General features: G+C 61.6%; 37 protein-coding genes, 6 pseudogenes and 1 riboswitch. Of the genes and pseudogenes, 33 read left to right on the top strand and 10 right to left on the bottom strand.

What is annotated here, in order from left to right:
- Positions 1-182: 182 nt before the first annotated feature.
- The 15 genes from AC5ZFO_RS42535 (at position 183) to AC5ZFO_RS42465 (ending at position 15639) form a co-directional block, all read left to right on the top strand.
- Positions 183-1946, top strand: a complete 1764-nt coding sequence (locus AC5ZFO_RS42535; protein ID WP_282522084.1) for a relaxase/mobilization nuclease domain-containing protein — start codon at positions 183-185, stop codon at positions 1944-1946.
- A gap of 36 nt (positions 1947-1982) precedes the next feature.
- Positions 1983-3971 carry a conjugal transfer protein TraG gene (locus AC5ZFO_RS42530; RefSeq protein ID WP_282522085.1) on the top strand — a complete coding sequence of 663 codons (1989 nt, stop codon included), beginning with the start codon at positions 1983-1985 and terminating at the stop codon, positions 3969-3971.
- A 6-nt stretch (positions 3972-3977) separates the two neighbouring features.
- On the top strand, positions 3978-4403 hold the full coding sequence (locus AC5ZFO_RS42525) for a ribbon-helix-helix domain-containing protein (protein ID WP_282522086.1): 426 nt from the start codon (positions 3978-3980) through the stop codon (positions 4401-4403).
- Positions 4404-4535: 132 nt separating this feature from the next.
- A complete protein-coding gene (locus AC5ZFO_RS42520; protein ID WP_496123691.1) occupies positions 4536-5864 on the top strand; it encodes an MFS transporter in 1329 nt (442 codons plus the stop codon).
- A 229-nt stretch (positions 5865-6093) separates the two neighbouring features.
- Entirely contained in the window at positions 6094-7008 is a 915-nt protein-coding gene (gene trbB, locus AC5ZFO_RS42515) for a P-type conjugative transfer ATPase TrbB (RefSeq protein ID WP_282522125.1), read from the top strand.
- Between the two features lie 46 nt (positions 7009-7054).
- Positions 7055-7336, top strand: coding sequence for a TrbC/VirB2 family type IV secretion system protein (locus AC5ZFO_RS42510; protein ID WP_282522088.1), 282 nt, complete (start codon positions 7055-7057; stop codon positions 7334-7336).
- Complete coding sequence (locus AC5ZFO_RS42505; protein WP_496123690.1) at positions 7336-7599, top strand: VirB3 family type IV secretion system protein; 264 nt, start codon at positions 7336-7338, stop codon at positions 7597-7599. The genes AC5ZFO_RS42510 and AC5ZFO_RS42505 overlap by 1 nt, the downstream gene beginning before the upstream one ends.
- Positions 7600-7609: 10 nt before the next feature.
- Positions 7610-10051 carry a conjugal transfer protein TrbE gene (gene trbE / locus AC5ZFO_RS42500; RefSeq protein WP_496123689.1) on the top strand — a complete coding sequence of 814 codons (2442 nt, stop codon included), beginning with the start codon at positions 7610-7612 and terminating at the stop codon, positions 10049-10051.
- Positions 10048-10776 (top strand): P-type conjugative transfer protein TrbJ, encoded by a 729-nt coding sequence (gene trbJ / locus AC5ZFO_RS42495; RefSeq protein WP_496123692.1) that lies wholly within the window; start codon positions 10048-10050, stop codon positions 10774-10776. The genes trbE and trbJ overlap by 4 nt, the downstream gene beginning before the upstream one ends.
- Complete coding sequence (gene trbK-alt, locus AC5ZFO_RS42490) at positions 10776-11144, top strand: putative entry exclusion protein TrbK-alt (RefSeq protein WP_282522091.1); 369 nt, start codon at positions 10776-10778, stop codon at positions 11142-11144. Before trbJ ends, trbK-alt begins: the two co-directional genes overlap by 1 nt.
- The gene (trbL, locus tag AC5ZFO_RS42485) at positions 11141-12370 is read left to right on the top strand and encodes a P-type conjugative transfer protein TrbL (protein WP_496123688.1); all 1230 of its coding nucleotides are present in this window, start codon (positions 11141-11143) and stop codon (positions 12368-12370) included. The genes trbK-alt and trbL overlap by 4 nt, the downstream gene beginning before the upstream one ends.
- Positions 12371-12469: 99 nt before the next feature.
- On the top strand, positions 12470-13153 hold the full coding sequence (gene trbF, locus AC5ZFO_RS42480; protein WP_282522093.1) for a conjugal transfer protein TrbF: 684 nt from the start codon (positions 12470-12472) through the stop codon (positions 13151-13153).
- Positions 13150-14184 (top strand): P-type conjugative transfer protein TrbG, encoded by a 1035-nt coding sequence (gene trbG, locus AC5ZFO_RS42475; RefSeq protein ID WP_282522094.1) that lies wholly within the window; start codon positions 13150-13152, stop codon positions 14182-14184. Before trbF ends, trbG begins: the two co-directional genes overlap by 4 nt.
- Positions 14181-15392: a TraB/TrbI/VirB10 family type IV secretion system protein gene (locus AC5ZFO_RS42470; protein ID WP_282522095.1), complete on the top strand. Its 1212-nt coding sequence runs from the start codon at positions 14181-14183 to the stop codon at positions 15390-15392. The genes trbG and AC5ZFO_RS42470 overlap by 4 nt, the downstream gene beginning before the upstream one ends.
- A 4-nt stretch (positions 15393-15396) precedes the next feature.
- Positions 15397-15639 (top strand): DUF2274 domain-containing protein, encoded by a 243-nt coding sequence (locus tag AC5ZFO_RS42465; protein ID WP_282522096.1) that lies wholly within the window; start codon positions 15397-15399, stop codon positions 15637-15639.
- A gap of 179 nt (positions 15640-15818) precedes the next feature.
- Here the strand turns inward: AC5ZFO_RS42465 and AC5ZFO_RS42460 are convergent, their stop codons facing one another.
- The 3 genes and pseudogenes from AC5ZFO_RS42460 to AC5ZFO_RS42450 form a co-directional block, all read right to left on the bottom strand.
- Positions 15819-16727 (bottom strand): TauD/TfdA dioxygenase family protein, encoded by a 909-nt coding sequence (locus AC5ZFO_RS42460; protein WP_282522097.1) that lies wholly within the window; start codon positions 16725-16727, stop codon positions 15819-15821.
- A 264-nt stretch (positions 16728-16991) separates the two neighbouring features.
- Entirely contained in the window at positions 16992-17174 is a 183-nt protein-coding gene (locus AC5ZFO_RS42455; RefSeq protein WP_282522098.1) for an HAD family hydrolase, read from the bottom strand.
- A 770-nt stretch (positions 17175-17944) separates the two neighbouring features.
- Positions 17945-18100: pseudogene (locus tag AC5ZFO_RS42450) on the bottom strand (FMN-binding negative transcriptional regulator); the annotation flags it as partial.
- 1307 nt (positions 18101-19407) lie between these two features.
- On the opposite strand from AC5ZFO_RS42450, the gene AC5ZFO_RS42445 reads away from it, so the two are divergent.
- The 8 genes and pseudogenes from AC5ZFO_RS42445 to AC5ZFO_RS42410 all read left to right on the top strand — a co-directional run.
- Entirely contained in the window at positions 19408-20610 is a 1203-nt protein-coding gene (locus AC5ZFO_RS42445; protein WP_282522099.1) for a cytochrome P450, read from the top strand.
- A gap of 95 nt (positions 20611-20705) precedes the next feature.
- Entirely contained in the window at positions 20706-22304 is a 1599-nt protein-coding gene (locus tag AC5ZFO_RS42440; protein ID WP_306664428.1) for a cytochrome P450, read from the top strand.
- Entirely contained in the window at positions 22291-23136 is an 846-nt protein-coding gene (locus tag AC5ZFO_RS42435; RefSeq protein ID WP_496123687.1) for an SDR family oxidoreductase, read from the top strand. Before AC5ZFO_RS42440 ends, AC5ZFO_RS42435 begins: the two co-directional genes overlap by 14 nt.
- On the top strand, positions 23136-24479 hold the full coding sequence (locus AC5ZFO_RS42430; RefSeq protein WP_496123686.1) for a cytochrome P450: 1344 nt from the start codon (positions 23136-23138) through the stop codon (positions 24477-24479). Before AC5ZFO_RS42435 ends, AC5ZFO_RS42430 begins: the two co-directional genes overlap by 1 nt.
- Before the next feature lie 130 nt (positions 24480-24609).
- Positions 24610-25602 carry a polyprenyl synthetase family protein gene (locus AC5ZFO_RS42425; protein ID WP_282522128.1) on the top strand — a complete coding sequence of 331 codons (993 nt, stop codon included), beginning with the start codon at positions 24610-24612 and terminating at the stop codon, positions 25600-25602.
- A 233-nt stretch (positions 25603-25835) separates the two neighbouring features.
- Positions 25836-27386: a hypothetical protein gene (locus AC5ZFO_RS42420; protein ID WP_282522103.1), complete on the top strand. Its 1551-nt coding sequence runs from the start codon at positions 25836-25838 to the stop codon at positions 27384-27386.
- Positions 27383-28285 (top strand): terpene synthase family protein, encoded by a 903-nt coding sequence (locus tag AC5ZFO_RS42415; RefSeq protein ID WP_282522104.1) that lies wholly within the window; start codon positions 27383-27385, stop codon positions 28283-28285. The genes AC5ZFO_RS42420 and AC5ZFO_RS42415 overlap by 4 nt, the downstream gene beginning before the upstream one ends.
- Before the next feature lie 97 nt (positions 28286-28382).
- A pseudogene (locus AC5ZFO_RS42410) lies at positions 28383-28930 on the top strand (beta/alpha barrel domain-containing protein); the annotation flags it as partial.
- A gap of 246 nt (positions 28931-29176) precedes the next feature.
- On the opposite strand, the pseudogene AC5ZFO_RS42405 reads toward AC5ZFO_RS42410, so the two are convergent.
- From AC5ZFO_RS42405 to AC5ZFO_RS42390, 4 genes and pseudogenes are all read right to left on the bottom strand, one after another.
- Positions 29177-29290 (bottom strand): annotated as a pseudogene (locus AC5ZFO_RS42405) (tyrosine-type recombinase/integrase); the annotation flags it as partial.
- Between the two features lie 216 nt (positions 29291-29506).
- On the bottom strand, positions 29507-30595 hold the full coding sequence (locus AC5ZFO_RS42400) for a type III polyketide synthase (protein ID WP_282522105.1): 1089 nt from the start codon (positions 30593-30595) through the stop codon (positions 29507-29509).
- A 425-nt stretch (positions 30596-31020) separates the two neighbouring features.
- Positions 31021-31476 (bottom strand): hypothetical protein, encoded by a 456-nt coding sequence (locus tag AC5ZFO_RS42395; RefSeq protein WP_282522106.1) that lies wholly within the window; start codon positions 31474-31476, stop codon positions 31021-31023.
- Positions 31477-32357: 881 nt separating this feature from the next.
- Positions 32358-33451 (bottom strand): annotated as a pseudogene (locus AC5ZFO_RS42390) (aminotransferase class V-fold PLP-dependent enzyme).
- A gap of 197 nt (positions 33452-33648) precedes the next feature.
- Here AC5ZFO_RS42390 and AC5ZFO_RS42385 point away from each other — a divergent pair.
- Positions 33649-35013 carry a diaminopropionate ammonia-lyase gene (locus tag AC5ZFO_RS42385; RefSeq protein ID WP_496123685.1) on the top strand — a complete coding sequence of 455 codons (1365 nt, stop codon included), beginning with the start codon at positions 33649-33651 and terminating at the stop codon, positions 35011-35013.
- 19 nt (positions 35014-35032) lie between these two features.
- Here the strand turns inward: AC5ZFO_RS42385 and AC5ZFO_RS42380 are convergent, their stop codons facing one another.
- Complete coding sequence (locus tag AC5ZFO_RS42380; protein ID WP_496123684.1) at positions 35033-35515, bottom strand: Lrp/AsnC family transcriptional regulator; 483 nt, start codon at positions 35513-35515, stop codon at positions 35033-35035.
- Positions 35516-35693: 178 nt separating this feature from the next.
- Between AC5ZFO_RS42380 and AC5ZFO_RS42375 the strand changes: the two genes are divergently transcribed.
- From AC5ZFO_RS42375 to AC5ZFO_RS42360, 4 genes are all read left to right on the top strand, one after another.
- Entirely contained in the window at positions 35694-35903 is a 210-nt protein-coding gene (locus AC5ZFO_RS42375; protein ID WP_496123683.1) for a hypothetical protein, read from the top strand.
- A 51-nt stretch (positions 35904-35954) separates the two neighbouring features.
- A complete protein-coding gene (locus AC5ZFO_RS42370) occupies positions 35955-36182 on the top strand; it encodes an FCD domain-containing protein (protein ID WP_496123682.1) in 228 nt (75 codons plus the stop codon).
- A 748-nt stretch (positions 36183-36930) separates the two neighbouring features.
- Positions 36931-37137, top strand: coding sequence for a hypothetical protein (locus AC5ZFO_RS42365; protein WP_496123681.1), 207 nt, complete (start codon positions 36931-36933; stop codon positions 37135-37137).
- A gap of 72 nt (positions 37138-37209) precedes the next feature.
- The gene (locus AC5ZFO_RS42360; protein ID WP_282522111.1) at positions 37210-37668 is read left to right on the top strand and encodes an FAD-binding oxidoreductase/lyase; all 459 of its coding nucleotides are present in this window, start codon (positions 37210-37212) and stop codon (positions 37666-37668) included.
- 828 nt (positions 37669-38496) lie between these two features.
- On the opposite strand, the gene AC5ZFO_RS42355 is transcribed toward AC5ZFO_RS42360, so the two are convergent.
- Together AC5ZFO_RS42355 and AC5ZFO_RS42350 are read right to left on the bottom strand one after the other, a co-directional pair.
- Positions 38497-39132 (bottom strand): omptin family outer membrane protease, encoded by a 636-nt coding sequence (locus AC5ZFO_RS42355; protein ID WP_496123680.1) that lies wholly within the window; start codon positions 39130-39132, stop codon positions 38497-38499.
- 287 nt (positions 39133-39419) lie between these two features.
- A complete protein-coding gene (locus AC5ZFO_RS42350; protein WP_282522113.1) occupies positions 39420-40169 on the bottom strand; it encodes an outer membrane protein in 750 nt (249 codons plus the stop codon).
- Between the two features lie 711 nt (positions 40170-40880).
- On the opposite strand from AC5ZFO_RS42350, the gene AC5ZFO_RS42345 reads away from it, so the two are divergent.
- From AC5ZFO_RS42345 to AC5ZFO_RS42325, 5 genes and pseudogenes are all read left to right on the top strand, one after another.
- Positions 40881-41303: a hypothetical protein gene (locus tag AC5ZFO_RS42345; protein WP_496123679.1), complete on the top strand. Its 423-nt coding sequence runs from the start codon at positions 40881-40883 to the stop codon at positions 41301-41303.
- 578 nt (positions 41304-41881) lie between these two features.
- A pseudogene (locus tag AC5ZFO_RS42340) lies at positions 41882-42209 on the top strand (DUF736 domain-containing protein).
- Between the two features lie 12 nt (positions 42210-42221).
- A complete protein-coding gene (locus AC5ZFO_RS42335) occupies positions 42222-42902 on the top strand; it encodes a DUF6925 family protein (protein ID WP_496123678.1) in 681 nt (226 codons plus the stop codon).
- Positions 42903-43015: 113 nt separating this feature from the next.
- Positions 43016-43596: pseudogene (locus AC5ZFO_RS42330) on the top strand (hypothetical protein).
- A 249-nt stretch (positions 43597-43845) separates the two neighbouring features.
- A riboswitch (cobalamin riboswitch) is annotated at positions 43846-44063 on the top strand.
- A gap of 122 nt (positions 44064-44185) precedes the next feature.
- Positions 44186-44478: ATP cone domain-containing protein (locus AC5ZFO_RS42325; RefSeq protein WP_496123677.1), on the top strand; the 293-nt coding region annotated here is incomplete at its 3' end.

Here is a 44478-nt window from a genome sequence, read left to right as displayed (position 1 = left end):
AGCAACGACCGATTAAGAGGGCGAGATAAAAGGGGCTCGCCGGTCGAACCGCAAGCCATTGGCATGGCTTGGGTTCTACCGTGCCGGTCGGTCGGGACGCGTGCCGCGCCTTGCATTTTGAGCAATGTAATCAAGGACCTTTTCGGCACCGTAGGCGACTTTGCGCAACTCGAGGCCCGGCCATGACCGTAGGCGACAGCGATCTGCGTGTTCGGCCCGGGCGCATTGGCAGCACCCGCGCACCTAAACAGAAGAGTTTCATCAACCAGGTGCTGCGCGCCGCGAAGAAGGCCGGGCACACCTCTAATCAGTCTGCGATTGGTAGGCGATCCACGGCTTATGGGCGCTCGACGTTTGGCCGCGGCAGGCTTGCGTTTAGCCGCAGCCGGTTGTTCAGCCCGACGCGGCGCGTCGTGGTGAAAGCGCGCGTTGTTCGCCACAAAGGGCTAGCGTTCCGCTCAGCACCGTTGTCGGCTCATCTCTCGTATTTGAAGCGCGATGGCGTGACTCGGAGCGGCGAGCGGGCCGAAATGTTCGACGCCGGGAGCGACCGTGCCGACAGCGCGGCTTTTGCGGAGCGGTGCGAGGACGATCGGCATCATTTTCGGTTCATCGTCTCGCCCGAAGATGCCGGCGAGATGACCGACCTCAGGGCGTTCACCCGCGACCTCGCCAGGCAGATGGAAGCCGATCTTGGCACGCGGCTCGATTGGGTGGCCGTCGATCACTGGAATACGGACAACCCTCACGTCCATGTTCTCGTTCGGGGAGTCGATGAGGAGGGGGCTGATCTCGTGATTTCCCGCGACTATATCAGCCGAGGTCTGCGCTCACGCGCTGAGGAACTGGTCGCGATCGAACTGGGTCCAAAACCGGAGCATGAAATCCGCAATTCGCTAGAACGGGAAGTCACGGCGGAACGATGGACGCGGCTCGATCGGGAGATCCGACTGGCGGCAGATGAGACCGGCTCTATCGATCTTCGACCAGAGAACCCCGGCCAGTCCGATCCCGAGATCCGGCGCCTAATGGTCGGTCGCCTTCAACACCTGGAGAAGATGGGCCTTGCCGCATCCGCCGCACCGGGGGAATGGTTGGTTGGGCTCGAGGCCGAGCGGAGCTTGCGCGACCTTGGCATGCGCGGCGATATTATCAAGACCATGCACCGCGCCTTTACCGAGCGTGGGGAAGCGCGCGGCGTGGCCGACTTCGTCGTCGAGGGTGGACAGCCGACGTCCGAGATCATCGGACGGCTGGTCGACCGTGGCTTGCATGACGAACTGACTGGCGAGGCCTACGCCCTGATCGATGGAACCGATGGGCGCGCGCATCACGTGCGCTTCCGAGGGGTCGCGGCCTTCGAACAGGCGCCACCGGTCGGAGGCATTGTCGAAGTCCGACGCTTCGGTCAAGCCGGCGATCCGCGGCCGACCATGGTGCTCGCGACCCGCTCCGATCTCGATCTCGGTAGCCAGATCACGGCACGAGGCACGACCTGGCTCGACCATCGGTTGGTTGAACGGGACCCCATGCCGCTCGCCATGGGCGGGTTCGGCCGCGAGACCCGAGACGCCATGGAAGCCCGTACCGAGCATCTGATCCAGGAGGGCCTGGCGCGGCGACAGGGTCAACGCATCATCCTGCAGCGCGACCTCTTGAACACGTTGCGCCTACGTGAACTGGACGAGGTGGCCGCAAAAGTCACGGCCGACACCGGCCTGCCTCATGTGAAGCCCGCCTCCGGGGAGCATGTGGCGGGCACGTATCGTCAACGTCTGACGCTCACCTCGGGACGCTTCGCCATGATCGACAATGGGCTCGGCTTCCAACTTGTGCCCTGGTCGCGCGAACTCGAGAAGAGGCTTGGCCAACACGTCACCGGCGTCGTGAAGGACGGCGGTGGCATCGAATGGGGCCTTAGTCGCAAGCGCGACCTCGGCCTGTAGCAACCTCGTCAATTCAGTTGCGGAAGGGCGTTCGGGATGTCCGGAACCAAAATCCTCTGGGGACAGGTGATCGTCGTCGGCCTGATCGTTTTGCTGGCCATCTGGGGAGCAACCGAGTGGACGGCTTGGCGGCTCGGCTGGCAACCGGAGCTCGGGCGGCCCTGGTTCGAGTTGTCGGGCTTCAAGGTCTATTACCCGCCCGTTTTCTTCTGGTGGTGGTTCGTCTACGACGCCTATGCGCCGCAGGTCTTTGTCGAGGGTGCCTTCATCGCGGCGTCGGGGACCTTCGTTTCGATCGCGGCGGCGATCGGCATGTCAGTGTGGCGGGCGCGCGAGGCCAAGAATGTCGAGACCTATGGTTCGGCGCGCTGGGCTGATGCGGAGGAGGTTCGAGCGGCGGGATTACTCGGTCCGGACGGTGTGGTGCTCGGCAAGCTCGATCGCGACTACCTCCGCCATGACGGACCGGAGCACGTCTTGTGTTTTGCACCCACCAGATCCGGCAAGGGCGTCGGTCTTGTCGTACCCACGCTGCTGGCTTGGCCCGGCTCGGCCATCGTTCACGACATCAAGGGCGAGAACTGGCAACTGACCGCGGGCTTTCGCTCGCGGCATGGCCGCGTTCTCTTGTTCGACCCCACCAACCCGAAGTCGTCAGCCTACAATCCGCTCCTCGAAGTCCGGCGCGGGGAATGGGAGGTGCGCGACGTCCAGAACGTGGCCGACGTCCTGGTCGATCCCGAAGGCTCGCTCGACAAGCGGAACCACTGGGAGAAGACCAGTCATTCCCTCTTGGTCGGTGCCATCCTCCATGTCCTCTATGCCGAGGTCGACAAGACCTTGGCCGGCGTCGCAGCTTTCCTGTCCGATCCGAAGCGGCCGATCGAGGCGACGCTGAAGGCGATGATGACCACGCCGCACCTCAGCGAGCAGGGTGCTCATCCTGTGGTCGCCTCGACCGCGCGCGAACTCCTCAATAAATCCGAGAACGAGCGGTCCGGCGTCTTGTCCACCGCGATGTCGTTTCTCGGGCTTTACCGCGATCCCGTCGTGGCCCAGGTGACCTGTCGCTGCGACTGGCGGATCGCCGATCTGATCGCAGACCGCCGCCCTACGACGCTTTACCTGGTGGTGCCGCCGTCCGATATCTCGCGGACCAAACCATTGATCCGTCTGGTGCTGAATCAGATTGGACGGCGCCTGACCGAGGACTTGCACGCCCGCGACCGCCGGCATCGAGTCCTGATGATGCTTGACGAGTTCTCGGCACTCGGGCGGCTTGATTTCTTTGAGTCCGCGCTCGCCTTCATGGCGGGGTACGGCATCAAGAGTTTCTTGATCGCGCAGTCGCTCAATCAGATCGAGAAGGCCTACGGGCCCAACAACGCCATTCTCGACAATTGCCACGTCCGCGTCAGCTTCGCGACCAACGACGAGCGGACCGCCAAGCGCGTGTCCGACGCGCTCGGCACGGCGACGGAGATGCGGGCGATGAAGAATTATGCCGGTCACAGGTTGAACCCATGGCTGGGGCACCTGATGGTCTCGCGTCAGGAGACGGCGAGGCCGCTGCTGACCCCGGGCGAGGTCATGCAGCTTCCGCCGGCGGACGAGATCGTCATGGTGGCAGGGATGGCGCCGATCCGGGCGAAGAAGGTCCGCTACTACGAAGATCGGCGGTTCACCGAGCGGGTTCTGCCGCCGCCCGATCCGGCGAGCGCCAGCCGATCGCAGCGAACCGATGGATGGTCAGCGCTCGGACCGCTGAAGCCGACGGCAGGTCCGACTGACAAAGCTGCGGAGGCCGAGGAGGACACGGCGAACAGCGGGCTCCGTCGTGAGCCGGAACTCCCCGATCACGTCGCGATCGTCAAGGAAACGACCGAACCGACGCCGGCAGAGGAATTTGCCGCCGTTCTTGATGATGACGACGATGCGGTCCGTCAGTCCCGGCTCATACGCCAACAAATGCGCGGTGTCGCCCGTCAAGTCGCCATGGACCCGAATGACGGTATGGAGCTCTGAGGCAATATGCGTGACCGGATGAACGTCTACTTCCCGCCCGAGCTTCTGAAACAGATCTCCGAGCTTGCCGATCGGAAGAAGCTATCCCGGTCTGCGATCGTGGAAGCGGCGGTTGCTTCGTTTTTGTCGCCGGATGGAGCGGACAGGCGGGAGGCGGCGTTTACCCGTCGCCTGGATCGGCTGTCGCGTCAGATGCAGAGGCTGGAACGCGACGTTGGTTTGACGGCGGAGACCTTGGCCCTGTTCATCCGTTTCTGGCTGACGATCACGCCACCACTGCCCAACGACGCGCAGGCGACCGCGCAGGCAAAAGGCCGGGAGCGATTTGAGGGATTTGTCGAGGCGCTTGGGCGCCGTTTGCAAAAAGGGCAAAACTTTCTGCGCGAGATTCCAGAAGATATCCGCCGTCAGGAACCGGCCGAAGAAACCTGATTGAACCACGTAGCGAGACCATTGCGCCGGTCCTTCTTTTTCTACGCCAGCCTACGACCGCAGCGATTTAGCCGAACTGACAAAAGCTGGACGCGCTATCGGCTCGAGCGAGCTGAGAGCAGAGGGGCCAGCATGCAAATCTCAACAGCATGGCGTCGAATCGCGCGCGTTTTTCTTCCTTTTGTAGCTGGGTACTATCTCTCGTATCTGTTTCGAACGATCAACGCTCTGATCGCCAGCCATCTCAGCTCGGATACCGGGGTTGGGGCTGCCGATCTCGGGTTGCTTACGTCAGTCTATTTCCTTGTTTTCGCAGCGGCGCAGATTCCCATCGGTATATTGTTGGACCGCTTTGGTCCGCGTCGCGTCCAGAGTGTTCTGCTCTTGGTCGCAGCAGCGGGCGCCGGATTGTTCGCGGTATCGACCGGCTTCCTGTCACTTTTGATCGCGCGTGCAATGATCGGGCTTGGTGTAGCGGCGGCGCTCACGGCAGGACTGAAGTCCATCATCCTTTGGTTCCCCAGGGAGCGAGCCGCCCTACTCAACGGCTACATGATCGCGCTGGGGTCGCTAGGAGCGGTGACCGCTACGGCTCCCGTCGAACACGTGCTCGCTTGGATGGGCTGGCGGCAGCTCTTTGAGATCCTGGCGGCCGCTACCGGTGCGACGGCCATTCTCATCTACGTCGTAGTGCCTGAACGAGGCATTGCCCCATCAACAGCGTCCACCAACCTCAGCTCAGTTTTCAGAGACCGGCGCTTTTGGCGAATGGCCCCGTTGTCGGCGACTTGCGTTGGATCGGCCTGGTCCCTGCAGGGATTGTGGGCATCGCCGTGGCTGACGGACGTAGAGGGGCTTGATCGCGCAAGTCTCGTCAGACAGCTTTTCATGATGTCCATCGCATTGAGCGGTGGCGCCTGGCTGTTCGGCATGACCGTCCACTACGTCAAACGAAGAGGAATCGGGGCGGAGACGATATTAGCGATAGTTGCAGTTCTGTTCATCGCAGCTGAATTAGCCTTGATCCTGCGAGCGCCTCTGCCGTCCATCTTGCCATGGTCCCTTGTCGCAATTGTCGGAACGGCAACCGTGGTCAGCTTCGCGGTGATAGCGGATTACTTCCCGCCGGAGCTTGCCGGTCGTGCCAATGGAGCCTTGAACGTCTTGCACTTTGGTTGGGCATTTCTGGCACAATACGCGACAGGCCTGATCCTGGAGCAATGGTCTGCGAATGATGGCCATAGACCCGTCCAAGCCTATCAAGTCGCGTTCGGTCTCAACGTGGCGCTGCAGATCGCGGCGTTGGTCTGGTTCGCGTTGCCTTGGCGCGGATCCGTCGCTTCATGGATGAGTTCGATCCTCTTCTTCAAGCCGGCTGATGCTTCCTTCGTTGGCGAGTCAGTTGGGTTGTATGAAAATTCGGTCATCCTCTTGCCCGCGGATGACAATGCGGAGTGGTGAGCAGCGATTCGCGGCGAACGGATATAATTAAGTAGCCGTCAAATGCCAGTTCTCAGTCTTCCTTTTTCTACGCCAGCCTACGATCACCGAAAGCGCTTGTTGCGCCAAGTCCATTGGTGCCTTTTCTAATGATCCCCATCTGAGCGCGCTCTTTGAGCGTCCTCATTAGGTGGGGCGAACGGTGGCAATCCATTCCATTCAATCGGAAGCGAGTTCGCGCGGCGCGCGAATGCTGCGCAGCGCGCTTGGCTCTGCGATTGCCGGCTACCTCGAAGACGAATCGATCATCGAGGTGATGCTCAATCCGGATGGGCGGTTGTGGATCGACCGGTTGTCGAATGGCCTGATCGACACAGGCGAAACACTGTCGGCGGTGGACGGCGAGCGCATTGTTCGTCTGGTAGCGCACCACGTAGGTGCGGAGGTGCATGCCGGCGCGCCGCGGGTCTCGGCCGAATTGCCTGGGACCGGCGAGCGCTTCGAAGGTCTGTTGCCTCCGGTCGTTGCGGCACCGGCCTTTGCGATCCGCAAGCCCGCTGTCGCCGTGTTTACGCTCGACGACTACGTCGGCAGGGGGATCATGACCTCGGAGCAGGCCAAGATCCTGCAGAACGCGGTCGCCGCACGGAAGAACATTCTGGTCGCCGGCGGGACATCGACCGGCAAGACAACATTGACGAATGCGCTCCTGGCCGAGGTGGCAAAGAGTTCCGATCGGGTCGTGCTGATCGAAGATACGCGCGAACTGCAGTGCAAGGCGCCCAATCTCGTGGCTTTGCGGACCAAAGATGGCGTGGCCACGCTATCGGATCTCGTTCGTTCCTCGCTGCGACTGCGTCCTGACCGCATTCCGGTCGGCGAAGTTCGCGGTGCCGAAGCACTCGATCTGCTCAAGGCCTGGGGCACAGGCCACCCCGGCGGCATTGGGACCATTCACGCGGGCAGTGCGCTAGGTGCGTTGCGGCGGCTCGAGCAACTCATCCAGGAAGCCGTCATCACGGTTCCTCGCGCTTTGATCGCCGAGACCATCAATCTCATCGCCGTGCTCGCGGGGCGCGGCGCCGACCGTCGCCTCGCAGAACTCGCCCTCGTCACGGGACTTGGACCCGCCGGCGACTACAGTCTTTCATCAGCAGGAGACTGACATGCGTCCGCAATTTCGCTTTCGTCGAGATACCGCTTCACTAGCCATGTCCGGGATGGTTCTTTTGGCGTCGGCGCCGGCATGGGCTGCCGGCTCGAACATGCCGTGGGAACAGCCGCTCAACCAGATCTTGCAGTCGGTGGAAGGGCCGGTCGCCAAGATCATCGCCGTCATCATCATCGTCGTGACGGGGCTCACGCTCGCGTTCGGGGACTCGTCAGGTGGTTTCCGCAGGCTGATCCAAATCGTGTTCGGTCTGTCGATCGCGTTTGCCGCCTCGAGTTTCTTCCTGTCGTTCTTCTCCTTCGGCGGCGGCGTGGTGATCTGATGGATGAACCGGTCAAAGGCTTTGTCGTGCCCGTTCACCGCGCGCTCACTGAGCCAATCTTGATGGGCGGGGCGCCGCGGTCGGTTGCAATTGTCAACGGCACGCTTGCGGCAGCCCTTGGGCTCGGACTGAGGCTCTGGATCGCGGGTCTTGTCCTCTGGTTCATCGGCCACATGGCCGCCGTCTGGGCCGCCAAGCGCGATCCCGCCTTTGTCGACGTGGTGCGCCGACACTTGTGCATTCCCAGCCATCTTAACGTCTGAGCACTTGATCATGATGAATCTCGCCGAATATCGCCATTCCGACACTCGTCTTGCCGACTTCCTGCCTTGGGCAGCCTTGGTCGATGAGGGAATTATCCTGAACAAGGACGGTTCGTTCCAGCGGACGGCAAAATTCCGGGGACCTGACCTCGACAGCGCAGTGCCGGCTGAACTCGTCGCTGTCGCCGGTCGTTTGAACAATGCCATGCGTCGCCTGGGATCTGGCTGGGCCGTCTTCGTTGAGGCGCAGCGTCATTTTGCGGGGACCTACCCGCCTAGCTCCTTTCCGGATGTCGCGTCTGCGCTGGTCGACGCGGAACGCAGGGCTCAGTTCGAGGAGGCGGGTGCCCATTATGAGTCCAGCTACTTCCTGACCTTCCTCTACCTGCCTCCAGAGGAAGGGGCCGCCAGGGCAGAGCAACTGCTCTACGAGGGACGCGATCGGACCGTTGGAGCGGACGCGCGCGAGGTCCTCCGCGGGTTTATCGACCAGACCAATCGTGTGCTTCAGCTCGTTGAAGGGTTCATGCCGGAATGCACCTGGCTCGACGATCAGGACACGCTGACCTACCTGCACTCGACGATCTCGACCAAGCGTCACCGTGTTCGCGTGCCCGAAATTCCGATGTACATCGATGCGCTGTTGGCAGATCAGCCGCTGACCGGCGGGCTAGAGCCGATGTTGGGCTCAGCCAATATTCGGGTCCTGACGATTGTTGGCTTTCCGGGCGCCACGACCCCGGGGATCCTGGACGACTTGAATCGCCTGCCATTCTCTTATCGTTGGTCGACTCGCGCGATCATGCTCGACAAGACCGACGCCACCAAGCTTCTGACCAAGATTCGGCGGCAGTGGTTCGCCAAGCGAAAGTCGATTGGCGCCATTCTCAAGGAGGTCATGACGAACGAGGCGTCGACGCTGCTCGATACCGACGCACACAACAAGGCGCTTGATGCCGACGCGGCGTTGCAGGAACTAGGGTCGGATCAGATCGGGCAAGCTTTTGTTACGGCGACCATCACTGTTTGGGACCGTGATCCCAACGCTGCCGATGAAAAGCTGAGGTTGGTCGAGAAGGTCATCCAGGGTCGCGATTTCACCTGCATGATTGAGACGGTGAACGCCGTCGAAGCCTGGCTCGGCAGTCTGCCGGGGCACGTCTACGCCAATGTGCGGCAGCCTCCGATTTCGACCCTCAACCTCGCCCATATGATTCCGATGTCGGCCGTGTGGGCCGGCGAGGCGAGGGATCGGCACTTCAAGGGTCCGCCACTCCTGTTTGGCAAGACCGAGGGATCGACGCCGTTCCGATTCTCGCTTCACGTCGGCGACGTCGGCCATACCCTTGTGGTCGGACCGACGGGGGCTGGCAAGTCGGTACTCCTCGCTCTGATGGCGCTACAGTTCAGGCGTTATCCAAACTCTCAGGTCTTTGCGTTCGACTTCGGTGGTTCGATCCGGGCGGCCGCTCTCGCCATAGACGGTGATTGGCACGATCTGGGCGGGGCATTGTCTGACGGAGGTGAGCAACCCGTTGCGTTGCAGCCGCTGGCTTGGATCGACGATCCTTCCGAGCGCGGATGGGCCACGGAATGGATCTGCGCAATCCTTGCGCGGGAAAGGGTCGAGATTACCCCGGAGGTCAAGGATCATCTGTGGTCGGCGCTGACATCTCTCGCTTCGGCGCCGAGGGAGGAACGGACCCTCACGGGCCTGTCCGTGCTGCTTCAATTGAACTCCCTGAAACGCGCCTTGCAACCTTATTGCCTCGGCGGTCCGTCCGGACGCCTGCTCGATGCCGAATTCGAGCGCCTAGGCGAGGCCTCGGTCCAGGCGTTTGAGACCGAAGGCTTGATTGGAACAAGCGCGGCACCGGCTGTGCTGGCGTACCTCTTTCATCGCATCGGGGACCGTCTCGATGGGCGGCCGACACTTCTGATTGTCGATGAGGGTTGGCTTGCCCTCGACGACGAGGATTTCGCCGGCCAGCTCCGGGAATGGCTGAAGACGCTTCGGAAAAAGAACACGTCTGTCATCTTCGCGACCCAGTCACTTTCGGACATTGATGGCTCTGCGATTGCGCCGGCTATCATCGAAAGCTGCCCAACGCGCCTGTTGCTCCCGAACGAACGGGCGATCGAACCGCAGATCACTGCCATCTATCGCCGCTTTGGCCTCAATGACCGCCAGATCGAGCTTCTGAGTCGGGCAACGCCAAAGCGCGACTACTACTGCCAGTCGCGTCGCGGCAACCGGATGTTCGAACTTGGCCTTGGTGAGGTTGCGCTCGCATTTACCGCAGCCTCTTCCAAGACAGACCAGGCCACCATCACGCAACTCATCGCCGAACATGGACCCGACGGCTTCGTGCCTGCGTGGCTCCAGCATCGTGGCGTCGCCTGGGCGGCAGATCTGATCCCCAATCTCGTCAATCTGGAAAAATCGCTATGAGACCTCTTGGCCTATTGGCGACCACGGCCGCCTTCGCGCTGCTGCTTGGCGTTACGCTGCCCGCACGGGCGCTGATCGTCTTTGATCCCACCAACTACGTCCAGAATGTCCTTACGGCCGCGCGGGAGCTCCAGCAGATTAATAATCAGATCACCTCGTTGCAGAACGAGGCTCAGATGCTGATCAATCAGGCAAAGAATCTGGCAAGCCTGCCGTATTCGTCGCTGCAGCAACTGCAATCCTCGATCCAGCGCACGCAGCAATTGCTGGCGCAGGCCCAACGCATCGCATACGACGTGCAGCAGATAGATCGCGCCTTCGCGACCAGCTACGCGCCAGCGACCAGCAGCCAATCGAACCAGTTACTAATCTCCAACGCTCAGTCGCGTTGGCAGAATTCCTATGCCGCGACGCAAGATGCGCTTCGTGTCCAGGCCGGCATCGTTGGCAACCTCGACACCAATCGCATCCAGACGTCTGCCCTCGTAACCTCGAGCCAGAGTGCCAGCGGCGCCTTGCAGGCAACTCAGGCCGGCAACCAGATCCTCGCGCTTCAAGCGCAACAACTTGCCGATCTCACAGCGGCCGCGGCGGCACAGGGCAGGGCGCAGAGTCTTGAAGCCGCTCAGCGCGCCTCGGCTCAGGATCAGGGACGAGAACAGCTTCGGCGCTTCCTGACACCAGGGCAGGGCTATCAATCCTCCAATGTGCAGATGTTCCACTGATGACCGACATAAGGGCATTCAAGGCGCTGTCGCTGCTTACGACAATCGGCCTAGTGGCCGTAGCGGCCTGCACGATTCAGCTGCGTGGCCGAGACGAATCTGGGTCGGCGCCGAAGGCGGAGCAGACGACCGATGCAGCCAACGCCGACCTCGTACGTTGCCGCGGCGTCACTCCGGAGGAGACGGCAGGCTATCGCCACTGCCAGCAGATTTGGGCCGAAAACCGGCGCCGCTTCCTTGGCAGGAAAGACGGCGTCGGAGCTCCCGGCCACGATGACTCAACCAGCTCGATAACTGCCCAAAAGGATCAAAGCCGGATCCCGCAGGGATATCCGAACCCGGCGACACCCGAGGCGAACAAGCCATGACTGGTACGGCGATCATCGACCAGTTCCTGGAAACGTTCACGCGTTATATCGATAATGGCTTCGGGCTGCTGGAGAGTGATGTCGGATATCTCGCAACGACCCTTGCTGCGATCGACATCACGCTCGCCGCGTTGTTCTGGAGTTGGGGAACTGATGAGGACATCATCGCGCGCCTCGTCAAGAAGACGCTCTTCGTGGGGGTCTTCGCCTACCTCATCGGCAACTGGAACAGCCTGGCGCGCATCATCTTCGAGAGCTTTGCCGGCCTTGGGCTGAAAGCATCCGGCATAAGCCTGTCCGCATCCGACTTCCTTAGACCGGGAAAGATCGCCCAAGTCGGACTCGATGCCGGCCGACCATTACTCGATTCGATCTCGAATCTGATGGGCTACATCAGCTTCTTCGAGAACTTCGTGCAGATCGTTGTTCTCCTGTTCGCATGGGTCGTGGTGCTACTTGCCTTCTTCATTTTGGCGATCCAGCTCTTTGTCACCCTGATCGAGTTCAAGCTCACGACGCTCGCCGGCTTCGTGCTCATTCCCTTCGGACTGTTTGGCAAGACTGCCTTCGCGGCAGAGTGGGTCTTGGGTAACGTCATCTCTTCAGGGATCAAGGTCCTGGTCCTGGCCGTCATCGTCGGCATTGGCTCGACCCTGTTTTCGCGGTTCACCGCTGGCTTTGGCGGCGCTCAGCCGACCATTGAAGACGCGATGACCTTGGTCCTTGCCGCACTATCTTTGCTGGGCCTCGGTATCTTTGGTCCCGGAATCGCGAACGGCCTGGTGTCGGGCGGACCCCAACTCGGCGCCGGGGCCGCGATTGGAACTGGCCTTGCTGCCGGCGGCATTGTAGCGGCGGGCGCGGGTCTTGCCGCCGGAGGCGTTGGTCTAGCTGGCGGCGCGATTGCTGGCGCCGCGCGCGGTGGCGGCGCTGTCATAAGCGGAGCATCAGCCGCCTACCGCAGCGGCGGCCTTGCCGGCGCCGCGGAGGCCGGCGCTTCCGCTGCCATGAGCCCGTTGCGTCGTGCAGCGGCTGCGCTCGGCGGAGGTGGGCAGGCCGGCGCGCAGGCCGCCAGCACTTCGGCCGAAGGGCAGCCCGATTGGGCGCGGCGCATAAAGCGAGCCGAGACTATTCGACACGGTGCGTCGGCAGCCGGGCACGCGATCCGCTCAGGCGATCACGGTGGCAGCGGCTCTTCCGTCGATTTGTCTGAAGGAGAGCGCTGACACGCCGCCATTGCACCTTCGCTATCCGCTGCGCGGGCGTCTCAAACGCGGACACCGCTCGACTCGAAACCGATCACTTGATCTCAGGGGCAACTATCGATGTTCAAACGACCTTCCGTTCATTACGGGCGCATGCCCGAACCGGTTACGCCGTATCAGAAAGCAGCGCAGGTTTGGGACGAACGCATTGGATCCGCCCGCTTACAAGCCAAGAATTGGCGCTTGATGGCGTTCGGCTGCCTGATGCTATCGGCCGTTCTCGCAGGTAGCCATGTCTGGCAATCGAGCCAAGGCTCGATCACGCCGTGGGTGGTTGAAGTCGATCATCTCGGCCAAGCCCAAAGGGTTGCGCCGGCCAACATCGACTATCAACCGACTGACGCTCAGATCGCCTACCATCTGGCGCGCTTCATCGACGATGTCAGAGGTCTACCGGCCGACGGTATCGTTCTGCGCCGAAACTGGCTCAGGGCCTATGATTTCACGACCGATCGTGGCGCCGCTGCGCTCAACGACTACGCGCGCAACAACGACCCCTTTGCCAAGCTGAGTAAGGTGCAAATTTCCGTCGACGTATCGAGCGTCATTCGCGCGTCGTCGGAAAGCTTTCGGGTCGCGTGGACCCAGCGCACCTACGACAACGGCTCGCTGAGCTCGACTGAACGTTGGACTGCAATCCTCACGATCGTGATCGAGACGCCGCGCGATGCCGAACGCCTGCGCAAGAATCCCCTTGGCGTCTATGTCCGCGCCATCAACTGGTCAAAGGAGTTGAGTCAGTGACTAAGACGCCGTCTGACGTTCATTCGAAATGTTCCCTTCAGCAAAGCAGGCTCAATTCGGCTTGGCTCGAGTTCGTGAGCTCGAAGCGTGCATTTCTGTCCGCTCTTCTGCTTTGCTCGTCTGTGCTCGGTGGGTGTGCGACCTACATTCCGCCGGAGATCAGCTATGACGCGGATGTCCCTCCGCTGCGGGCGGTTCCGGCGGCTCTGGACGACAGATCGCGACCACTTCACGTTCCGCCACTCTGGAAGCCGGCCCTTGGCGGGAAATCGGGCGCGAAAGAGGACGCTGAACCCGTGAGCCGGGTTGAGACCGCAAACAGCGCAGCCCGGGTCGAACCGCGCAAGCGGGGGTATTTCAACGCAGCGCAAATCTACGCTTACAGCCCCGGAGCGCTCTTTCAGATCTACGCTGCGCCTGGGCAGATCACGGATATCGCGCTCGAGGAGGGAGAGCAGTTGACGGGATCAGGGCCCATCGCGGCCGGCGACACCGTCCGCTGGGTCGTAGGGGATACCGAGAGCGGGAGTGGCGATACGCGACGGGTCCACATCCTGGTCAAGCCAACCCGCGCATCGATCGAGACCAATCTTATCGTCAATACTGACCGGCGCACCTACCTGATTGAGCTCCGCTCCCGCGAGCGGCCATACATGCCGTCTGTTGCCTGGTACTATCCTGAAACGGTACGCGAACGGTCCCGTTCAGCCGCTCTGAAACCCGCTCTTCCGGACCCGGCGCAGCGCATCTCCCGCTATGCCATTGAAGGGGACAGTCCTCCCTGGCGGCCGCTCGCCGCATATGACGATGGCCGCAAAGTCTATGTCGAATTCTCGCAAGGCATCGTGCAGGGCGAGATGCCTCCACTTTTCGTCATCGGCCCGGACGGCAAGACCGAACTCGTCAACTACCGCGCATACGGCAACGTGCTGATCGTTGATCGGCTGTTTGCTGCCGCTGAGCTCCGGCTCGGCGGTGAGCACCAGCAGAAGGTCAGGATCGTCAGGACGGACGGGAGGCCGTCGTCATGAACACCCGGAATGAAAACGATCACGAGCAAGCAGTGCCGCCGGAGACACAAGCGGAGCAGTCCGAAAGCTTCCGCTTGAGAGCGGAGCATCCGCGCGTGACCAGGTTGTCGCGGAAGGTCCTGGCCGGCGGGAGCGCGGTTGCATTGCTTGTCATCGGCGGAGCGGTACTGTGGTCGCTGCAGAGCAATCGTCCCCGCAATCAGGCGGCCGATGAGCTTTACAGCACCGACCGTCACAACGTTGCCGACGGCATTATGACGCTGCCGAAGGACTATGCCGGCGTTCCGCGCCAGCCAATCCCGCAGCTTGGTCCGCCGCTCCCCGGGGACCTCGGTCGACCGATCCTTGCCGCTCAAGGCCAGTCGCCGGCGATCGGGGCTGATCCTGACCAGCAGCGCCGGGATCAAGAGGCCGAGGCAGCCCGCATCAGTCATCCATTCGCTTCGACCAATGGACGTGAAGTACGTCCGCCCACCGCTGCGATTATTGGAAGTGACCGCGTCGTGCCATCGAATGCAACGGGGACCGGCGATGACGCATCTGCACAGAGCGGTCAGGACCGAAAGCTTGCCTTCGTGAACGCCTCTGTAGACCGTCGCACGGTCAGCCCTGACCGCATCACCAGGCCGGCCTCACGATATATCGTGCAGGCCGGGACGGTCATTCCGGGAGCCCTAATCACGGGAATCCGATCAGACCTTCCAGGCCTAGTCACGGCACAGGTAACCGAGAACATATTTGATACACCGACCGGCCGCTTTCTGCTTGTGCCCCAGGGAGCGCGTCTGATCGGCATGTACGATAGTCAGGTCACTTTCGGTCAATCCCGCGTCCTTCTCGCCTGGACGCGGCTGATCATGCCGAATGGACGTTCTATCGTTCTCGAGCGGCAGCCTGGCGCTGACAGCGCTGGCTACGCAGGCCTCGAAGACGAGGTCGACAATCACTGGGGTGAGCTGTTCAAGGCTGCGGCACTATCGACGTTTCTGGCGGTCGGGACCGAACTAGGGGCAGGTTCGGACACAAATAGCAACAACAGCGCCATCATCCAGGCATTGCGACACGGCGCCTCCGACTCACTAAATCAAACCGGACAGCAGGTGGTTCGACGCAGTCTCAACATCCAGCCTACTTTGACCGTACGACCGGGCTTCCCGGTTCGTGTTCTTGTCAATCGTGACCTCATACTTACGCCGTATGGAGGCTGACAACATGCCAAGACTCAAAATAGGAGAGCTTCCAGACGACAAGCCCGTCAAAGTGAGTACGGAGCTGCCTGCGGCCGTGCATCGTGATCTCATTGCATATGCAGAAGCGCTTAAGCGTCAGGGTGGTCAAGTGGTCGATCCGACTAAACTCATCGCCCCCATGTTGGCGCGCTTTATGGCCACGGATCGAGGATTTTCTAAACTGAAACGTGAAGGACACGTTCCGGCCGCTGAGGAAGGACAGTGACGCTCAAGGGTTTCCGAAGCTGTTGGTCGACGCCAAATAGTTGCGTAGATCAAACCTAGGCGCTGCCGAGTTGAGCTGAGATATCGTGCCGGAAAGTGTGTTCCCGCGTCTGCCGAAACAACTCCGCTTACCAGGTTTTCTCATTTTCAGACGCGAGAGCGCTGGGCATCGACGTGCAATTATTTAGTCACCTTCAGCCGCGTTACACTGCTTCGGCCATCGACGCTGACAGGCACGTCACCCTCGATCGTGGCCCGACGTACGACGCGATGCTGGTCCCCGTAATCGTTGACCGCGTAATGCTGCGTTGCGCGGTTATCCCATATCGCAATATCGCCCTCTAACCAGTTCCAGCGCACAGTGTTTTCGGGCGCGGTGATGTGAGACTGGAGCAGATCGAACAGCTTTTGTCCGTCGTATTTGGGGATCCCAACAAAATGCTTCACCAAGGCGCCGAGCACTAGCGTCCGCTCGCCTGTTTCGGGATGGACGCGTACGACGGGATGCTCGGTCTCAAAAACCGTTCTGGTGAACACCTCGTCAAAGTGTTTCTTGTCGACCTCGCGGACACGCGCGATCCCGGCGTAATCGAAGACGTTGCTGTGAACGGCCCATAGGCCCTCGGCGAGCCGTTGTAGTGGCGGCGGCAAACCAAGATAAGCGGCAGCTGTGTTCGACCACAGGGTGTCGCCTCCGAACGTTGGCATTACAACGGCCCGCAGGACCAAAATCTTGGGATAGGCGTCGGCGAAGGTTCCATCCGCGTGCCAAACGTCGGCGCGACCGCCGCCGCGACTGGAGTCCAGTTCGAGCAGCGACGCCATCCCCTTGGTAGCACCGAGCATCGGATGTGGCACTAGCTTTCCGAGACGAGCGGCAAAGCGCTCCTGCTCCGCGTCATTGAGATGTCCTTGATTGCGGAAGAAGATCACCTTGTGCTCGAGCAATAAGCTGTTGATCGCGGCGATCGCGTGATCCGGTAGATCGCCTGATAGCTTGATATTTTTGACTTCGGCGCCGATGCGCGCTGCATGTTTCGCAACATCGGTGCTCGGAATGACGCCGCCGATCAAAGCGTTTGTGCTCATCTTGCTTTTCCAAGCCCTTGCAGTTCTTCCTCGCCCATTGGAGCAAATGATCTTCAGCAAGCATCGTGCCAAGCGAAAGACAAACATGTACTCGACAATGGGCAGTGAACGAATCGTGGCATTTGGCGCGAGTCCTCGAACTGAGCCAGTGGTTGGGCCGAGTGACGAAAGAACTCGATCGCCGACCTCACCCCTTCGAATGTCGAATCGCGAAGCGGACAGCAGGAGCGCGCCAACGGCAGATCTTCAGTTATGCTTCTGTAATCACTCAACTACGCTGAAAAAGCAATGTTTCTGCAGAATTGGCAATAGTTCATGATGGTCATGAATCATGTAGTCGAGCTCTGCCGCCCGCAAGCGCGCTTCGGAAACAAATTCTTCCACGATTGATACGTTGATGAGACCGAGATTGCGGGCAATTTCCGTCTCAACTGGCATATCGCCCACGATGACGGTTCTTCTGGGGATAAATCATTGGCCTGCATATAGAAGCGCAGCCGCTCTTCCTTGCTCATGCTCCTAAACTGAGTTGCGCGGCTCGCAAATGCGAAAATGTCGCTGACGTAAGTCTCAATTCCAAGTCTTTGCACACTCAACAAATGTGATTGCTGACAATGACGGTTTGGACGGCTCTCTGATCAGCGGCGAGCGAAGACATTTCGTGCCCCTTTTACGTAAGGCGGCGTAGCGCGCCAAGAATTCGTAGGTGTCGTGCAAAATGGCGCCCTCCTTGCCATGCATGAGCTCGATTCATTTGTCGACATACCCAGATTGCGGAAAAGAATGGAGGGGAGCTCAAACTCCTCTCGAAACCCATCCATATCGATGATCGCGCGGCTGAAGCCGCTCAAAATAGCTTTGACGGTTTGCAACACCGCATTGGCGTCATCGAGTAGTGTGCCACAATGGCGGATCTCATGCGTGAACCTGGGGCACGTCATCTTGCGGTAATCGATTTGTTTAAGCAATGGCCATCCCAGGCGGCGCCGGGAAAGTCACAAAGCCGAATGGGCTTTCGAAAGTCTCAACGCTTACTATGTGCGTTTGTTCTGGACCTGACACGAGATTGTGCCTCTGTCAGTATACGGACAAGTGTCTACACAGTGCGGCAAGCCCGACTGTTTCGTTCGTGAATTTCGCGAGGTAATTGATGGCCCGACCGCTGGAGTCTGTGAGAGCTGTAGATGCAAGATCGCTCTCCGTCGAGCGGCGCTGTTACCGTGTTCGCCTTCGCTCTCATCGAGGAAGAGCGGAAGAGGCGTCGCAAGTGGCCCATCTGATGTCGCTGTGATCAGGTTGGCCAATCGGGCGCAGCGGATTGTTGCTCGAATGTTCTCGATGTCGTCGTCTCGAAAGTGGAGTGGTATGTACATGGAGGCTCTCCGCTGGCGGTCGTCGAGATAAACCCAAGTCAATAGGCTAGAAAACTGCCAGTCTTAGTCGTTCCCGTAGAGGTTCTCCGCTTCCTCTTTTGACGTGACGATTTCGAAGTTATCTGGGACCCGGCGATTTCACTCAGCCGCTTCAATCCGTCGAGCTGCTGGTTGGGGTGGTGTTTCCGTAGCTATTCTCCTGCGGGCTGAGCCAGGCATTCATGGACCTTTAGAGATCTCACCCCGGCGGCGCCTGTATGAGGCGGTCCGGCAGCTCTCCTTCGACGGGCACTCACCGAGTCGCGTTTGGCGAACTACTCCTTGATCTCGGCAAGATCGCCGCCGACCTCAAAACCGTCTTCATCGTTTCGATGAACGCCGCCGATGAGTGCAAGTCGGAGGTGATCGTAACGAACCCATGTAATACACCAAAATCCTCGTCTACATGGTGGCCGCCCTCGCCCGTGGGCAATCGCCGAGGAGATTGTCGACGATTTTCCCTCGCTGACGCGAGGCCGCGGTCGAACACGCCAAGGCGTATCCCAAGCGAGAGTGCCTATCCCCCTGAGTCTGAATCGGGCGCTGGCGAGCTAGCGGACCTTGGGTTCGATGACGAAGCCGAGACGGGCGAGGTTGCGCCGCGCCGGATTCCGTGACTGCGTATTTAATCGACGAGAACGTCCTTCGCGAATGGCGCACGTGGCAACGTGAACGTGCGCAAGTGGCTTGCAACCCGCTCCTGGATCAAAGCGCGCTCATACTGCGCGAGCGCGCCGCCTCTGGAGCAGGAATTCGCCCGGGCGCGTCGTGGTGTCCAGGTTCTCGGTCAGGGAGCGGAACGCCACTCGATTGTCCGAGCGAGCTCGCGATCGCGAGCAGGTGCGACAGCGAGTGCCCGCGCCAAGCCGGTGCGGTCATCCTTCGCCCTAGGCGTGATTCTCGAACAGGGACGCGGATCAGCGCCGGCGGCGAGCAGCGCATCGCGCTGCAAGTCCGTGTTCTGACGGTCGGAGTCCGGTCGACACGCGCATGTAGCCAACCAACATAGGCGGATACCCATCGGAAATAGGTTTCCGTTTGGTAGCGCGTGGCGACAGAGTTTTCCGCTTATTTTTTGCACCACCAGGCGTTTAGCTCAGAGGGCTACTACAAGATTTGGTAGATGGCTAAAGCCAACTTGAGGCCCTAGGAGTCGGCCGCCATCATCATCGACGAACAGAAGTGAACGCAAGCGCACGTGAAGCCGCTGCCCGCAGCGCCTGCGGGCACCTTCCGCCCTTTCATCGCTTAGAGAGTGAAGTGCCACCGTGTCCGAACAACCCCTGCCGACGCTGCCGATGTGGCGCGTCGATCACATTGAGCCCTCGCCCGAGATGTTGGCGATACGCGCCAACGGTCCGATCCACCGCGTGCGTTTCCCGTCAGGGCACGAAGGCTGGTGGGTGACAGGCTACGACGAGGCCAAGGCGGCGCTGTCCGACGCGGCGTTTCGGCCGGCGGGAATGCCGCCGACGGCATTCACCCCGGATTCGGTAATTCTCGGTTCGCCGGGGTGGCTGGTCTCGCACGAGGGGGGCGAGCATGTCCGGTTACGCACGCTCGTGGCGCCGGCCTTCAGCAGCCGCAGGGTGAAGCTGCTGGCGCCGCATGTCGAGGCGATCGCTGCGCAGTTGTTCGAGAACCTGGCGGCCCAGCGCCAGCCCGCCGACTTGCGGCGCCACCTCTCCTTTCCGCTTCCGGCCATGGTCATCAGCGCGCTGATGGGCGTGCTCTACGAGGATCACGCCTTTTTCGCCGGGCTGTCCGACGAGGTGATGACGCACCAGCATGAAAGCGGCCCGCGCAGCGCGTCGCGCTTGGCCTGGGAAGAACTGCGCGCCTACATTCGCGGCAAGATGCACGACAAGCGCCAGGATCCTGGCGACAACCTGCTGACGGATCTGCTCGCGGCGGTCGACCAGGGCAATGCGACCGAGGAAGAAGCGATCGGCCTGGCGGCGGGCATGCTGGTGGCGGGGCACGAGAGCACCGTCGCGCAAATCGAATGCGGGCTGCTGGCCATGTTCCGCCATCCGCAACAGCGCGAACGCCTGGTCGGCGATCCATCCCTGGTGGACAAGGCGGTGGAGGAAATCCTGCGCATGTACCCGCCGGGCGCGGGCTGGGACGGCATCATGCGCTATCCGAGGACCGACGTGACCATCGCGGGCGTGCATATTCCCGCGGAGAGCAAGGTGCTCGTCGGCCTGCCGGCAACGTCGTTCGATCCGCGCCATTTCGACGACCCGGAAATCTTCGACATCGGACGCCAGGAAAAGCCGCACCTGGCGTTCTCCTACGGGCCGCACTCCTGCATCGGCGGGCCGCTGGCCAGGCTGGAACTCAAGGTGGTGTTCGGTTCGATCTTCCAGCGCTTTCCCGCGCTGCGCCTGGCCGTGGCGCCCGAAGAACTGAAGTTGCGCAAGGAGATCATCACTGGCGGGTTCGAGGAGTTCCCCGTGCTCTGGTGATGTGCGGACGCCGCTGGGGGATCGCGATCGTCTCCACGATTTGCCGGCGCGCCTGCCGCGCACCGGTCAGATCAGTCAGCCAACAGGTAACCAAGATGGACGTGCAAGAAACAACGGCAGCATGCCGGGACGCCTTCGCCGAACTGGCGTCGCCGGCCTGCATCCACGACCCGAATCCGTTCATGCGGTGGTTGCGCGAGCACGATCCGGTGCATCGCGCGGCATCAGGCCTCTTTCTGTTGAGCCGCCATGCCGACATCTACTGGGCGCTCAAGGCCACGGGCGATGCGTTTCGGGGACCGGCACCGGGCGAACTGGCGCGCTATTTTCCGCATGCGGCGACCAGCCTGTCGCTCGATCTGCTGGCCTCCACGCTAGCGATGAAGGACCCACCAACGCATACGCGTCTGCGTCGGCTGATCTCGCGCGAGTTCACCATGCGCCAGATCGACAACCTGCGGCCGAGCATCGTGCGCATCGTCGCGGCACGCCTGGACGGCATGGCGCCCGCGCTGGAGCGCGGGGAGGCCGTGGACCTGCATCGGGAGTTCGCGCTGGCGTTGCCCATGCTGGTCTTCGCCGAACTGTTTGGCATGCCCCAGGACGACATGTTCGGGCTCGCCGCCGGCATCGGCGCCATTCTGGAAGGCCTGAGCCCGCACGCCAGCGATCCCCGGCTCGCCGCGGCGGACGCGGCCAGTGCCAGAGTGAAGGCCTACTTCGGCGGTCTCATACAGCGCAAGCGCACCGATCCCCGCCACGACATCGTGTCGATGCTAGTCGGCGCACACGACGATGATGCCGACACGCTCTCGGATGCTGAGTTGATCAGCATGTTGTGGGGCATGCTGCTGGGTGGCTTCGCCACCACTGCTGCGACCATCGACCATGCGGTCCTGGCGATGCTGGCGTATCCCGAACAGCGGCAATGGCTGCAGGGAGACGCCATGGGGGTGAAGGCATTCGTCGAAGAAGTCCTGCGCTGCGACGCGCCCGCCATGTTCAGCTCCATTCCGCGCATCGCCCAGCGCGACATCGAATTGGGCGGCGTGGTGATCCCGAAGAACGCGGACGTGCGCGTGCTGATCGCGTCCGGCAATCGCGACCCTGACGCCTTCGCCGATCCCGACCGCTTCGATCCCGCGCGGTTCTACGGCACCAGTCCTGGCATGTCGACCGACGGAAAGATCATGCTGAGCTTCGGCCACGGCATCCACTTCTGCCTCGGTGCGCAACTGGCCCGGGTGCAGTTGGCCGAGAGTTTGCCGCGGATTCAGGCGCGCTTCCCCACGCTGGCATTGGCCGAGCAGCCGACCCGGGAGCCCTCCGCGTTCCTTAGGACGTTTCGCGCGCTGCCGGTCCGGCTGCGTGCGCAGGGGGCTGAGATGCGCGTCGTGGTCGACCAGGATCTGTGCGGAACCAGCGGACAGTGCGTGCTGACGCTACCGGGCACTTTTCGCCAGCGCGAACCGGACGGCGTGGCCGAAGTGTGCGGGGCGACACTGCCGCAGGCGCTGCACGCCGCCGTGCGGCTCGCAGCCAGCCAGTGCCCGGTCGCCGCCATTCGGGTCATCGGAAGGGAAGCTGGCGATGACGAGCGCGCCAGCGCCGACAGTGGGCCTTCTCCGGCGGAGGCGGAGCGGCATGCCGCGAGAGACAAACGCAATCCTGGAGGACACCATGGGACGGTTTGAGGGCAAGGTGGCCGTGGTGACCGGCGCCGGGGCCGGTATCGGCAAGGCATGCGCCCTCGCCATCGCGCGCGAGGGCGGCAGAGTGGTGGTCGCCGACATCGATGGCTCGGCGGCCATGGCCTGCACCGCGCAAATCGCGGCCGAGGCGGGCCACGCGCTGGCCCTGGCCATCGACATCGCCGAGGCGCAGGCGGTGGCAGCGCTGTTCGAGATGGCGGAGCGGCACTTCAGTGCGGTCGACCTGCTGGTGAACAACGCGGGCGCCATGCATCTGACTCCGCGCGACCGCGCGATCCTCGACCTGGACCTGGCGGTCTGGGATCAGACCATGGCAACCAATCTGCGCGGCACGTTGCTCTGCTGCCGGCAGGCCATCCCACGGATGATCGCCCGCGGCGGTGGCGCGATCGTCAACATGTCGTCGTGCCAGGGGCTCAGCGGTGACACCGCGCTGACGTCCTACGCCACGTCGAAGGCGGCGATGAACATGCTATCGGCCTCGCTCGCCACCCAGTACGGTCATGCGCAGATCCGCTGCAACGCGGTTGCGCCGGGTCTCATCATGACCGAGCGTCTCCTCGCCAAGCTGGACGAGTGCATGCAACGGCATCTGCGCCGGCACCAGCTCCTGCCGCGCGTCGGCCGCCCCGAGGACGTGGCCGCGCTGGTGGTGTTCCTGCTCTCCGACGATGCAGCGTTCATCACTGGCCAGGTCGTGTGCATCGACGGCGGCATGCTGGCGCATGTGCCGACGTACGCCGACGGTGGCAACAGCCGCGCCGCGCGGCCTTCCGGCGAGACCGCCGAAGCGGCCGCGTCGGCGCGCTGCTGATGGGCATGCTGCTCAACCCGCTGAACCGTCGGCATCGGCTGCGGCACGACATCCCGGTCGTGCCCGGCGCTTTCCCCTTGGTCGGGCATCTTCCCGCCGTCGTCTGCGACCTGCCGCGCCTGCTGCGGCACGCGGAACGGACGCTGGGCAGCCACTTCTGGCTGGATTTCGGCCCTGCCGGACACCTGATGACCTGCATGAATCCGGATGCGTTCGCACTACTCCGACACAAGGACGTGTCCTCGGCGCTGATCCAAGAGATCTCGCCCGAATTGTTTGGCGGAACGTTGGTCGCCCAGGATGGCGGCGCGCACCGGCAGGCGCGCGATGCGATCCAGGCTGCGTTCCTGCCCATGGGGCTGACCCAGGCCGGACTCGGCGAGCTGTTCGCGCCCGTCATCCGGGCGCGGGTGCAGAGGTGGCGCGACCGCGGCGACGTAACCATCCTGCGCGAAACCGGCGATCTGATGCTCAAGCTCATCTTCAGCCTCATGGGAATCCCCGCACAGGACCTGCCGGAATGGCGTCGCAAGTACCGGCAACTGCTGCAGTTGATCGTCGCGCCCCCGGTCGACCTGCCCGGACTGCCCTTGCGGCGCGGCCGCGCCGCCCGCGACTGGATCGACGCGCAGTTGCGCCAGTTCGTCCGCGACGCGCGCGAACATGCCGCGCGCACCGGGTTGATCAACGACATGGTGAGCGCCTTCGATCGCAGCGACGATGCGCTCACCGATGAGGTCCTGGTCGCCAATATCCGCTTGCTGCTGCTTGGTGGTCACGACACCACCGCCTCGACGATGGCCTGGATGGTGATCGAGCTGGCGCGGCAGCCTGGGCTATGGGACGCCCTTGTCGAGGAGGCGCAACGCGTGGGCGCGGTGCCGACCCGGCACGCGGACCTGGCGCAGTGTCCGGTCGCCGAGGCGCTGTTCCGCGAGACGCTGCGCGTGCATCCGGCGACGCCGCTCCTGGTGCGTCGCGCACTGCGTGAATTGCGACTCGGCCAACGGCGCATTCCCGCGGGCACCGATCTGTGCATCCCGCTGCTGCATTTCTCCACCTCGGCGCTGCTGCACGACGCGCCTGATCAGTTTCGCCTGGCGCGGTGGTTGCAACGCACCGAGCCGATCCGGCCGATGGACATGCTGCAGTTCGGTACCGGCCCACACGTCTGCATCGGCTACCACCTGGCATGGTTGGAACTGGTGCAGTTCTGCATCGCCTTGGCGCTGACCATGCACGAGGCTGGGGCGCGGCCGCGGTTGCTGAGCGGCGTCGAAAGAGGCCAGCGCTATTACCCGACCGCACATCCGTCCATGACTATCCGCATCGGATTCTCATGAGCTGGCATCGCATGCCCGTGTGGCGAGGCAGCGGCGCCGCGACGCGCGGCATTGCTGCACTCGGCCCGCGCGCACGGTGCGACGCCGACAACACCGCGGCTCGCCTGTCAGGGACAAGGACATGAAGAACATGCAGACCGGTTCCACGCCACAGAACGACAGAACTGGTGATTCCGCGCTCGGCGAATTGGGCGCGCAGGCGCGCGGCGCATCCGGCGGGCTGCTGCCCGAGATCTGGATGCAGGACGGCGCAAAGCGGGTCGAACAGGTGCTGGCGCGTCTTCTGCGCGCCGAACATGAGGCTGAGCTGATGGCGGCGATGCGCTACGCCACCTTGCATGGCGGGAAGCGCACCCGCGCCTTGCTCTGTCTGGCTGCCGGCGGACTGGCCGACACGCCGGCGCACATGCTCGACGACGTGGGTGCCGCCGTCGAGATGATGCACGCCTGTACCCTGGTCCACGACGATCTGCCCGCGATGGACGACGACGTGCTTCGCCGCGGCCTTCCGACCGTGCACGTCAAGTTCGGCGAAGCTACTGCGATCCTGGTCGGCGATGCGCTGCAGGCGCACGCCTTCCTGACCTTGGCGAGCCTGGATGCGCCCGGCGACAACCGTATCGCGCTCGTGCGCGAACTGGCACAGGCGGTGTCAGCCGAGGGTGCCGCAGGCGGGCAGGCCATGGATCTGTCGCTGGTTGGAAAGCACGTCGAGCTGGACAAGATCGTGGAGATGCACCGGATGAAGAGCGGAGCGCTAGTGCGCGCGTCCGTTCGCATGGGCGCGCTATGCGCTATCGCGGAGGATGCCGCGCACGCTGCGCTGTACTGTGCGCTCGATCACTACAGTGCCTGTTTCGGCTTGGCGTTGCAGGTGATCGACGACATTCTCGACGTGACAGCGGATACCGCGACGCTGGGCAAGACCCCCGGCAAGGACGCGGCGGCGCAGAAGCCGACCTGCGCGTCGATCATGGGACTGCAGGCAGCACGTCAGTTCGCGCTGGATCTGTTGCGCGATGCCAGGGAGGCCATCGCGCCGCTGGGGCCGCGTGCGGAACGGTTGGCGCAACTCCTACAGCGGGCCAACGCGTATCTGTTCAAGCACGCGCCATGCGCATGAGCGCGCCGGTGTCGCCCCTGTGCCGCTGCGATGAGTCCGCGGCGCCGATTGCAGCGGTTGCCCGCCGCGGCGCGCTGTGCGCAAGCCTATGCGGCGGACCGGCGCCAGCATCGGGTCGCCGCGCCGAAGGACGGTGGCCGTCCGACGCTGCCTATGCGACGGGCCTGCGGCGACATGCGCGGCGTCTGCCCGATCCCGGTTCTCGTCGACCGTCTGCAAAAGGCACATCCCGCGTGAACACGCTTTCCGAACAGATCCTTTCCGACTTGCGCCGCCTGCTGAGCGAAATGAGCGATGGCGGCAGCGTCGGTCCGTCTGTCTACGACACGGCGCGAGCGCTGCGCTTCCACGGCAACGTCACCGGTCGGCAGGACGCATACGCGTGGCTCATCGCGCAGCAACAGGCCGACGGCGGATGGGGAAGCGCGGACTTTCCGCTGTTCCGCCATGCGCCCACGTGGGCAGCGTTACTGGCATTGCAGCGTGCCGATCCTCTTCCCGGTGCCGCCGACGCAGTCCAGGCTGCAACCCGGTTCCTCCAGCGCCAACCCGATCCCTACGCGTATGCGGTACCGGAAGACGCGCCGATCGGCGCGGAGCTGATCCTGCCGCAGTTTTGCGGTGAGGCCGCATCCTTGCTGGGTGGCGTAGCGCTTCCGCGCCATCCAGCGCTGTTGCCGTTGCGGCAAGCGCGCCTGGTCAAGCTGGGGGCGGTGGCGATGTTGCCGAGCGGCCATCCGTTGCTGCACTCCTGGGAAGCCTGGGGGACGTCGCCGACCACCGCATGCCCGGATGACGACGGCAGCATCGGCATCAGTCCGGCGGCCACTGCCGCCTGGCGTGCGCACGCCGTGACACGGGGACGCACGCCGCAGATATGGCGCGTCGACGCGTATCTGGAGATGGCATCACGGGCGACGCGCAGCGGCATCGAAGGTGTCGTCCCCAACGTCTGGCCGATCAATGTGTTCGAGCCATGTTGGTCGCTGTACACCCTGCATCTGGCCGGGCTGTTCGCGCATCCCGCGCTCGCCGAGGCGGTCCGCGTGATCGTCGCGCAGCTCGACGCCCGTCTGGGCGTGCGCGGTCTGGGCCCCGCCTTGCACTTCGCGGCCGATGCGGACGACACCGCCGTTGCGTTGTGCGTCCTGCACCTTGCAGGCCGCGACCCGGCGGTCGATGCGTTGCGCCGTTTCGAAATCGGCGAGCTGTTCGTCACCTTCCCCGGCGAGCGCAATGCCTCGGTGTCGACCAACATCCATGCCCTGCATGCGTTGCGACTCTTGGGAAAGCCTGCCGGGGGCACCAGCGCGTACGTCGAGGCCAATCGCAACCCGCAGGGTCTATGGGACAACGAAAAATGGCACGTTTCGTGGCTGTATCCCACCGCGCATGCGGTCGCTGCGCTGGCGCAAGGCAAGCCCCAGTGGCGCGACGAGCGTGCGCTGTCGGCGCTGCTGCAGGCGCAGCGTGACGACGGCGGCTGGGGCGCCGGTCGCGCGTCCACGTTCGAGGAAACCGCCTATGCGCTGTTCGCGTTACACGTGATGGACTGGAGCGAAGAGGCGACAGAGCGCCGGCGCATCGCGCAGGTGGTGGCGCGTGCGCTGGAGTGGATGCTCGCCCGCCATGCGGCGCATGCATTGCCGCGGACGCCGCTGTGGATCGGCAAGGAACTGTATTGCCCCACTAGGGTCGTGCGCGTGGCCGAACTCGCCGGGTTGTGGCTGGCGCATCGTTGGGGGCGGCGCGTCCTGGCCGAGGGAGCAGGAGCGGCGCCGTGATCCAGACCGAACGCGCGCTGCAGCAGGTGCTGGAGTGGGGGCGTTCCCTGACCGGGTTCGCCGACGAGCATGCCGTGGAAGCGGTCAGGGGCGGCCAGTACATCCTGCAGCGCATCCACCCGAACCTGCGCGACACCAGCGCCCGCACCGGTCGCGATCCGCAGGACGAAACGCTGATCGTGGCGTTCTATCGCGAACTGGCGCTGCTGTTCTGGCTCGACGATTGCAACGACCTTGGCCTGATCGCGCCGGAGCAGGTCGCCGCGGTGGAACAGGCGCTGGGGCAGGGCGAGCCGTGCGCGCTCCCCGGATTCGAGGGCTGCGCCGTGCTGCGCGCCTCGCTGGCCGCGCTCGCCTACGATCGTCGCGACTATGCTCAGCTTCTCGTGGATACCCGGTGCTACTGCGCGGCGCTGCGCGCCGGACACGCGCAGGCGGCAGGGGCGGAACGCTGGTCCTACGCCGAGTACCTGCACAACGGCATCGATTCGATCGCCTACGCGAACGTGTTCTGTTGCCTGTCGTTGCTGTGGGGGCTGGACATGGCGACCTTGCGCGCGCGTCCGGCCTTTCGCCAGGTCCTGCGGCTCATCTCCGCGATAGGGCGCCTGCAGAACGATCTGCATGGACGCGACAAGGACAGGTGGGCCGGCGAGGCCGACAACGCGGCGATCCTGCTGCTGCAGCGCTATCCAGCTATGCCTGTGGTAGAGTTCCTCAACGACGAGCTGGCCGGCTATACGCGCATGTTGCACCGGGTGATGGCGGAAGAACGCTTTCCGGCGCCGTGGGGACCGTTGATCGAGGCCATGGCGGCCATCCGCGCGCAGTACTACCAGACCTCGGCCAGCCGCTACCGCAGCGACCCTGCCGGGGGAGGCCAGCGTGCGCCGGCCTGAACGCGCGGGAGGCGGCGGCGTGCGGGCTGCCGCGGTCCGATCCGACGCAACGCCGTCGCCCGATACGACGGATGGAGCGAGCAGGAGCGACACCGCCCTGGGCCGGCGCAAGGACGACCATCTGGACATCGTGCTGGATCGGCGAGCGGCGCCGGCCACGGTCGCAGCCGGCTGGGAGCACTGCGCATTGCCCGGTTGGACCTGACGCAAATCGACCTGCGCGCCTCGCTGCTGGGCAAGACCATGCGCCCGCCGCTGCTGATCAGCTCCATGACCGGCGGCATACCACGCGCCGAGGCCATCAACCGGCATCTGAGCGAAGCAGCGCAAGCCTTGGGGATCGCCATGGGCGTCGGTTCGCAGCGCGTGAGCCTGCAATCCCGCAACTCCTAGGGGCTAACGCGCACGCTGCGCCGCCTGGCCCCAGACACCCTGCCGGCCAATATCGGCGCCGCGCAACTGCGCGAGGCCGACGGCCTGGACCTGGCGGGCCGGGCGGTGGATGCGCTGGAGGTCGATGGACTCATCGTCCCTCTCAATCCGCTGCAGGAAGCGGTACAGCCGGAGGGCGACCGCGACTGGCGAGGCGTCCTGGCGCAGATCGCTCGCGCCGCGCGCAGCGTGGGCGTGCCAATCCGTGCCAAAGGCCATCCGCCTGGGCGCGGACATCGCCGGGCAGGCGGCCGGCGTGCTGCGCGCGAGCACGTGCGCCTCACATTGAATAGTCCAATGTGGCGAATGAGACTCCAATTGGCCTGGCGTCCAGCGCGCCGCCTGGACCGATACGCAGACGATCCCGTTCACACGCAACGAATCTGTCCAGCCGCCGGTGCTCGTTCGATAACCAGCTTTTCTGACGGCCGCGCGAATAACCGGTCAGGCATCGGCCAAATAATGGCTGAACTTCGAAACCGCGCTGAGGTAGGATCGTTGCGTCGCCGGCGACAGATTGTGAACGGTCATGTCTTCGATCATGCGGCGGCGAAGAGGGCTCAAATCGGCCATCTCGATACCCCTGTCTGAGGGGGCTCCAACACCCACATCCTCTCAGCCAGGGAGCGATCTACGCCACCTTGGCCCCTCACGCCGCGGCAGCTGCTTAGTTCAATCCACAACGAAATTTTGGGATCTCGAGCGCCCAATTCCTGCAATCTCAAATGCCGCCGCATCCGAAAAACAGACTCTCCTCAATCGCTTTGAGGCTTGTTCACGGGCGACAACTCAAGGTGTGCGGGCGTTGGCTGTGCCGTTTGTGGTGTCAGCCCATTTCAGTAGCGACAGTTCGGCCGAGAAGCCTGGCCCAAAGGCGCCTAAGATACCGTATGATCCTGGCGCTTGCTCCGCATGCGCCAGCACGTGTTCCAGAACGAATAGCACAGTTGCGCTGGACATATTTCCATGAAGTCGAAGCGTCTCATAGCTGGAAAAGAAGTTCTCAGAGGACCTCCCAAGGCCCTGCTCACAGACCTCCAATACTTTTCTCCCGCCGGGATGAAAGACAAAGCTCTTCACCTGACTGGGAAGAATGCCATCCTCCGCTAGCAACGAACGCATTGCGCGTGGCAACAATTCGCTAATCATTGATGGAATGCGCTCGGAGACCACGACTTCAAATCCGGAGTCGCCAAAATGCCAGCCCATTAGAGAAGTCGAGTCCGGGTGAAGCAAACTCGTACTTCTCACGATATCCAGTTTGCCAGAGCCGCTTTCAGCTGGTCCGATTAATAGCGCGGCAGCACCATCCCCAAAGAGGCTTGAGGCGACAACGTTCTTTGGGGTCAGATCATTCGGCTGGAATGTAAGGGAAGTCAGCTCAACGGCAACGAGGAGAATGCGTTCGTTGGTTGCTCGGCAAAGAGCTCCTGCTAAGCTAACTCCCGATGCTCCCCCAGCGCATCCGAGGCCAAAAATCGGCGTCCGTCCCACATCTGCTCGCAATCCGATCTTCAAGATCAGCTCAACATCGAGACTAGGGGTCGCTATCCCTGTCGTCGAGACGAATATAACTCGATCGACTTGCTCGGGCTTAACGCCAGCCCGGTTGAGACATAACACTGTCGCTTTGCACGCCAGCTCCTTTGCCCAATCCAAGTATATCTGGTTTGTCTCACCTATGCGATGCTCGCTGAGAAGCCATTCGGGCGTAACACAGAAGAAGCGCTGATCGACTAGCGCGTGATCGAATACTGTAAGATACCTCTTCAGCTTCTCCATTCTGGACCCGAAGTGGCGACCCGCTAAAGCCTTAGCGTCAGTCTGCGAAAACCGGAATGGTGGCAAAGCCGTCCCAACAGCCAAAATTCTGGACATCAGTTACTCTTGTCGCTCGACAGGGATTCACACCAAAAGGAAGATCAAGGACGTCCGCGACATCCAGGCGTTAGCTCACGTAGACCAAACCGATGTTGATGTCCTGCCCAGGGCAGTTCTTGCGGGGCCGCCCGTTGGAAAAGCGCGCGATTCCGGTCGAACAAAAGCCAATGATCGACGGGCAAGAGCACGCAATCGTACTCAGCGCTGACGGCTTAGTGGGTAGCAAGGAAGACTTTACGTCCACTCCTGCTGCACCGCCCCGTTGGCCTTCGCTGCTGTTGACGAGGGGCAGCGGAGTCGCAAGCTCGCAGAGCTGATATTTATTTCGGGCGACCGCAGTGGCACCTTTTACGTACACGAGCACGTCATTCCAGGTGTAACCGAGCGGGTCTCTAACCTGACCGCGTATAACAATATTGCCTTCATCCTGAAGCCCGGCAGAACGAGATTAGCGTTGGAGTCCTCGGATTGGCGCACTTGCCGTTCACCGGGATGCCGAACATCGAGTTGGCCATCTGCCAGCGAAAACCGATTTCGCCGCCGAGCGGGCCTCCAGTCGCACCAAGACACCTCATGGGAGGAGGCGAAGCACGAACCACATCGCCAGCGTTGACGAGATCCCAGCAACGACGGCCACCGCCCCTATTGATACCGATGTCAGAACCTCTTCGCTCGCAGAGCCGCGCGGCCAGACCAGCGACTTTTGCGGCCAGCACCATGAGGACTATTGTGCCAAGCATTTTCATCTTTCTCGACGAAATTTTGAGGTCAACTTTCTTGACGGCATTCACGGAACCGGATGCATGCCATGTGTCTGTCTTCTTGATCAATTGATAGGGTTGGTAGTTGACCCGAAAGATTGTGTCCGCTTCTGGCAATGAATGGCTCGTCTTCTTCTGTGCGGATCATATGAGTTTGTCGCGCCGGGCCGTTTTGCCATCGTCGATAGGCCTGGCGCCGCCGGACACATTGACGGGATTTGGTGGCGGGTTGACATGTCGGACGAAGCTGGCTCGGTCGTCGCCGCGTATTTTAGCGATGCTTGCGGCGAGCTGTGCGCAAACCATCCGCAGCGCCGTCGAAAGTTGTGATCCTCGCCGGCCTCGTTACTGCGGGGCGAATTTAATAGGACCGAAGGAAAAGGCGTTGTCCAAGGGCCCGAGAGGATTTTGCCCGGCCGAGAACGGCGGAAAACCGCTTCAAAAGTTTGTCGACGTCCATGACCATCAGTTGTGCGTCCGGTAACCTTTCATCTGAGAATGGCGCTACATCGATTGCCTGCCCTCTATGAGGTCGATGCAGTCACGCTTTGGCTACGACAACGGAATCCAGCGGATGAGTGTTGGGCAAAAGTAGGAGTATGCCACGATTCTTCCGACGGCGCCTCGTGGTACTCGGCATTTTGCCGGAAACCGCCCTGTCCTTCAGGTAGGCGTACGCGATCGGGTTAGGCAGGCCGCTATTTCGGGATGCCTGTTTTCCCGTCGGCGCGCAGCCTGAGTGGCTTGGCCGTTGTCACGCAGCCTTTCGACCGGAACATAGGTGTGTAACATTCCGCACGCTGTCTTGAATCCATTAAGATATATCAGAGAATTGCAATTCTGCCTGTGCAATCCTTTCCTAGGCGCCAGCGGAAGGGCAAAGTGCGGAAGCGGGACGTTCACCCCTGACCCTCGAGTCTGCGCGACAGCCAATTTTCTGGACTGAGCGCTAGGACCAAGGCTTCCTTCCTTTCCGTCCAATGGCTTCTTGTCGGCGCTTATGGGGTGACTCCCCTGACTGCTGACGCAAGGTTGTGAACCTCCTCAATCGTATTGTAGCAGTGCGGCGATGCGCGAACGATGTCCGGAAGGCCTCGCCGTGTTGCGTCCAACGGGGTACTTGTCGGCGGCGAGACCGATACGTTGATCTTCTGTGTTGCGAGGTGGCGCATAACCTCGCGTGCGCTCGCTGTGCGGAGGGTGAACGAAACGATTGAAGCAGGATTCTCTCCGAGATCGTGAAGCGACACGTCTGAGATAGCGCCGAGTGCCGCTCGCAATTCGCGCGCAAGCTGCCGCCAACGTTGTTCGATTCTATCGATGCCAATCGAAAGCGCATAGTCGATGACTATCCCGAGTCCTAAGCGAGCTGCATAGTTCGCTTCCCACGTTTCGAATCGTCGTGCGTCGGGTCTGAGTTCGTAGCGCTCGGGTCCAACCCAGGGTGCTCCGAACAGGTCGATCATGGCCGGTTCGATGTCCTTTAGGAAATCGTCTCGGATGTAGAGGAACCCCGTTCCGCGCGGGCCCCGCAGGAATTTTCGGCCGGTCGACGTAAGCATGTCGCAACCAAGTGCATGGACATCCAGCGGGATCTGTCCAACCGCCTGGCACGCATCAAGCAGGTAAGGAACGTTATGCGCTCGCGCGATGCGGCCGACAGCCTCGGCCGGATTCACAAGCCCTCCGTTCGTAGGACCCACGTAATGGCGATTAACTTCACGTGGGCATCGATCATGGCCTCGAGCGCGTCAGGATCGAGAGCGCCATTTGCATCGTCTGGGATGATGTCGACCTGCACACCGGTTCGGCGCCTCATTTGCAGGAAGGCGATATAATTGGCGGCAAATTCCGCGGTGGTCGTAAGAATGCGGTCGCCTCGGCCGAACTGCAGCGAGGAAAAGGCGCGCTGCCATGCCAGCGTGGCAATCTCCGCGAGCGCAATCTCTTCCCGGCTGGAGCCAACGAGCCTGGCGATGCTGTCATACACGGCGTCAAGCCGGGCACCGTTCTCCGCGGCCGCTTCGTCGCCGCCGATTTCCGCTTCGCGCTGAAGGTAGCCGATCATACCCGCAACAACCGGCTTCGGCATAAGAGCGGCGCCGGCATTGTTGAAGTGGACGCGATTGCTGACGCCAGCTGTATCGTCTCTTACTTTGTCGATATCGGCGCTCCCGAAGTCTTCAGGGGCCGGCCGGGATTGTGCTTGCAATGCAGTCGTCCTTTTCGCTTTCTTCCTCGATCCGATGCGGGTCACCACCGCAGCCGGTCTAACAGAGCCACTTCGAGATGATATCTCTCGGCAATGGCCCAAACCCGCCATTTTGGCGCCAACTATGCCCAATTCGTTCGCTGACGGCGCTAAACTTCGCGCCAAACGGCTTACAGTGTTGGCACATTGGAATCTATTCCAATGGGACTTGTTTGCGGGAGAAGGACTTGGGAGCATCTTTGGAGCCAACGGGCGCTGTGGCAAATGTGAAATCGAACCGTCGACCGGTGCTGTTGCGCAGCGAGACACGAGGCGCGATTCAGATTCCTTGGTGGGGTGCACAAGACGCACCAAAGGAGCCCGATCGGCTGCTGCGAGCTTGCCCCCGGTACGTGCCGACGCCCTTGATATCCTTACCAGGAATGGCCGACCGGGCGGGAATTGGCCAGCTCTGGATCAAGGACGAGACGCAGCGCCTCGGAATCGGTAGCTTCAAAGGGCTCGGCGGCGCTTACGCCGTGCTGAAGCTCGCCATGAGGTACGTCGAGAAGATAACGGGCCGGGCAATCCTGCCAGCCGAACTGCTCGATCCTGGCGTGCGTTCGTTGTTCTCGGCGCTCACGTTTTCCTGCGCTTCGGACGGCAATCACGGTCGCTCGGTTTCAGCAGGAGCGCGGTTGATCGGAGCGCGAGCAGTCGTCTTTCTTCACGCCGGCGTCAGCGACGAGCGGGCGGCCCATATTACCCGTCTGGGCGCGGACATCGTACGTGTTGGCGGAGACTATCACGACTCGGTCGAGGCTGCAGCAAAGGCCGCTTCATTGGACGGTTGGATTGCGGTTCCAGACACGGTGGGGCCGGGCGAAGATGATGCGGCTTGCACCTTTGTCGTCCAAGGCTACGCGATGCTGATCGAAGAGATCATCGCGGCCACAGGGCAGGGATCTGCCTTCACCCATGTCCTGGTTCAGGCAGGCGTCGGAGGTTTGGCCGCGAGCGTATTCGGCCATGGCTGGGCTCGCGGATTATTCGGGCCCGACACCCATCTATGGATTGTGGAGCCGGAGCGGTCGGCCTGTCTTTATGAGAGCGCCCGAGCCAAGATGCCCGTACGACTTCCGCCGGGTCCCGCGACGAACATGTCGATGCTCGAATGCCAAAGCCCATCGATGTTGGTTTGGCCGATCATCGAAGCACTGACTACCGGCTACATCACGGTGACGGACGAGGAGGCCTCGGGCGCGGTACGCTTGCTTGATCAGGGCGTTTCAGGCGATCAGCGTCTTCGTGTCGGAGAGTCGGGAGCGGCGGGATTGGCAGGCCTCTTGCGGGCAACAGCGGAGAGTGACCGAAAGCGACTTCGGCTCGATCAGTCCGCCAAGGTTCTGCTGTTCGCGACGGAAGGCCCCACTGACCTTTCGGCCTGGAGCGGAAACCAGTAGGTAGGAGCAAAGCGTTCGATCAGGATACGTCAAGGCTAATGCGGGTGGTGAACTTGACCGTCTGCATCGACACGTAGGTGTTGAATGACTTGATGTTCTTGTCGGGAAAGAACGCTCGTTCAGTGAACGCCCCATACTCCTCCATCGAACCGGTGTTGACGACGAGAATGAAATCGGCCGAACCGGTGACGTAGTAGCATTGCGTGACCTCGGGACAGGCGCTCATCCGATTCTTGAACGTGTCCAGAAGGTCGAGGTGCTCCTGCTCGAGCGCCACCAGCACGATCGACGTGACCCGTGCCCCCGCGACCGAAGGCGAAATAATCGAAACATCGGACATGATCGCCCCGTTTTCGCGCAACCGCCTTAGCCGACGCAGACAAGACGTTGGTGAGAGTCCCACGCGATCGGCTAGTTCTTCGGAGGTCAGCTGATTGTTCTCCTGCAGAAGCATGAGCAGCTTGAGATCGAGGCGATCGAGGTCGGCACGCGCCACAGCCATTTAAAATTCCCTTAAGTTTGCAGGTTTCTGGCATCAAGGGAGCGAAAACGACCAATTTAGTCGCTCACTTTGAGCTTGCTCCCGGATCTCAGCTCAGGCAGGACGAGCTCGCCGAGCGGTTTGGAACAAGCCGATCCCAATAAGAGAGGCGCTCAGACAGCTGGAAGCCGAAGGGTGTGTGACTTTCCAGCCCAATCGCCGCGCGGTAGTTTCCGACTTGTCGATCGACGAAGTCATCGAATTGCTCGGGATCCGAATCGCGCTCGAGTGTCACGCGCTGCGCCTAGCCATTCCCGCCATGGGAGAGATCGATCTCAATGAGGCGAAAGCGATCCTCCAGTCATATGATGACGAGCCCGATCCGGCGCGATGGGGCGCGTTCAATTAGAAATTCCACGAGACGCTCTACGCACCATGCAATCGCCCGCGACTCTTGTCGATGATCGAGGCGAACTATGGTCATGTGAGCCGGTTTACTCGGGCGCTCGTTTCCCGCGCGGCCGGCAAAGAGCGGAAGCAGCGCGAGCACTATCAGCTACTGGAGCACAGCCGTAACGGTGAAAGCGAAAAGGCCGTCCGGCTTCTTCGCGAGCATATCGTTGAGACGCAGAAGACGGTGAGATCCGCGCAACGCATTGCCACACGGGATGTCAGCTCGGGCAATTGAAGGCCCGATATACACCGTGGCGTCCTCCGGCGCAGGTCTAATGAACGACAATCAGAATATTTGCGGGGTGAATGCGAGGTGTCCTCTGAACGGCTCGCTTCCCGCAACGCGACCTGCAGAAATTAAATGAACGATCGTAACGTCGATATTGCTGTAATCGGCGTGGGAATCATCGGTATCGCCTGTGCTTACTATCTCGCGAAGGGCCGTCCTGCATTCCGGATTAGATCATCGATCCCAATGCGCCGACGAGCTTGACCTCGGCTGCCTCGGGCGAAAATTATCGGAATTGGTGGCCTCATCCGGTCATGACTGCCTTTACGGACTACAGCATCGACCTGCTTGAGGAAATCGCCCGTCAGCACGCCAATCGGATTCACACGACCCGCACTGGCTACACGCGATGCGAGACCTGACCAACTACTGAGGGAGTTACAAACAGGGTATGGGCGCCGAAGGCGCAAGGCGGATTGTCCACGAGGCGGCTTCGTCGCCTAGCTATACGTCGGCGGTCTCGGCAGATTGGCAGGATGCACCCGAAGGGGTCGACGTGCTCCAAAATGTGGGCTGATCCGCCGTCACTTTCCAACGTTCGATCCAGAGGTTTCCACGATTCTCCATATACGGCGCGCCGGAGACATCCGCGGCCAACAGTTGGGAAGCCTGATGTTGGAGCAGATCCGCGCTGCAGGAGGCACATTGGCTGTGGCCCGCGTTACGGAAATAACCAAAGCGGCAAGATGGTTTCGTGGTGGCGACGCGCGGCGGCGAGGGTGAAGAGAATATCCGTGCGGGGATTGTCGTGAATTCGGCGGGACCTTACGTCGCCGACGTAGCGCGCATGCTCGGAGAGACCCTTCCGGTTCAGAACGTCTTCCATCAGAAGATTGCTTTCGCTGACAATCTCGGCGCTTTTGACCGAACGATGCCATTTTCAATCGATCTGGATGGGTAGACGATCGACTGGTCCCCGCAAGAGCGCGAACTCCTCGCGGAAGACCCTGCGACCGCGTGGCTCCCCCGCCCGATGCCTGGCGGCATCCACTACCGCCCGCACGGCGGTGACCACGGAAGATGGATCAAGCTTGGCCGGGCCTACAATCGAAAGCCCTCGGAGCCACAGGACGATATTCCTACGGATCCCAACTTTCCGGAAATCGTTCTCAGGGGCGCGAGCCGGCTGAATCCCGGCCTCCAGCAATACTACGGCCGCCTGCCGCGGCAGATTACCCACCATGGCGGCTGCTACACGATGACCGAGGGGAATTGGCCGCTGATCGGTCCAATGAAAACGAAGAACGCCTTCGTGGCAGGTGCCTTGTCTGGCTTTGGAACGATGGCGGCCTGTGCAACAGGAGCGCTTTGCGCCGGATGGGTATTGGGCACCAGGCTGCCCGAATTCGCCGAGCGCCTCAGCTTGTCGCGTTACGATGATGAAAGCTTTCTTCGCCGACTGCAGGAGAGTGCGAGCACTGGGGTTCTCTAGCTCGATCGCCATTCTTCCAAACGGAATTTAGCCTTGCTCATGGACATCTAGGGCGATCAACAGGTTCCGGTTTATTGCCCTATTCGGAAGTGATTTTTTGCAAGCCGGCCATCGTACGAAATCCAACCTGGCATGAAAGCCAGGGCACGTGATGCCACGGCGAACATCCGGCCGCGACGATCGACGGCTAGTTGGCATGAGGTTTTTGAACAGAATGTGACCTCCGGCGTCCATTCTTGAGTGTCGCGCTGATATCCCTCGCCACCATCGGTCGTTGGTCTTGCGACGTAGGTTAAAATTCTATGGGACCTTCTCGTCCCGCAATGAACTGTTGTTGGCTGCACGTGAGGCAGGCACTTCGGAATAATTACCATACGTCGGTGGGAGATTGTGGTTTGTTGAGTGCCACGAACACGCGATCGCGCGCAGCTTCTCATTTCCGAGCCAACCTGAAACGTTGCCGCGTTTCCTCAACTTGAGAACGCTTGCATTGAAACTATTGTTCAAGAGCGAAGTGAAAGCGCTGACACATACTTCTATTCTCAAGAGACGATCGAAGGAGGTTGGAAAATCCTCAAGAAAGCCCGGGTGGCGGGTGCAAGCGTGTCGGCACTGAGGCTTCGCGGGCCGGAAGGAACTCGAGAGGCGTGTGGGGCTCGCACCGGCTGGCAACTCATTCTTTGCAAGCAAGCTGAGCTCTGCTCGATTCCGAGGTGCTTCACCATCATATCCTCGACGTCGGCGTCGCTGTTTGGCGCCGACGTCGATGCTTGCGAGCAGGCCTGGATGGCTCGAGAAGTAGTATCGAGCTGGCCAAGATCAAGTCTTTCAATCGAACTTGTAAGAGGCCTGAAAGAATGTACCCCAGCGCTCCATGCTGTACTTCGCAAATGAGAGCGAGTGCTCGATGCAGCCGTCGCCGCAGTGCATGGAGCCGGCGTCCCTTTTGGTCCACATGGCCCAATAGCGGCCACCAACGCCAATGCTGAAGTTGTCGGTGAGGAAGTAGGACAGCAAGCCTTCGAGCTGAGCTCCGCCGCCGCCACTGCCACGTTGTTCCGAAAAGGTGGTCTCATCGCGCAAGAGGTGATTGTCCCGCCCGATGAAATCGGTCCAGGGCAGGTAAGCGATATCGGCGTTAATACGCCAGCGCTCGCTCAGCATGGTTTCGGCGCTCAGACCGATTCGAGGCGCATTCCATTGCGTATCCTCGCTTCCAACGATCCTGTTGTCACCCGGCGTCAGACATGGGTGCCGTGGATTAACGAACTCGACGCAACTTGTCCGGTCCGAGCTCTGGCTGTAATAGGTCCAGCCCACAAACGCACCGACTTTATAGTTCGTACTTCGCAGGAAATCGTAACCGACGTCGGCGGTGTAAGATGTGAACCTTCCGTTTGACTGACCGTCAAGGGTGTTCTGGTAAGACCGCTGCTTGTGGGGCACCCAATCTTCATTGTTCATCTTCCCTTTGTTGAAGCGCCCGGTACTAAGAGTGCTCTTCAGGAAAACTCCCCACGGGTTGTCGACACGGCCGAATAACTCTCCGGAGAATCCGTCCAGTCCATGATACGTGAGCCTTGATATCAGCAAGCCGGGATCTTGGTCTTGGTCCGCTGCGCTGTGATCCCACTGGAATCTTCCCCGGCTGAGCCAGAGCCGGGAGCCGCCTTCGAATGACCAGCCGGGCGCGTAGGGGATGGGCCGCGCGCTGGCTGGTGCCTTCGTGTACAGTGACGGATTAAACCACTCTACGCCTTTAGGTCGGCGTCGAAATGGTAGTTAAGACCAACCTTTGCGATGTGGTAGTTGCTGGACAGGCTGGTTGTGTTCGCTGGCAGAATTGCAAGCGGTGGCAGTTGTACTGTCGGAGCCGTTGCCACACTCGGACCGCCAAAATGCAGATAGTCATACTCGACGTTCACCGACCATGCAGGCGTAATCGCTTGCTCGATGCCCAGCCCGATGACGCTACCGAGACGACCATAGTCGAAATGGGTTTTCTCCTGGGGCACGTAGCCGGCTTCAAAGTTGTTTACGACGTCGCCTCTATTGTTTTGCCAGGCTACGCCTCCCTTGAGATACGCCAGCGTGTGGCCGAGTGCGCCAAAAGCGTAGCCAATGCGGCCCGTCCCGGTGGCGAAGAGGTTGGGACCTGCCTTGCAGTTTGCGCTCACAACCGAGCCTGAATGAGCGAGGCAGGTATTGGTGCCCTCGGAAATAACACCGCTGGCATCCAGTTCGACGCCAAACACCCAGTTGCTGTTCTGCCAGTTGTAGCCGATCTGGCCACCTGCAAGAAATGCCGGGCTTTCCACGATGCCGCCATAGATCGATGGACCGTAGTGATTGCTGAAGGAGGTTCGGCCGTACCCACCGCCGACGTGTCCGCCGATATAGCCACCCGACCAGTTCCATACGACCAGCGGCAGCTTCGATTCTAGCTCAAGGCGCGCGTTGGCCGCACCGCTGGCCATGACCGCAATCGTCGTGGCACCCAACAGAAGAACTCTCGACTTCATCAAAGGCCCTGCACACTTTCCCCGGTCCACACCAGCTTCTTGAGATATCGCCAACGGTGAACCGTCGCGGCAGAACTGACACTCGCGGCAACGCGTGCCAGATCTGCTCCGAAAACACCGCACTGCGATCGGTGATGATGCCCGAATGAGCAATGCATGTGCCAAACTGAACTTGTATATTTTGCAGAGTTTTCGGAAGAGTTTGTCGCGTCAACTTGCCGACTGTCGTCTCAAATCTGACAATCCGAGCTTCCGAAGGTCTCTCCATCGCCCGACATTTGCGAGGGCAGATCCAATACGCAGCGTTTATAGCTGCGTGGAATATTTGCGCGCCAAAGCGCCGCCAATCGGAAAACAATCAGGGCTTGGGAGTGAGTGGCGATTGTGATCCCGGATGCTCAAAAGCAACACACACGATGGAGTGGCCGCCGAAATGGAGAAGAACACAGGACTTTCCTGAAACTGATTGCGCTAGGTGATTTCAAACGGCAGGTGCCTAGTTGAAGATCACAAAGGGTCAAATGCCGATTGCACGAGCCCTGTGAGCGCAAGCTCGGCGCTAATGACAAAAACTCGCGCAACTGGATTTGTGACGATCCGGTCGCTGCGCTTCTTGCTATAGTGTCGCGCGCGCCGTCGTGGTGGTGGAAGGCGCAGCCGTCAGACTTCTATCTCACGGAGCGCACCGCCATGATCATCCTCGGACCACCACTCGTTATCCTCGTCATCGGCTTGTTCTGTTGGCTGGTGTTCCCGCTTGCTGCTTTCGCACTGCCGCTCTTTGGCCTGACGATCGGCATCTGGGCCTTCCACACTGGCGCCGGCATGCTTGGTGGCATCGTAACGGGCCTCGTGGCGGGCGGTGTGAGCTTTGGTGTCGCCCGGCTTGCGCTCGCTCTCGCGCCATGGGCTTGGGTTCGGCTCCTGACCATCCTTCTCTACGTCGCGCCCGCTACCGTCGCGGGCTATAGCGCCACATATGGAATCGCCCTGATGACGGTGCCTTCACCAATCTGGCGGACGATATTTGCCGTCGTGGGTGCCATTGCCGTCAGCATCACAGCGTTCATCCGCCTCACTGGAATGGCCGTAGCCGGACCTGCCCGGCAATGATAGCGCCACTGAAGGCGTCGCGTCGACGGGCGGGACCGCACCAGATATCCGCAATGCTCGCGGTCCTCACGTCGAAATTCGAACGAGAGGGGCTGGCCGTTGAAGCTCCGATCAACAGCTTGCGCCCCGGCTTCGTCACGATGATCATAGAGGCATGGACCAAGCGGTCGCATCTCAAAGGATGCGGCGACAATAAAATGTGAACGGGCCGCGCGGCCGACGCGTAATCACGACACCAAATCCGTCCGTTGCTGAAGGGAGAGGGCGCGTGTCACCATCGAACTCACTTGGCGGCCTCTCGGTGCGTCGAACTCGCCACAAGGCCGAGCGCACCAACGGCCTCTTCGATGGATTGATCTGCCCGAAGGACGGCTGACGCCTCGATCGCCTAAGGCGCAACAGCGGCGTCACAACTTTCTTCCCCTGCCGGCTGCGCCGTCATTCCTCGCGCGAGCCAAGAAAGTTGCTCCTTTGCTGTCAGGCTCCTTCGGGGTGCGCGGTCGATCGCCTCCGGCCTGTCGATCACCATCGAGGCCGCAAGGTGCGGGCTCGGAAAACAGAGATCAAGGAGAAGTACCATGGCGACCATCGGCACCTTCAAGAAGGCCGGCAACAACGAGCTCACCGGCGAAATCGTCACCCCCTCGCTCCAGGCCAGGAACGTCCGGATCGTCCCCGAAACCAACCGATCCGGCGACAACGCACCGTGCCACCGGGTCTATGTCGGCCATGTGGAGATCGGGGCCGCCTGGTCCAAGCGCTCCAACGAGGACCGCGATTATCTGGGTCTGAAGCTCGACGATCCGAGCTTCACCGCTCCGATCTTCGCCAACCTCTTCGCCGACGAGGAAGGTGAGGTGCTTCAGCCCGATCTGGTCCCGTCCCAGCCGTCGCAACGGCGACTGACCCCGATCCACAATGCCTCGCCCGGCTGGTCCGGGCGGGGCATTACCTTGCGCAGGAGCCGGCCGCGATCTTGCTGCAGCGTCGCACCCCGACCATGCGAGCTTCGCAGGACGGATGAACCGATTCTCTCAAGGAGCATTAGTCGCAAGTATCCGCGTGGGTGATGAGGAAGTCATTTCTGCGCTTCGAGATCGTGTTGGCCGATCGGTGTTTGCACCGGGAAATGATGCGATGGCGATCATCCTGGCGGCCAATCCACACCGCGTCTTCATCAGCAGGATCGGGCGAGCAGAGGTGTTTCAACCGATCCCGCCGCCGGGGCCTCACACGCACGTCTTGCCCAAGCTGCTGGCCCATCGCCGCACGCATGCGGCAACCGAGCCGCTGCCCGACGGTTGGATTCCCTGTGCGCATCTCTATCCCGCGCATCCGCTTCGCGACCAACTCGGTCGAAAGCGGGAGTTTCAATCGCAATATCAGGGCGCCTTCCAGGCGTTGCTCGAGCGGTATGGCGAGCCGGCTATCGCGACACTCAAGCGAGATGTCGTGGCCGCTGTGAGGGCGGGGCAAGTCCGGATGCAGTTGTGTTCCGGAACGATCGCGTCGGTAGCGCGACTGTCCGGGTTCGCTCAGGCAACTGGCCGCGACCGGGCCGTTGTCTTCGACACTGATGGAGTGGCTTGCCGCGTATGATCGGATCGACCTTTCGGAGCCCGAGAACCCCATGGAAGCCCTTCACTGACGGCCAAAAGGCTGCCCCGAGGCGGCAAATGCCGCTAGAATTGCTGGAAAGGAGATTTAGCCCAATGGTTTTCAAGGTCTTGCCGCCCACTGCTGACCTTTTCCGCCTGCAGCCGGTTGACCAGTGTTACGCCCCCATGTTTTGCTTTGGGCTGGTGACGGTGTCTTGCGCACTTGCAAGCTTCGCGTTCGCCTGCGCGACACCGGTTGCGGCATTTGCGGTCGTCGCCGCCGCGACGCTGCGACTGGTCCGGCTCTGCTCGTCATGACGGGCGCGTGGCTGGTCAATCAGACGATCGGATTCGGTCTATTGCACTATCCGGTCGACGGAAACACGATCGCCCGGGGCTTTCTCATCGGCGCCGCGGCGCTGGGAGCGACGGCCGCAACTTCGGCAGCTCTCCGCGCGCTCCCGCAAAACCGTACGGCGCTGGTATTGGCGCTGGCATTCGTTTGCGCTTACGCCGCGTATGAGCTCACCCTGTTCACCGCTACGCCTTTCCTGGGTCGCCAAGGCGCCTTTACATTTGAAATCGTGACGCGGATCGGGCTTCGCAGCGCCGGTTGGCTGATCGGCCTCGTTGCCGTCTGCGAGATTGTCCGGCTGCTCAATCCACTCGGGAGTGGGCGTACTTTCTCGACCTGAACGACGAGACACACTGGCGCGGCGACATCGCGTCTTTGGACCATTCAGTCAGCGGGCGCCGCGCGATCTGCGCCGTGCATTGAGAGGATTTCGCAACTGCTCGGCGTCGAACCGCAGGGCCACTAACTTCGCGCAGCTCGATCGCTGCACGGCTGAGGTCTGGCCAAGCCACCGGCCGGAACTCCCACATCCCACAGCCAATGTGAGCGCAGCCTTCAAACGAATCGTTGACACTCGCTCGCGAATATCACTACATGTGGCCGTCACGGTTCCGCTAGATCGCAAGATTTAGTGGCTAAGAGGGAAGCCGGTGAACTGCGCGAGAGCGCGGAATTCCGGCGCTGCCCCCGCAACTGTCAGCAGCGAGCTGCTTCCGAACAATCGTCACTGGCGCCTTTCGCGCCGGGAAGACGGGAAGTGGGCGACGACCTGCGAGCCAGGAGACCTGCCGCGACAATCTGAACGTCCACGGGCGGGGTGTCCGGCGGTCGCTTGCATGCACCGCCCGGCAACTCTGCTGCCGGCGTTTCTGCAGCGTCCTTCCTTACAGCCCCGCTCAAACACAACGCGCGCATCACGGGGCCCTTTGATGTCACTCAATCTGCACGACGCGGACACCGCTTCCGCACCCATCGTTCATTTGCGTCCACAATCGCTTGCGCCTGCTTCGAGCGAGCCGGCGATGCAGATCATCCGTCGCAACGGCAAGGTCTCGCCGTTCGATTCCGCCAAGATCGCGGTCGCCATGACCAAGGCTTTCCTCGCGGTCGAAGGCACCAGCGCGGTCGCCTCGCGCCGCGTCCATGAGAGCGTGGAGCAGCTGACGGCCGAAGTCGTCGCTGCGTTGATGCGGCGGGCAGGCGAGGGACGCACCTTCCATAT

It is taken from the genome of Bradyrhizobium sp. Unk1 (assembly GCF_059512345.1).
This window is presented reverse-complemented; position numbering and strand designations above follow the sequence as displayed.

What these genes read in the sequence shown, in the direction of transcription:
- AC5ZFO_RS42535 (WP_282522084.1), top strand. Translation starts at nt 183, where the DNA reads ATGACCGTAGGCGACAGCGATCTGCGTGTTCGGCCCGGGCGCATTGGC.
- AC5ZFO_RS42530 (WP_282522085.1), top strand. Translation starts at nt 1,983, where the DNA reads ATGTCCGGAACCAAAATCCTCTGGGGACAGGTGATCGTCGTCGGCCTG.
- AC5ZFO_RS42525 (WP_282522086.1), top strand. Translation starts at nt 3,978, where the DNA reads ATGCGTGACCGGATGAACGTCTACTTCCCGCCCGAGCTTCTGAAACAG.
- AC5ZFO_RS42520 (WP_496123691.1), top strand. Translation starts at nt 4,536, where the DNA reads ATGCAAATCTCAACAGCATGGCGTCGAATCGCGCGCGTTTTTCTTCCT.
- trbB (WP_282522125.1), top strand. Translation starts at nt 6,094, where the DNA reads ATGCTGCGCAGCGCGCTTGGCTCTGCGATTGCCGGCTACCTCGAAGAC.
- AC5ZFO_RS42510 (WP_282522088.1), top strand. Translation starts at nt 7,055, where the DNA reads ATGTCCGGGATGGTTCTTTTGGCGTCGGCGCCGGCATGGGCTGCCGGC.
- AC5ZFO_RS42505 (WP_496123690.1), top strand. Translation starts at nt 7,336, where the DNA reads ATGGATGAACCGGTCAAAGGCTTTGTCGTGCCCGTTCACCGCGCGCTC.
- trbE (WP_496123689.1), top strand. Translation starts at nt 7,610, where the DNA reads ATGATGAATCTCGCCGAATATCGCCATTCCGACACTCGTCTTGCCGAC.
- trbJ (WP_496123692.1), top strand. Translation starts at nt 10,048, where the DNA reads ATGAGACCTCTTGGCCTATTGGCGACCACGGCCGCCTTCGCGCTGCTG.
- trbK-alt (WP_282522091.1), top strand. Translation starts at nt 10,776, where the DNA reads ATGACCGACATAAGGGCATTCAAGGCGCTGTCGCTGCTTACGACAATC.
- trbL (WP_496123688.1), top strand. Translation starts at nt 11,141, where the DNA reads ATGACTGGTACGGCGATCATCGACCAGTTCCTGGAAACGTTCACGCGT.
- trbF (WP_282522093.1), top strand. Translation starts at nt 12,470, where the DNA reads ATGTTCAAACGACCTTCCGTTCATTACGGGCGCATGCCCGAACCGGTT.
- AC5ZFO_RS42470 (WP_282522095.1), top strand. Translation starts at nt 14,181, where the DNA reads ATGAACACCCGGAATGAAAACGATCACGAGCAAGCAGTGCCGCCGGAG.
- AC5ZFO_RS42465 (WP_282522096.1), top strand. Translation starts at nt 15,397, where the DNA reads ATGCCAAGACTCAAAATAGGAGAGCTTCCAGACGACAAGCCCGTCAAA.
- AC5ZFO_RS42460 (WP_282522097.1), bottom strand. Translation starts at nt 16,727, where the DNA reads ATGAGCACAAACGCTTTGATCGGCGGCGTCATTCCGAGCACCGATGTT.
- AC5ZFO_RS42440 (WP_306664428.1), top strand. Translation starts at nt 20,706, where the DNA reads ATGGACGTGCAAGAAACAACGGCAGCATGCCGGGACGCCTTCGCCGAA.
- AC5ZFO_RS42435 (WP_496123687.1), top strand. Translation starts at nt 22,291, where the DNA reads ATGGGACGGTTTGAGGGCAAGGTGGCCGTGGTGACCGGCGCCGGGGCC.
- AC5ZFO_RS42430 (WP_496123686.1), top strand. Translation starts at nt 23,136, where the DNA reads ATGGGCATGCTGCTCAACCCGCTGAACCGTCGGCATCGGCTGCGGCAC.
- AC5ZFO_RS42425 (WP_282522128.1), top strand. Translation starts at nt 24,610, where the DNA reads ATGCAGACCGGTTCCACGCCACAGAACGACAGAACTGGTGATTCCGCG.
- AC5ZFO_RS42400 (WP_282522105.1), bottom strand. Translation starts at nt 30,595, where the DNA reads ATGTCCAGAATTTTGGCTGTTGGGACGGCTTTGCCACCATTCCGGTTT.
- AC5ZFO_RS42385 (WP_496123685.1), top strand. Translation starts at nt 33,649, where the DNA reads ATGATATCTCTCGGCAATGGCCCAAACCCGCCATTTTGGCGCCAACTA.
- AC5ZFO_RS42380 (WP_496123684.1), bottom strand. Translation starts at nt 35,515, where the DNA reads ATGGCTGTGGCGCGTGCCGACCTCGATCGCCTCGATCTCAAGCTGCTC.
- AC5ZFO_RS42370 (WP_496123682.1), top strand. Translation starts at nt 35,955, where the DNA reads ATGATCGAGGCGAACTATGGTCATGTGAGCCGGTTTACTCGGGCGCTC.
- AC5ZFO_RS42360 (WP_282522111.1), top strand. Translation starts at nt 37,210, where the DNA reads ATGCCTGGCGGCATCCACTACCGCCCGCACGGCGGTGACCACGGAAGA.
- AC5ZFO_RS42355 (WP_496123680.1), bottom strand. Translation starts at nt 39,132, where the DNA reads ATGAACAATGAAGATTGGGTGCCCCACAAGCAGCGGTCTTACCAGAAC.
- AC5ZFO_RS42345 (WP_496123679.1), top strand. Translation starts at nt 40,881, where the DNA reads ATGATCATCCTCGGACCACCACTCGTTATCCTCGTCATCGGCTTGTTC.
- AC5ZFO_RS42335 (WP_496123678.1), top strand. Translation starts at nt 42,222, where the DNA reads ATGCCTCGCCCGGCTGGTCCGGGCGGGGCATTACCTTGCGCAGGAGCC.